62 protein-coding genes and 2 rRNA genes are annotated in these 56,299 nt (G+C 41.1%); 27 read left to right on the forward strand and 37 right to left on the reverse strand.

Going from position 1 to position 56,299, the window contains the following annotated elements:
* Together H6G69_RS15635 and rrf are read left to right on the forward strand one after the other, a co-directional pair.
* Window positions 1-94, forward strand: a 23S ribosomal RNA gene (locus tag H6G69_RS15635); the annotation flags it as partial.
* A 136-nt stretch (window positions 95-230) separates the two neighbouring features.
* Window positions 231-348: ribosomal RNA gene (gene rrf / locus H6G69_RS15640) — 5S ribosomal RNA — on the forward strand.
* Window positions 349-551: 203 nt separating this feature from the next.
* On the opposite strand, the gene H6G69_RS15645 is transcribed toward rrf, so the two are convergent.
* Both H6G69_RS15645 and H6G69_RS15650 read right to left on the reverse strand, forming a co-directional pair.
* Window positions 552-1,280: a dienelactone hydrolase family protein gene (locus H6G69_RS15645; RefSeq protein WP_190688640.1), complete on the reverse strand. Its 729-nt coding sequence runs from the start codon at window positions 1,278-1,280 to the stop codon at window positions 552-554.
* A 93-nt stretch (window positions 1,281-1,373) separates the two neighbouring features.
* Entirely contained in the window at window positions 1,374-2,273 is a 900-nt protein-coding gene (locus H6G69_RS15650) for an AraC family transcriptional regulator (protein WP_199336037.1), read from the reverse strand.
* A 471-nt stretch (window positions 2,274-2,744) separates the two neighbouring features.
* Here H6G69_RS15650 and H6G69_RS15655 point away from each other — a divergent pair, with 471 nt between their 5' ends.
* Entirely contained in the window at window positions 2,745-4,211 is a 1,467-nt protein-coding gene (locus tag H6G69_RS15655) for a GGDEF domain-containing protein (protein WP_190688644.1), read from the forward strand.
* A gap of 34 nt (window positions 4,212-4,245) precedes the next feature.
* Here the strand turns inward: H6G69_RS15655 and H6G69_RS15660 are convergent, their stop codons facing one another.
* The 3 genes from H6G69_RS15660 to sbcC form a co-directional block, all read right to left on the reverse strand.
* A complete protein-coding gene (locus tag H6G69_RS15660; protein WP_190688647.1) occupies window positions 4,246-4,386 on the reverse strand; it encodes a HAMP domain-containing histidine kinase in 141 nt (46 codons plus the stop codon).
* A gap of 388 nt (window positions 4,387-4,774) precedes the next feature.
* Window positions 4,775-4,942, reverse strand: a complete 168-nt coding sequence (locus H6G69_RS15665; RefSeq protein ID WP_190688650.1) for a CopG family transcriptional regulator — start codon at window positions 4,940-4,942, stop codon at window positions 4,775-4,777.
* Window positions 4,943-5,299: 357 nt separating this feature from the next.
* Window positions 5,300-8,326: an exonuclease subunit SbcC gene (gene sbcC, locus H6G69_RS15670; protein WP_190688653.1), complete on the reverse strand. Its 3,027-nt coding sequence runs from the start codon at window positions 8,324-8,326 to the stop codon at window positions 5,300-5,302.
* A 525-nt stretch (window positions 8,327-8,851) separates the two neighbouring features.
* Between sbcC and H6G69_RS15675 the strand changes: the two genes are divergently transcribed.
* From H6G69_RS15675 to H6G69_RS15690, 4 genes are all read left to right on the forward strand, one after another.
* Window positions 8,852-9,550: a conjugal transfer protein TrbI gene (locus tag H6G69_RS15675; RefSeq protein ID WP_190689035.1), complete on the forward strand. Its 699-nt coding sequence runs from the start codon at window positions 8,852-8,854 to the stop codon at window positions 9,548-9,550.
* A gap of 423 nt (window positions 9,551-9,973) precedes the next feature.
* Window positions 9,974-10,621 (forward strand): PEP-CTERM sorting domain-containing protein, encoded by a 648-nt coding sequence (locus tag H6G69_RS15680; RefSeq protein ID WP_313951096.1) that lies wholly within the window; start codon window positions 9,974-9,976, stop codon window positions 10,619-10,621.
* Between the two features lie 246 nt (window positions 10,622-10,867).
* The gene (locus H6G69_RS15685) at window positions 10,868-12,109 is read left to right on the forward strand and encodes an S-layer homology domain-containing protein (protein ID WP_190688660.1); all 1,242 of its coding nucleotides are present in this window, start codon (window positions 10,868-10,870) and stop codon (window positions 12,107-12,109) included.
* A 160-nt stretch (window positions 12,110-12,269) separates the two neighbouring features.
* A complete protein-coding gene (locus tag H6G69_RS15690; protein ID WP_190688663.1) occupies window positions 12,270-13,736 on the forward strand; it encodes a cobyrinate a,c-diamide synthase in 1,467 nt (488 codons plus the stop codon).
* A gap of 22 nt (window positions 13,737-13,758) precedes the next feature.
* Here the strand turns inward: H6G69_RS15690 and H6G69_RS15695 are convergent, their stop codons facing one another.
* The 5 genes from H6G69_RS15695 to H6G69_RS15715 form a co-directional block, all read right to left on the reverse strand.
* Window positions 13,759-15,117 (reverse strand): DICT sensory domain-containing protein, encoded by a 1,359-nt coding sequence (locus H6G69_RS15695; protein ID WP_190688666.1) that lies wholly within the window; start codon window positions 15,115-15,117, stop codon window positions 13,759-13,761.
* A 168-nt stretch (window positions 15,118-15,285) separates the two neighbouring features.
* Window positions 15,286-16,494: an RNA-guided endonuclease TnpB family protein gene (locus H6G69_RS15700; RefSeq protein ID WP_190688669.1), complete on the reverse strand. Its 1,209-nt coding sequence runs from the start codon at window positions 16,492-16,494 to the stop codon at window positions 15,286-15,288.
* A 196-nt stretch (window positions 16,495-16,690) separates the two neighbouring features.
* The gene (locus H6G69_RS15705) at window positions 16,691-16,831 is read right to left on the reverse strand and encodes a hypothetical protein (RefSeq protein ID WP_190688672.1); all 141 of its coding nucleotides are present in this window, start codon (window positions 16,829-16,831) and stop codon (window positions 16,691-16,693) included.
* A gap of 52 nt (window positions 16,832-16,883) precedes the next feature.
* Window positions 16,884-18,386, reverse strand: a complete 1,503-nt coding sequence (locus H6G69_RS15710) for a UDP-N-acetylmuramoyl-L-alanyl-D-glutamate--2,6-diaminopimelate ligase (protein ID WP_190688675.1) — start codon at window positions 18,384-18,386, stop codon at window positions 16,884-16,886.
* A 32-nt stretch (window positions 18,387-18,418) separates the two neighbouring features.
* A complete protein-coding gene (locus H6G69_RS15715) occupies window positions 18,419-18,724 on the reverse strand; it encodes a glutaredoxin family protein (protein WP_190688677.1) in 306 nt (101 codons plus the stop codon).
* A gap of 143 nt (window positions 18,725-18,867) precedes the next feature.
* Here H6G69_RS15715 and H6G69_RS15720 point away from each other — a divergent pair, with 143 nt between their 5' ends.
* Together H6G69_RS15720 and H6G69_RS15725 are read left to right on the forward strand one after the other, a co-directional pair.
* Window positions 18,868-19,140, forward strand: coding sequence for a hypothetical protein (locus tag H6G69_RS15720; protein WP_190688680.1), 273 nt, complete (start codon window positions 18,868-18,870; stop codon window positions 19,138-19,140).
* 13 nt (window positions 19,141-19,153) lie between these two features.
* A complete protein-coding gene (locus tag H6G69_RS15725; protein ID WP_190688682.1) occupies window positions 19,154-19,549 on the forward strand; it encodes a type II toxin-antitoxin system VapC family toxin in 396 nt (131 codons plus the stop codon).
* Window positions 19,550-19,617: 68 nt separating this feature from the next.
* On the opposite strand, the gene H6G69_RS15730 is transcribed toward H6G69_RS15725, so the two are convergent.
* Window positions 19,618-21,345, reverse strand: a complete 1,728-nt coding sequence (locus H6G69_RS15730) for a pentapeptide repeat-containing protein (protein ID WP_190688685.1) — start codon at window positions 21,343-21,345, stop codon at window positions 19,618-19,620.
* A gap of 821 nt (window positions 21,346-22,166) precedes the next feature.
* Here H6G69_RS15730 and sbcD point away from each other — a divergent pair.
* The gene (gene sbcD, locus H6G69_RS15735) at window positions 22,167-23,417 is read left to right on the forward strand and encodes an exonuclease subunit SbcD (RefSeq protein ID WP_190688688.1); all 1,251 of its coding nucleotides are present in this window, start codon (window positions 22,167-22,169) and stop codon (window positions 23,415-23,417) included.
* Between the two features lie 218 nt (window positions 23,418-23,635).
* Here the strand turns inward: sbcD and H6G69_RS15740 are convergent, their stop codons facing one another.
* From H6G69_RS15740 to H6G69_RS15800, 13 genes are all read right to left on the reverse strand, one after another.
* Window positions 23,636-23,824 (reverse strand): hypothetical protein, encoded by a 189-nt coding sequence (locus H6G69_RS15740; RefSeq protein WP_190688691.1) that lies wholly within the window; start codon window positions 23,822-23,824, stop codon window positions 23,636-23,638.
* A 1-nt stretch (window position 23,825) separates the two neighbouring features.
* Window positions 23,826-24,134, reverse strand: coding sequence for a hypothetical protein (locus H6G69_RS15745; protein WP_190688694.1), 309 nt, complete (start codon window positions 24,132-24,134; stop codon window positions 23,826-23,828).
* Window positions 24,134-24,571, reverse strand: coding sequence for a hypothetical protein (locus H6G69_RS15750; protein ID WP_190688697.1), 438 nt, complete (start codon window positions 24,569-24,571; stop codon window positions 24,134-24,136). Before H6G69_RS15750 ends, H6G69_RS15745 begins: the two co-directional genes overlap by 1 nt.
* A complete protein-coding gene (locus H6G69_RS15755; protein ID WP_190688701.1) occupies window positions 24,492-24,866 on the reverse strand; it encodes a hypothetical protein in 375 nt (124 codons plus the stop codon). Before H6G69_RS15755 ends, H6G69_RS15750 begins: the two co-directional genes overlap by 80 nt.
* A 1-nt stretch (window position 24,867) precedes the next feature.
* Window positions 24,868-25,230: a hypothetical protein gene (locus H6G69_RS15760; protein ID WP_190688704.1), complete on the reverse strand. Its 363-nt coding sequence runs from the start codon at window positions 25,228-25,230 to the stop codon at window positions 24,868-24,870.
* Window positions 25,231-25,233: 3 nt separating this feature from the next.
* The gene (locus H6G69_RS15765; protein WP_190688707.1) at window positions 25,234-25,593 is read right to left on the reverse strand and encodes a hypothetical protein; all 360 of its coding nucleotides are present in this window, start codon (window positions 25,591-25,593) and stop codon (window positions 25,234-25,236) included.
* Window positions 25,594-25,720: 127 nt separating this feature from the next.
* Window positions 25,721-26,563: a hypothetical protein gene (locus tag H6G69_RS15770; RefSeq protein WP_190688709.1), complete on the reverse strand. Its 843-nt coding sequence runs from the start codon at window positions 26,561-26,563 to the stop codon at window positions 25,721-25,723.
* Between the two features lie 2 nt (window positions 26,564-26,565).
* Window positions 26,566-28,836, reverse strand: coding sequence for a hypothetical protein (locus tag H6G69_RS15775; RefSeq protein ID WP_190688712.1), 2,271 nt, complete (start codon window positions 28,834-28,836; stop codon window positions 26,566-26,568).
* Window positions 28,837-28,841: 5 nt separating this feature from the next.
* The gene (locus H6G69_RS15780; RefSeq protein WP_190688715.1) at window positions 28,842-29,207 is read right to left on the reverse strand and encodes a hypothetical protein; all 366 of its coding nucleotides are present in this window, start codon (window positions 29,205-29,207) and stop codon (window positions 28,842-28,844) included.
* On the reverse strand, window positions 29,204-29,752 hold the full coding sequence (locus H6G69_RS15785) for a hypothetical protein (protein ID WP_190688718.1): 549 nt from the start codon (window positions 29,750-29,752) through the stop codon (window positions 29,204-29,206). The genes H6G69_RS15780 and H6G69_RS15785 overlap by 4 nt, the downstream gene beginning before the upstream one ends.
* Before the next feature lie 5 nt (window positions 29,753-29,757).
* The gene (locus H6G69_RS15790; protein ID WP_190688721.1) at window positions 29,758-30,666 is read right to left on the reverse strand and encodes a hypothetical protein; all 909 of its coding nucleotides are present in this window, start codon (window positions 30,664-30,666) and stop codon (window positions 29,758-29,760) included.
* On the reverse strand, window positions 30,656-31,006 hold the full coding sequence (locus H6G69_RS15795) for a hypothetical protein (protein WP_190688724.1): 351 nt from the start codon (window positions 31,004-31,006) through the stop codon (window positions 30,656-30,658). Before H6G69_RS15795 ends, H6G69_RS15790 begins: the two co-directional genes overlap by 11 nt.
* A gap of 2 nt (window positions 31,007-31,008) precedes the next feature.
* Complete coding sequence (locus H6G69_RS15800) at window positions 31,009-31,353, reverse strand: hypothetical protein (protein WP_190688727.1); 345 nt, start codon at window positions 31,351-31,353, stop codon at window positions 31,009-31,011.
* A gap of 218 nt (window positions 31,354-31,571) precedes the next feature.
* On the opposite strand from H6G69_RS15800, the gene H6G69_RS15805 reads away from it, so the two are divergent.
* Complete coding sequence (locus H6G69_RS15805; RefSeq protein WP_190688730.1) at window positions 31,572-32,153, forward strand: tyrosine-type recombinase/integrase; 582 nt, start codon at window positions 31,572-31,574, stop codon at window positions 32,151-32,153.
* Window positions 32,150-32,311: a hypothetical protein gene (locus H6G69_RS15810; protein ID WP_190688732.1), complete on the forward strand. Its 162-nt coding sequence runs from the start codon at window positions 32,150-32,152 to the stop codon at window positions 32,309-32,311. Before H6G69_RS15805 ends, H6G69_RS15810 begins: the two co-directional genes overlap by 4 nt.
* A gap of 63 nt (window positions 32,312-32,374) precedes the next feature.
* Here the strand turns inward: H6G69_RS15810 and H6G69_RS15815 are convergent, their stop codons facing one another.
* From H6G69_RS15815 to H6G69_RS15830, 4 genes are all read right to left on the reverse strand, one after another.
* Window positions 32,375-32,548 carry a hypothetical protein gene (locus H6G69_RS15815; protein WP_190688735.1) on the reverse strand — a complete coding sequence of 58 codons (174 nt, stop codon included), beginning with the start codon at window positions 32,546-32,548 and terminating at the stop codon, window positions 32,375-32,377.
* Window positions 32,541-33,125, reverse strand: a complete 585-nt coding sequence (locus H6G69_RS15820) for a DUF4102 domain-containing protein (RefSeq protein ID WP_190688738.1) — start codon at window positions 33,123-33,125, stop codon at window positions 32,541-32,543. The genes H6G69_RS15815 and H6G69_RS15820 overlap by 8 nt, the downstream gene beginning before the upstream one ends.
* Window positions 33,126-33,170: 45 nt before the next feature.
* Window positions 33,171-34,223, reverse strand: coding sequence for a hypothetical protein (locus tag H6G69_RS15825; protein ID WP_190688740.1), 1,053 nt, complete (start codon window positions 34,221-34,223; stop codon window positions 33,171-33,173).
* A 169-nt stretch (window positions 34,224-34,392) separates the two neighbouring features.
* Window positions 34,393-34,782, reverse strand: coding sequence for a hypothetical protein (locus H6G69_RS15830; protein WP_190688742.1), 390 nt, complete (start codon window positions 34,780-34,782; stop codon window positions 34,393-34,395).
* A 373-nt stretch (window positions 34,783-35,155) separates the two neighbouring features.
* Here H6G69_RS15830 and H6G69_RS15835 point away from each other — a divergent pair, with 373 nt between their 5' ends.
* The 11 genes from H6G69_RS15835 (at window position 35,156) to H6G69_RS15885 (ending at window position 42,156) form a co-directional block, all read left to right on the forward strand.
* Complete coding sequence (locus tag H6G69_RS15835; RefSeq protein WP_190688745.1) at window positions 35,156-35,467, forward strand: hypothetical protein; 312 nt, start codon at window positions 35,156-35,158, stop codon at window positions 35,465-35,467.
* The gene (locus tag H6G69_RS15840; protein ID WP_190688748.1) at window positions 35,442-35,918 is read left to right on the forward strand and encodes a helix-turn-helix domain-containing protein; all 477 of its coding nucleotides are present in this window, start codon (window positions 35,442-35,444) and stop codon (window positions 35,916-35,918) included. The genes H6G69_RS15835 and H6G69_RS15840 overlap by 26 nt, the downstream gene beginning before the upstream one ends.
* The gene (locus tag H6G69_RS15845) at window positions 35,905-36,156 is read left to right on the forward strand and encodes a hypothetical protein (protein ID WP_190688750.1); all 252 of its coding nucleotides are present in this window, start codon (window positions 35,905-35,907) and stop codon (window positions 36,154-36,156) included. The genes H6G69_RS15840 and H6G69_RS15845 overlap by 14 nt, the downstream gene beginning before the upstream one ends.
* Before the next feature lie 11 nt (window positions 36,157-36,167).
* Entirely contained in the window at window positions 36,168-36,677 is a 510-nt protein-coding gene (locus H6G69_RS15850; RefSeq protein ID WP_190688754.1) for a hypothetical protein, read from the forward strand.
* Window positions 36,677-36,949: a hypothetical protein gene (locus H6G69_RS15855; protein WP_190688757.1), complete on the forward strand. Its 273-nt coding sequence runs from the start codon at window positions 36,677-36,679 to the stop codon at window positions 36,947-36,949. The genes H6G69_RS15850 and H6G69_RS15855 overlap by 1 nt, the downstream gene beginning before the upstream one ends.
* Complete coding sequence (locus H6G69_RS15860; protein WP_190688760.1) at window positions 36,931-37,461, forward strand: hypothetical protein; 531 nt, start codon at window positions 36,931-36,933, stop codon at window positions 37,459-37,461. Before H6G69_RS15855 ends, H6G69_RS15860 begins: the two co-directional genes overlap by 19 nt.
* 73 nt (window positions 37,462-37,534) lie before the next feature.
* Window positions 37,535-37,984, forward strand: a complete 450-nt coding sequence (locus tag H6G69_RS15865; protein WP_190688762.1) for a hypothetical protein — start codon at window positions 37,535-37,537, stop codon at window positions 37,982-37,984.
* 4 nt (window positions 37,985-37,988) lie between these two features.
* Window positions 37,989-38,483, forward strand: coding sequence for a hypothetical protein (locus H6G69_RS15870; protein ID WP_190688764.1), 495 nt, complete (start codon window positions 37,989-37,991; stop codon window positions 38,481-38,483).
* 296 nt (window positions 38,484-38,779) lie between these two features.
* Window positions 38,780-39,976: a transposase gene (locus H6G69_RS15875; protein WP_190688768.1), complete on the forward strand. Its 1,197-nt coding sequence runs from the start codon at window positions 38,780-38,782 to the stop codon at window positions 39,974-39,976.
* Window positions 39,969-40,217: a hypothetical protein gene (locus H6G69_RS15880; protein WP_190688771.1), complete on the forward strand. Its 249-nt coding sequence runs from the start codon at window positions 39,969-39,971 to the stop codon at window positions 40,215-40,217. The genes H6G69_RS15875 and H6G69_RS15880 overlap by 8 nt, the downstream gene beginning before the upstream one ends.
* Before the next feature lie 448 nt (window positions 40,218-40,665).
* On the forward strand, window positions 40,666-42,156 hold the full coding sequence (locus H6G69_RS15885; protein ID WP_190688774.1) for a catalase: 1,491 nt from the start codon (window positions 40,666-40,668) through the stop codon (window positions 42,154-42,156).
* Between the two features lie 73 nt (window positions 42,157-42,229).
* Here H6G69_RS15885 and H6G69_RS15890 read toward each other — a convergent pair whose 3' ends face one another.
* Both H6G69_RS15890 and H6G69_RS15895 read right to left on the reverse strand, forming a co-directional pair.
* Window positions 42,230-42,583, reverse strand: coding sequence for a hypothetical protein (locus H6G69_RS15890; protein ID WP_190688776.1), 354 nt, complete (start codon window positions 42,581-42,583; stop codon window positions 42,230-42,232).
* Window positions 42,584-42,605: 22 nt separating this feature from the next.
* Window positions 42,606-43,565: a hypothetical protein gene (locus H6G69_RS15895; protein WP_199336040.1), complete on the reverse strand. Its 960-nt coding sequence runs from the start codon at window positions 43,563-43,565 to the stop codon at window positions 42,606-42,608.
* 744 nt (window positions 43,566-44,309) lie between these two features.
* Here H6G69_RS15895 and hisC point away from each other — a divergent pair.
* Window positions 44,310-45,359 (forward strand): histidinol-phosphate transaminase, encoded by a 1,050-nt coding sequence (gene hisC, locus H6G69_RS15900; RefSeq protein WP_190688780.1) that lies wholly within the window; start codon window positions 44,310-44,312, stop codon window positions 45,357-45,359.
* A 35-nt stretch (window positions 45,360-45,394) separates the two neighbouring features.
* Here the strand turns inward: hisC and H6G69_RS15905 are convergent, their stop codons facing one another.
* Complete coding sequence (locus tag H6G69_RS15905) at window positions 45,395-46,033, reverse strand: pentapeptide repeat-containing protein (RefSeq protein WP_190688782.1); 639 nt, start codon at window positions 46,031-46,033, stop codon at window positions 45,395-45,397.
* 592 nt (window positions 46,034-46,625) lie between these two features.
* On the opposite strand from H6G69_RS15905, the gene H6G69_RS15910 reads away from it, so the two are divergent.
* Window positions 46,626-47,174 (forward strand): hypothetical protein, encoded by a 549-nt coding sequence (locus H6G69_RS15910; protein WP_190688786.1) that lies wholly within the window; start codon window positions 46,626-46,628, stop codon window positions 47,172-47,174.
* Between the two features lie 54 nt (window positions 47,175-47,228).
* Here the strand turns inward: H6G69_RS15910 and trpE are convergent, their stop codons facing one another.
* The 5 genes from trpE to H6G69_RS15935 form a co-directional block, all read right to left on the reverse strand.
* Complete coding sequence (trpE, locus tag H6G69_RS15915) at window positions 47,229-48,743, reverse strand: anthranilate synthase component I (RefSeq protein WP_190688789.1); 1,515 nt, start codon at window positions 48,741-48,743, stop codon at window positions 47,229-47,231.
* A 129-nt stretch (window positions 48,744-48,872) separates the two neighbouring features.
* Window positions 48,873-49,292: a photosystem I reaction center subunit II PsaD gene (locus tag H6G69_RS15920; RefSeq protein WP_190688792.1), complete on the reverse strand. Its 420-nt coding sequence runs from the start codon at window positions 49,290-49,292 to the stop codon at window positions 48,873-48,875.
* Between the two features lie 224 nt (window positions 49,293-49,516).
* Window positions 49,517-49,801, reverse strand: a complete 285-nt coding sequence (locus tag H6G69_RS15925; RefSeq protein ID WP_190688795.1) for a hypothetical protein — start codon at window positions 49,799-49,801, stop codon at window positions 49,517-49,519.
* Complete coding sequence (locus H6G69_RS15930; protein WP_190688798.1) at window positions 49,791-50,087, reverse strand: BrnT family toxin; 297 nt, start codon at window positions 50,085-50,087, stop codon at window positions 49,791-49,793. The genes H6G69_RS15925 and H6G69_RS15930 overlap by 11 nt, the downstream gene beginning before the upstream one ends.
* A gap of 151 nt (window positions 50,088-50,238) precedes the next feature.
* Complete coding sequence (locus tag H6G69_RS15935) at window positions 50,239-52,245, reverse strand: DICT sensory domain-containing protein (protein ID WP_190688801.1); 2,007 nt, start codon at window positions 52,243-52,245, stop codon at window positions 50,239-50,241.
* A 908-nt stretch (window positions 52,246-53,153) separates the two neighbouring features.
* Here H6G69_RS15935 and H6G69_RS15940 point away from each other — a divergent pair.
* A complete protein-coding gene (locus tag H6G69_RS15940) occupies window positions 53,154-54,614 on the forward strand; it encodes a DVUA0089 family protein (RefSeq protein ID WP_190688804.1) in 1,461 nt (486 codons plus the stop codon).
* Window positions 54,615-54,668: 54 nt separating this feature from the next.
* Here the strand turns inward: H6G69_RS15940 and H6G69_RS15945 are convergent, their stop codons facing one another.
* A complete protein-coding gene (locus H6G69_RS15945) occupies window positions 54,669-55,904 on the reverse strand; it encodes an LL-diaminopimelate aminotransferase (RefSeq protein ID WP_190688806.1) in 1,236 nt (411 codons plus the stop codon).
* A gap of 235 nt (window positions 55,905-56,139) precedes the next feature.
* Between H6G69_RS15945 and H6G69_RS15950 the strand changes: the two genes are divergently transcribed.
* Complete coding sequence (locus H6G69_RS15950; RefSeq protein ID WP_190688809.1) at window positions 56,140-56,277, forward strand: hypothetical protein; 138 nt, start codon at window positions 56,140-56,142, stop codon at window positions 56,275-56,277.
* Window positions 56,278-56,299: the final 22 nt, after the last annotated feature.

The following is a 56,299-nucleotide window of genomic DNA, read 5'->3' on the forward strand; positions in this document are numbered from 1 at the left end:
AAGGTCACCTGTAGAACACAGGTTCTTAGGCGGTAGGTGGAAGTGCAGTAATGTATGTAGCCGAGCCGTGCTAACAGACCGAGGGCTTGACCTCATACACAGTTAACAGTCAACAGTTAACAGTTAACTGTCAACTGTCAATACATTGGCAATCATCGCGTTTCTTGCAGTCTTCAGGGTTTTGGATCATTTATCTGATATCTGATAACTGATAACTGACCACTGTCTTTCCTGGTGCCTATGGCGCGGTGGAACCACACTGATACCTTCCCGAACTCAGAGGTGAAACGCTGCTGCGGCTACGATAGTTGGAGGGTCGCCTCCTGCCACAATTGCTCGACGCCAGGTTTATTCTTTTTCAAAAGCCTCTTCTTGGTTATTAGAAGAGGCTTTTGTTATTAGGTATGTTTTGTATTACATAACCTCAGTTCTGGTTCAGATTTTGTGGTGGAAACACCAGTTCTGAAAAATCGAACCGCAGAGGAACAGAGATAGCAGAGTTAACGGAGTTTGAGAGGTATTTTAGCCAACCATAGAATCATGCTTTGGTTTTATCCTGAACTTAGGTTATGTAGATGTTTTTCAAAGAATTGCATAAGTTCACGCCACGCATCTTCGGCTGCGGGGTGGTTGTAGTCTGGGCGTTCGTTACAAAAAAAGCCATGCCCTGCATTAGGATAAACTTTTAAGGTATATTCTTTGTTTAGTTCTTGAAAACGAGTTTCGATTTGTCGGATGCGATCGCCTGGAATAAACGGATCTTGACCACCAAAAAATAAATATACTGGTACAGTCATATCCTTGACAGCTTCTATCCACTCATCTAATACCATGCCGTAAAAGGAAGCTGCTGCTGCAATGTAGTTTGATAATTTGCCAGCAGTGAAAAAAGTTAAACCACCACCCAAACAAAACCCAGTCACACCAATTTTATCTGGATAGACATTTGGCAAAGACTTCAAATACATCAATGCGGCTTTGATGTCATTTTCCATTGGCTGGCCGAAATCTAACCGCCACATCATAGCCATTGCTGCTTCTACCTCGTCATAGTCAAATTTGTTATTAGGCAATTCTCGGTAGTATAAATCTGGGATCAGAACTGTATACCCTTCATAGGCAATTCTGACGGCTACATCTCGAAGGTGTGGGGTGATTCCAAACGCCTCCATCAGCAAAAGAATGGCTGGCTGGCTTTGAGGTTGAGTTGGTGTTACTAAAATAGAGGGCATTTCTCCCGATGGTGTAGGAATCAGCACCTCAATTTGTGCAATTCTCATCTTTTCCTTTGCATTCAAATCTACTGATAGCTTAAAAAACAAGTAATAAAGAATTCTAGGAAAAAGTTGCGATATTTTAGTAGATTCTTGCGTTTAACCTTGCAGAATTTGTTTGGGAGTTACCCCAAAACGGCGTTTGCAGCACTTTGTCAGGTGACTTTGGTCAGAAAAACCCGTTTGGACTGCGATCTCTGCAATATTCAGTTCGCTATTTTTTAGCAGATATTTGGCCTTTTCAAGACGACATTGCAGAATATATTGGTGTGGCGTAATTCCCATACATTGCTTAAAAAGTCGGAGAAAATAATAGGGGCTAAGTTGAGCGATCGCACTTAATTCCCCAAGTTGCAAATTATGATGAAGATGTTCATGGATATATTGTTTTACTTGCTGTAAGGTAGCTGGAGATAAACCATGCGAGTAAGTAGAAAATTTTGGCTTACTTACACAGTAGTTTCTTAATAAATGAATTGCTAAGGTTGTTTGCAGACTATCAATGAGCAAATTTCCGCCGAGTTTACTCAATTCTAATTCTGCTTTTAATGCTGAGAAGATTCCTTGAATAAGTGTATCTGAAATATTCATACACTGAGGCAGCAGTTCGATGCGAGCGCCTGCTATCAAATCTTCGCCAAGTTGTTGGAGTAGTGCAGGCTCAATTGCCAAAACCATAAATTCAACTGAAGTGTTCCAGTTACAACGGTGGGAAATCTCTGCTGGAATGATAGCGATCGCACCCTGTTGGCGGGTTTCATGGTATAATTTACCATCTAACCACCTCTGGCCTGTAGAGTCTCTAGGAAAATTTGCAGAAATAGGTGCATAAGCAATTACATGCATTGTATGTTGATGTTCAGCAATTTCAAATTTGGGTTGCTGAAAAACTTCAAGATGCAAATTTTTCCAACCGACGCTCGATAGCACAGAAGGCTCAGGTAGCAGTGAATCTGCGGCATTGGATTGACGGTAATCTAGTTTGACTGCCTTATTCAAAATTTTTGCTGCCCTTACTCTCTACCCAGTAAAGTTGCCACGAGTCTACTCTCTAAATAGCTATACGATCAGTTTAACTAATCATACGTGGCAATTACAGCAGAATTTAGGGGGGAGATTAATTTCTCTAACTAGCGCGCGAGAACTCAATTGTTTACTTCACTTACGTGAAACTAGTTGTCAGATTAATTGCTATACAACTTGAAAGTGATGCAGGTTATCTAGTTAAGTGCTGTATTAGTAAATAAATATCAATTTCTATCAATTTAAATTTACCCTATTATCATGAATAATTTATTTTTTCCCAACAGCAGTAGTTTTTATAAAAACATCATAAACTGATTAATATCTGCCCATAAATTATGTTGGTACTCACACAATTATTGGCATTTATGTAGTACGCATTGCTAAATTTACTTGTTAAACTTTAAGTTAGATACAGATTATGATCAGTCACTTAAATTAGAATTAATGAATCAACAGGTAAAATCAATTCGAGTTGCTTGGTGTAGTTTACTAGATTTGCCTCGTTCTAAAATTACTCACCTCAATTTCGAGTGGATTAAAATTGATATCACCGACCTATCAGAGATAAACGTTGATGTCGTTGTCCTCGATATCAAGACTTGTGAGAACTCAGAAAAAGCCAAGCATATATACAATAATATTCATTTACCTACAGTATTTATAGTAGATACAATTGAGCAAGAATCAGCGGTTCTTTGTTGGTTAGAGGCAGGCGATGAAACTTGTCAATATGATGCAATTGAGCAGCAAATAGTTTTGCGTTTGCAGCGTAGCATTTGGCATAATCAGCAAAAACATTTGTTTAACCTTGATAAACTTACAGGAATTGCTAATTTTCGCAAGTTTAATGATTATGTAATCCAGCTTTTAACCTCTAATGAAGAAGTAGAGCCTATATCTTTGATTTACTTAGATATTGATCGATTTAAGTTTATTAATGATAGTCATGGTCATACTGTAGGAGATTACATACTCCAAGAAATTGGACAAATTCTACAAAAGTATTCACTGGGAGCAGGTATTGTGGCTCGCACTGGTGGTGATAAATTTGCTATTTGCTTACGTGGTAGTATTGAACAAGGTAAAGCATTTGCAGAATTTTTGCGTAATCAAATCCAAACCCATCAATTTCAGCTAGATGCAATATCTTGTATTCATGTAACCGCTTCATTTGGCGTAGTTGCAATGCCAGGACATTCTTCTGTTGAGCAATTATGGCAAGAAATCAATCAATGTGTCTATGCTGCCAAGCAAAAAGGACGTAACCAAGTTGTCACCAGTGAAGAATTTGATGCTATTGCCAACGCTTCCGGACAGGACAAGCTCATCACTGATTTTGAGCATCGAATTCGAGTGACGGCGGAGAGGATGATAAATGAGATGGTACTTAAGGCCAGCCGTCTAGCTAACAAGTACCGCACAGAAGCAGAACACGATGGACTAACAGAAGTTTTTAACCGTCGATATCTTGACAGATTACTATCACGAGAAATCGAAAAGTGTTACAAGCATAAGCAAAAGCTGACAATTCTACTTCTGGATTTGGATCATTTTGGAGAAGTGAATCGAACCTACGGTTTTCCTACTGGCGATCAAGCTTTAAGAACTGCTGCACAGATATTTCAAACTAACGTTAGAGCAGGAGATTGGGTTGCACGCTACGGAGGAGAGGAATTTTGTATTGTCATGTCCAATACTGACTTACAGACAGGATGTCAAATAGCTGAAAGAATTCGCCAAGCTCTAAGTCAGCAAATTGTCACTGCTTATAATGGTCAACAGTTTCGACTAACTACGAGTATTGGGGTTGTCGAACTGATAGATGAAAAAAACCTTGTATCTTTATTACAGCGGGTCAGCGATCAAGTAAGAAAAGCCAAGACAAACGGACGCAATCAAATCTGCTTTTAATAACTCTGTCATATTTCTAGGGAAAATAAAATTTTCAACCTGATATAGGAATCTCGATTATAAATTCTGTACCTTCGCTTAATACAGAATGACAACTTAATTTACCGCCGTGGTTTTCTTCCACAATTTGCCGCGCGATCGCCAGCCTTAATTCAGTTCCTTTACCTACAGTCACACTTTTTGTGCTACATTCATTGTCTGAAAATCACAAGTCATTTCTTCCTAAAATAGGTCTTTGACTTGCTGCGTTGTTGTTGCTGAATGATAAAAAGCGGCTAAAAAAGACCTCTATAATAGACAAATTTCTAACATTAAAGGGGTCAAAAGTCGCTGGTATAAATTTGAATGTTGTTGTTTGTCTAACCTGATTTCTTTACCCATTATTTTCTGCGTATAATTACTGCTGCGTTTTTAAAGACGAGGGTTTTGGGCGAGGTCTAAATGCTCGTCCAAAACCAGTCTCTGTTACCTTTTAAGCAGATTGTAGATTTTAAATTGAAAATTACTAGCCACGTCTAGTTTTATTTCACTATCTGTCACCATTAATTTTCAATTTAGTCTGACTATTTGTGATCTGCATTCAGAATTTCGTCAATAGTCAAAGAACGAATTAGCTCTCGAATTACATCTGTTCCCGGCCGCCCTGTATTTGAACAATATTTTTCTAATTTTTCGGCTTCGCCCGATGTGAGATTAATTGTTAATCTTTTAACAGCCCATTTCTTATTCATAAATGTACTATTATTTTTGAAACTACTCTTTTACTATCAATCAATTAAGTTGCTATTACAATGATAAAAATAAGGAGATTAGCTTTAAGAAGCAGTAAAGAAGCATTTAGCAACCTTGAAAGTAAGATGAAGTACGTAAGTTAGTTGCTAACACTAATAATTTTCAGAAGCTGTGCTGAAGAATTAGGTTATACCAATTTTTTATAGTTATAGATAGACGCCCTCTTGTGTTACTTCCCATAGAGAAAAATCTGAAATCCTTGCTGCATAATGTTTTTATCATAAAGCTTTGTTTCCGGAGAGTGACAGAAGAAGGATAAGAGGCAATAATGCTTTCTCTTGCCTGTTGCCTGTTATCTAAACCAACAACCTGATCTGTGAACCTTCCTGGCTCTTATTCACCTCAATTCGGGCTTGGAAGGCTTCTTTGAGGTGGGGCATATGGGTAACGGTGAGAATACAGGCAAAGTCAGAAGCGATCGCATTGATAGCAGCAATCAGGCGATCGCATCCTTCGGCATCCTGTGTACCAAAGCCTTCATCGACAATGAGCATTTGCAAAGCCGCCCCCGCCCTTTGTGCTAATAATTTCGCCATCGCCAAGCGGATGGCAAAGTTAATTCTAAAGGCTTCGCCGCCAGAATAAGTTTCGTAGGCGCGGGTTCCTTGAGCATCGGCAATTAATATATCTAAGGTATCTATCAGCTTGGCATTTTTTTTACTCGATTTACCGCTGCGTCCAGCTTTTTGCGTAACAAATTGTACGTGCAGCTGGTTGGCACTCAGTCGCGCTAAAAGTTGATTTGTCTCTGCTTCTAGCTGTGGCAACACGTTTTCAATCATCAAAGCTTGGATACCATTTTTACCAAAAGCTTGGGCTAATTCGTGGTAAACACGGTACTCGCGTTTACAAGCTTGCAACTGTTGTTGTTGTTCTTCGTACTGAACTTGCAAAGTTTCTAGCTGGAGAGCCAGTTGTTCTAAGCGCCCTAACTTGGCGATTTGCTCGTCGAGTTGTCGTCTGCGGATAGCTAACTGCTGTTCTAAAGCTTGGATTTGCTCGATGGGGTTGGCTGACTGTGCTAGTTGCTGGACAATCTCATCAATTTGACTGGCGAGTTGTTGGCGTTCGTTTAACCGTGCAATTTTAGAGGCTTCTAACTCTTGCAATCGTGCTTGTAGCTGCGGATATTGTTGTTGGGCTGACAACAACTGTTGATAGCGTAACTGCCATGCTTGGGCTTGGCGGATAGCTTGACGTAAATTATTGTGTTGCTCAGAACTGTAAGCAATTTCGGCAATTTGACGCTCTAGAGCGGCGATTTGCCTAGCACACTCAGAATCAGTTTGCTCTTGCTTGATTTTGGTGTGTAGTTGAGTAATGGCTGTTTCTAATTCTGGTTTGCGCGCTGCTAGTTGGCTTTGGCGTTTGAGCGCATCTTTAATTTGCTGGAGTTTAATTTCTGCCCAGCGCCATCTTTCAACTTCACTCCGCGCTAAGGCATGGTCTTGCTCATTGTAATTTAATTGTTGCAGATATGCTTGTACTTGCTGTAGTTCTTGCTGTTTATCTTGGGCGTAATCACCAGTTTGGAGCGATCGCTCTAAATGTTCTCTTTCTTGTGCTAGTTGTTGTAACTGTTCTTCGGCATCACTGGTTGATTCTAGTTGAGCCGCTAATTGTCCGCGCTGTTCCCGCAAAGAGTCATAGGGAGCTAAGTTTTGCGATACTTCTCGATATTTCTGCCGCAGTACTTGAATTTCTCGATCTGTACAAGCCAATTGTTCGCGGAATACCCACAATTGTTCCTCAGTGTCTTTGTATTCTGCTTTGGTTTTATCAGCAACCCGATTCCAGTGGTGTTCATCCAAAGGACGCTCACACAACGGACAAATCGCGTCTGGGTTGCGAAGCATTTGCAGTTTTTGATCTAATTCGCCTAATAACCTTTCATATTCCCTTTGCTGGGCTTGTAGTCGTTCAATAAAGTGTCGTCTTTCCTGTCCTTTTTCTTGAATTCGTTGTAGGTAAACTTTATCTTTTTCCATTTGCTCAATCTGCATCGCCACCGCCATCACAGCTTGTTGGATTTGGGGTTGGCGTTGAGAAGAGCGTTGCAGTTGGTTTTGGGTAGCTTGTATTTGTTCTAATCTGGCTACTAAACTAGCTTGAATTCTATCTAGGTGACTTTGCAAACTTTGTCGCTGTTGCAATAATGGCGAGACTTGCATTTGCAACTCATCTAACTGGGTAACGCGACGGCGTGCGGCGTTGAGTTGTCCTAAAGCGGCTTCAACTTCTCCTGATTTACTCAAGGTGTGTTGAATTTCTTGTTCTTGCTGTGCTAAAGCTTCGAGTTGCGCTTGGGTTTGTTGTAATTGCCTTTCAATTTCTTGAATTTGCTTAGATAGCTGTTGTTGCTTTTGTTGACGGAGTGCAGTGGCACGGGTATGTTCTTCAAATTTGGCAGCAAAAGCTTCTTCTTGTGCTTGTAGGCTTTGATAATGGGCGTAACCGTTTTTGATTTCCGCTTCTTGATTTAAGAGGGCTGCTAATTCTGCAAGTTGGGTTTTGACTGCTGATTGCTCTTGGTGGAGGCGATCGCAATCTTGCGTTAAATTCTGATATTGTTGCCTAACAAAGCCTAATTGCTGTTCCCAATTTTGCCGTTGGTGCTGGACAACCTGCAAACTTTGCAATTGAATATTGTCAAAAGCTTGCACTTGTTGGAGTTGATTGAGTTCAAGTTCTAATTCTGCTCTTTGAGTGGCTGTGGTTTCGCGTTGTTGTAGTTGGCTTTTAATTGATTCCAAAGAACGCTCTAATTCTTCCGCTCTGGCTTTAAATTGACGCGCAGATTCTTTGGCGCGTTCTTCCAAATCATCATACTGCGTCAGCTTTAATAATTCTGCTAAGATTTCCTTGCGTTCTGTGGGGCGTTTGAGCATGAATTCATCAGCCCGGCCTTGACGCAAATAAGCAGAATTAATAAAAGTATCGTAATCTAGCTTGATATGTTCTAAAATCAAATCCTGCGTTGCCCTAACTCCTTTACCAGTGAGGGGGCGAAACCCAGAAGGTGTTTCGATTTGAAATTCTAGAACGCTAGTTGAGCCACGAACTCTGGTGCGAATGACGCGATACTTTTGCTGGTTAACTTGAAAAGTGAAATCAACGCGAACTTCTTTTGCACCCGAATGGATGACATCATCTTCGGTTGAAGCTCGACTTTCACCCCAAATTGCCCATGTAATAGCTTCGAGCAGAGATGATTTTCCTGCACCATTGGAACCACAAATACAAGCCGTATGCAAACCACGAAAATCTAAAGTGGCATCACGGTAACTTAGGAAGTTTTTGAGGATAAGTTGTACTGGGATCATTGAGGCTATAGCGCCACATCTACGATTTGATTAAATAGCAGTACAGATGCACTCTTGTTAGTTTAACTAGGTGTTTATCAGGATTCTAGTCTTAATGTCGGTAATTTTACGAAAATTAACAATATTATGAGCGAGTTTTTCCTTCTTGGCAAATTATTTTGCGCCTCTGCAAAGAAAAAAGAAACTTTCAGTAGGTTGAATTTGTATGATTTTTAACGCGGAGGCTCGCGGAGGTCAACGCAAAGTGACGCGAAGTATTTGTTTAAGTTTTTACTATGAATTTATCAGGCATATATTTAGAGTTTAGATTTAAATCAAAATGCTGATTGGAACAACACTCACAAATTTGCGTCAAGCTGTATATAAATATTAGTTGATTGAGGCATTTTAGCAATAACAATACTCCTCATAATTCAAGATGTATTACGTGGGGAATATGCCGAAAGAGAGTTCCCAAACGAGTCAGAAACAATCTCAGTAATGCCTCGTCATTACACACGATACAAAAATCAACGTAATCTTGTTATGACACACCTTTATCGCATCAAAACTGGAACTGCTGCATTCATGGCAATGGCACTAACTACAGGTGCGATCGCTCCCATGATTGCGTTAGCTCCGGCACAAGCACAATATAATATAGGGCAGTCACGCTCAACTACTATTCCGGCTAATGTGACGTTACCAGTCACTTACGAAAAAGAAAAAGTTGTGGTTAAGCCTGGGGAAAGTATGTCTCTCAAGCTGCGAATAGCTAATGACATTATTGATAGAAGTAGAAATGTCTTAATTCCGGCTCAGACTGAAGTTATCGGTAGACTAGAACCTGTAGATTTATACGGTAGAGATAGCAACAGCAATAATCAAAATACAAAAGGTGTAAGGTTTGTCGCATCAGAATTAGTTTTTCCTTCTGGACGTAGGCTGCCAATTAATGCACGTTCTAAAACAATCACCGAAACTGAAAGAATTAGCAAAGGTGCTAACACTGGTCAAATTTTAACAGACGCAGCGATCGGTGCAGGTGCAGCTACGGTAATTTCACTGTTAACTGGCAACAAGAGGGTAGAAGTCTTAGAACCTGTGGCTGGTGGTGCTGTAGGTGCAGCAGCAAGTGTATTATTGCGAAAAAATCAAGCTGATGTTTTTGTTCTCAGACCAGAACAAGATTTGGATATCACACTAACCAGCAATTTGGTCATATCGCGCAATAGCACTTATTAACTGAAATTTCCGTCGTGAATTTAATCAAATTGCATGAGCGATCGCCTTTAATAATATAGAGTGCGATCGCTTCACTTTATAGATACAAAACTTTACATTCCCACAAATATTTCATCTAGATATTGCCTGATCTAATAGTGGGATATAGCCATGTTAAGTGCTAAGTCTTTGCTGGTTTTGCAAGCAAAGACTTAGCAGCTTCACTGACTCTTTAAAAGAAAGTTAGTGCATCTACTGTGTATTTTTCTATTGAAAAAATTAAAAATTAAATTATCAAGTGCTGACTACTTTTTAACTTGGTTGATTGATAACACCAGCTTGTGACAGTTGGTTATCAACCGCACATCATGGCAAATTTTTACTATTTTTAAGGACTTCACTAGGATGCTAAAAAAATTATCTCTGACTTTAATAGGAACAACAGTGATTGCAGCCAGCGCAAATCCGGCTAGTGCTGTAACAATGAAAGTAAATCCTGGAATGTTTTCCAGTTATTCAGATACAAAAGTAGTAACTTTTGATGATGGCACAGCCAACGATCCTAATGGTTTTGTAACTTATTCCAATATTACTACTAACATTGTTCAAGGTAGTGTAGGCGGTCAATATGCTTCACCTTATCAAGACGATACAAAATTTTTAACAATTTCTCCAACTGGTAGTAATGTGGCTGGCGATAGTGGTTTTGTCAACATTGATTTTAAAGAAGCTATTGATTACTTCGGTTTTTATGCAGGCTCACTAGACAGTTACAATTTTATTGACATTTACAGTGGTGGTAAGCTGTTAAAGACTTTTAGTGGCTCTGATGTGCCAACTGCCATAGCTGATGGTAGCTGGACTAGTACTCAAGCGAATATGTTTATTAACTTAGTAGGTGATGCAGGGGAAAAATTTGATCGCGTTGTGATGCGCTCAAATGGTATTGCTTTTGAAACAGACAACCACACCTATAGAGTGGCTAAAAGCGTTCCTGAATCTGATGCAATGTTAGGTGTATTAGCAATAGGAGCTTTTGGTACAACTTCACTGCTCAAGCGTCAAAAAAAGCAACTAGATGCCAAAGTCTAAATTAGTTTCTTGAATATTAAAACTGCTATGTGTGAATCGCATAGCAGTTTTTTTATTTTGATATAGGAAATACGAGGGAACATAAAAGCATTAAATAAGTCTACATTTATTTTTCTAAAATTAAATATTATCCCTATATGACTAAAGTCATATTATTGGGAAAAACCAAAATAATTAGAAACATTTTAATACCATAGTTGTCTAACTATTTAACAGAAGAACAAATAAATGTAGAGGCATAAATTAATGTTTACATTAAATAGTTGGCAATCAAAAACTGCTGCACTTATGGCTTTGAGTATTACTGTTGGCACTGTAGCCCCTTTAGTTACAGCTACACCATCTTTTGCTCAAACTACTTTTACGGATGTTTCATCTAACTATTGGGCGGCACAATTTATTCAAGAATTATCACAACGGGGTGTAATTGCTGGGTTTCCTGATGGCAGTTTCCGTCCAGAAGAAGCAGTAACACGCGCTCAATTTGCGGCAATGGTGAATAAAGCTTTTTCAAAAGCACAACAACGTCAAGCAATCAATTTTGTTGACGTACCCAGCAATTACTGGGCATCGGGAGCCATTCAGCAAGCATATACGATTGGTTTTCTTTCAGGGTATCCCGGAAACCGCTTTGAGCCGAACCAAGCCATTCCGCGCCAGCAGGTTTTAGTTGCTCTCGCCAATGGTCTGGAATATAATCCTAGCGGTAATGTTGAAGGCACTCTGCAATATTTCAACGATGCTGCTAGTGTTGCTAGTTATGCCCGTAGTCCGATTGCGGCGGCGACAGAACAGCAAATTGTCGTGAACTATCCAAATGTGAAGTTCCTCAATCCAACTGCAACTGCTACAAGAGCGCAGGTAGCGGCTTTTATCTATCAAGCCTTAGTTAGTTCTAATCAAGCTTCAGCAATTAACTCACCTTACATTGTTGCTGCTCAACCTTCCACACCCACACCTGTATCAGTAACAATTCCCCAAGGTGCGGTGATTCCTGTGAAGTATGACCAAGCGAAGAAAATTCTGGTTACTAAGGATGAAACTGCACCTTTAACTCTAACTGTTGACCAAAACGTAGTTACGCAAAATGGAACTGTGGTGATTCCGGCTGGTAGCCAAGTGGTGGGACAACTTAAACCTGTTAAAGGTGGTTCGCAATTCGTAGCGCAAAAACTGGTATTAACTACAGGTCAAGAGTACGAAATTGCTGCGACTTCTGATGTGATTACCAAGACAGAAACAGTCAAAAAAGGCACGAGTACCACAGCAATTATTAGAAATACTGTATTAGGTGCTGGGGCTGCGGCTGCGGTATCTGCGGTGACAGGCGATCGCGCGATCGCTACGGAAGAAGTTCTGGGTGGTGCTGCTATTGGTGGTTTAATTGGCTTGTTCTTCGGTCGTAATAGTGTTGACTTAATCGCTATTGATCCCAACACTGATTTACAAATGACTGTCAACCAAAATTTGTTGGTGTCACTTAGATAAAAGCTGAAAAATCAAGGGTTTGGCAAAGGGTGTAGGGGTTGGGGGTGTTTATATCCAAACCCTTACTTTCATTCTTTTTATCTGAGTTTCAAAGTAGGTGTTCGGAACTACGTACAATAGCAATAGTGCGATCGCCAGTTCAAGAAAGTAATTAATTTAGATGGCTTTAATCATTGCAGGAGAACGTAGTGGGGTGGGTAAGACAACAGTCACGCTCACCCTTTTAGCATCTTTATGTCGTCGTGGTAGTCAAGTGCAATCTTTTAAGGTTGGCCCGGACTACATTGACCCGATGTTTCATCAGTATGTCACAGGCCTGGCTTGTCGCAACTTAGACCCGGTGCTAACTTCGGAAGCTTACGTGCAGCAATGTTTTGCTCATCACAGCCAAGCCAGTGAATATGCTTTGGTAGAAGGGGTGATGGGGTTGTTTGATGGTGTTTCGTCATTTGTGGAGGGTAAACCACAAATGACAGACTTTGCTAGTACGGCTCATATTGCTCGGTTGTTGGATTTGCCTGTAGTGTTAGTCATTGATTGCAGTCGTTTATCTGGTTCTGTAGCTGCGATCGCTCACGGTTATTGTTCCTTTGACCCCAAAATAAAAATAGCTGGTTTAGTCCTCAATCGCGTCGGCAGCGATCGCCACCTCTGTTTACTCAAAGATGCGCTAAAATCTCTACCATTACCAATTCTTGGTGTTCTGCGTCGTCAAGATAATATTGCCATTCCTGACCGCCATCTCGGTTTAGTTCCCACAGCAGAACTCACAGAATTAGATGCAGTCATAGAACGCTTGGCTGATTTAGGTGATACTTGCTTCAACTGGCAAAGTTTATTACCTTTACTCCAAACTCAGCACCCAGGACTCAGCACTCAGCACCCAGCACTCAGCACTCCAAACTCAGCACGGGCTAAACGCCCCGCTACCGCTAACAGCACTCAGCACGGGCTAAACGCCCCGCTACCGCTAACAGCACTTTATAAAGTCAAAATTGCCGTAGCACGCGATCGCGCTTTTAATTTTTATTACCAAGACAATCTCGATTTATTGCAACAATTAGGCGCAGAGTTAGTTTTCTGGAGTCCTCTAGAAGATACTTTCCCGCAAGGTATCCAGGGAATGTACTTTGGTGGTGGTTTCCCAGAAGTTTTTGCACAACAATTAACAGCAAATATCAATGCTCGTGAATCAGTTAAAACAGCAATTTTGCAAGGTATACCAACAATTGCTGAGTGTGGCGGCTTGATGTATTTGTGTGAACAAATCAGCGATTTTGCAGGTAATTATTATCCAATGGTAGGAATTATCCCAACTGCTGCTGGTATGGGTGGACGTTTAACTTTAGGTTATCGTCGGGCAGTAGCTTTACGAGATAGTTTGTTAGTAGATACAGGTACAACTGTTTACGGACATGAGTTTCATCGTTCCAGTTTAAAAGCCAATTTTGAACAACCTTTATTTGCAACTTACCGCTATGATTGCGATGAAAATATGGGGGATGAAGGATGGAATTTTCCAACCAATCTTCATGCTTCTTATGTCCATTTACATTGGGGTGCTAGTGCAGAAATTCCTCGGCGATTTCTTCAGCAATGTCAAACCAAAGTGCTGATTACCAATTAAAAAATATTTCCGACTGCACACTTCATTTTTTTTGTACTAGCAACTGGACAATAAAAGTTGAACCTTCATCGGGTTTGCTTCTGACTAAGATGGAACCACCACAACGCCAAAGTAGCCGCTTAACGATGGTTAAACCCAACCCCGCACCCCCTAGTTCTTCGGCGGTTCCAGAACGCACCCGATAAAAGCAATCAAAGATTTTCGATATTTCACTTTCGGCAATACCTATACCTGTGTCGCGGAATTCTAATTGGATGTAATCGCCAAAAAGTCGCGCTCTGACCCAAACTTGGCCGCCTTTGGGTGTAAATTTAATACTGTTTTGCAATAAATTAATGACTATTTGTCTGAGTCCACCCGCTACGCACCAAACAGTTGGTAAATCTGGGGGTACGGTATAGGCTAGCATAATGCCTTTTTCTTGGGCGACAGGCTGATAAGTACTAACTATTCCGGGGACAATTTCTGACAAACGGACTAATTCTAAGCTAGTTTGTTCTAATTGATGTTCTAGGTTAATTAAATCTAATAAACCAGTGATGAGTATACTTTGGCGATCGCATTGGGTATTCAACATCTGCAAATAACGTTGTCGCTGTGGGGGTTTGATGGTAGGAGAATTCAATAGCGACAGCGCAGTTTTCATATGTGTCAGAGGTGTACGCAATTCCTGACACACACTACTTAAATACCCGTCTTTGAGTTGTTCTTTATTTTGTAACTTTTGATTTTGTTCTTTTAACTTGGTGATGCGTTTATTGACAACTTGACGATTAATTTCATTTTGGCGTTGGAGTTGTTTTGCCAATAGTCTACTAACTATTGCGGGTTCTGTTGTATTTGGGTAAGTTAACTCAGCTGTGAAATTTGGCTGTGATTCTGGTGCGGTAGCCTGTTGAATTCCCTCTAAAATTTGCTGAATTAGTCTTTTTTCCATTGTGGTTAAAGCCACTAAAGCAGGCATCTTATGTGTCTTTCCTTTTGGGGAATTGCGATTTTGGCTTCTTTTGCGGGTACGGCGAACTACGATTAAATTACAAAATTGCGGCGAGATTACTATAAAAAAGTATTCTCGCCGTAGTTGATGATTTGGGAGAAGTTTGAGTCCATTTTCTTGACTAGAGTGAAGATTGCGGTATGTATTGATTACTCCAGATGTACCCATCGCAGATTGATAGCGTTCTAATTCTGCGTGCCAAATTTTTCCTGGTGGTAGCTTAACCCAAAAAGTTGCGGCAATTTCCTGCTCTATGAGTATATCTATTTGCGCCCTCAGTAATGCTAATAAAGTAGCAGGATTACTAGGAAACGCTTGAGGCGGTGCTTCCAATCCTAAGGCCAGCTGATAGATGGATAGCTGCTTACGCAGAGAATCATTCATGAGTCAAGCACAACAAGAAAAATGAAGGAAAAGGCAGGGACAAATAATTATGTCATTGATTTTGAATTTTATGCATAAGTCTTTTACAAAAAGACTACGTAGAATACATAACTACAATTGACATCCTCTCACAGCTAACCCTTGGGGTGTAGCGGGAGATTCCAAAGATCACTCTTTGGGCTTTCTCTTTCCACGACTCGGCTTATTTGGAGGGATTTCTCCATCCAAACAGAGGTCGATATCTCCAGAGACTTGAGATCCTGTGTGTCCCACAGTACGTAGTCCTAATTCAAGTATGTTCCGTGCAGCGTTCCAATCCCTGTCTTGGGTATGTCCACAGTGAGGGCAAACATGAGTTCTGGTACTCAGCGACTTTTTCACCACTTCACCACAGATAGAGCAATTCTGACTGGTGTGATGGGGTGCAACTGCAACAGTCGCCACCCCAAAAACCTTACCAAAATACTCAACCCATTGCCTAAACTGCGTCCACGCTGCGTCACTAATCGACTTAGCCAAGTGCCTATTCTTGACTATGTTCCGCACCTTCAAATCCTCATAGGCTACCAAGTCGTTAGACTGGACTACGCACCTCGCCAATTTTACGGCGAAGTCTTTACGCTGCCTACTTACTTTGAGGTGCTTTCTACTCAAGCGATTTCTCGCTTTCACTCGGTTTTTAGAACCCTTTTTAGTTTTAGACAATCTGCGTTGCAGACGTTTCAAAGACTTCTCGCTTTTACGCAAGTGTTTAGGATTTTCAATTTGATTCCCCTCGCTATCGGTATAGAAGTGATTAAGTCCCACATCCAAGCCAATAGTTTTAAGAGTTGGTTCTCGCTTTTCGATTCGCTCTTGGTCGATGCAAAATTGGCAATAATAACCATCAGCACGACGCACAATCCGCACTCGCTTGAACTGTTTCAAAGAGTAGAAATGCAGGTCACGAGTTCCCCAAAGTTTGAAAGTTCCTGCTTTGAATCCATCGCTAAAAGTGATGTATCGACGGTCATCAGAGAGCTTCCACCCACTGGTTTTGTACTCAACAGAACCGTGAGTTTGTTCTTTTTTAAAACGTGGATACCCCTTCTTCCCTGGTTTAGATTTCTTGCAGTTATCCAAAAATCTAGCAATTGCAGACCACGCTCTTTCGGCACTAGCTTGTCTAGCCATCGAGTTGAGCTTGGCAGCCCAAGGAAAATTCTCATCGGCAGCAAGTACAGCGCAATAAGCACTCAACTCATACCTGCCGATGTTTCGGTTATCCATCCAGTACCGGAGGCAAGCGTTACGGACAAAACGAGCAGTCCGAATAGCTTCATCCAGCTTTCGATACTGCGCGTCAATCCCCTCAAGTTTTGCCTCAAATACCAGCATTATTACGTCAGTAATCTTGACGTAATGATATCACGAATATTGCTAAAAGTACGGGCGGGTTTACCAATATTCTCGCTTTTGTACGATGATCCAAATAAACCCGCCCCTACTCCCCTTGCCTTGTCAAACCTGCGGTTTGAGTTATTTAAGGGGTGTTTTGTTTTTAGCCCTGTCTACGACATGCTGCGCGAACGATTCATGAGGCAGCGCGTTGCTCTGGTTCCCAGAGTTGTAGCGACTGCCGTCTCGCAGCCAACCGTTCCGGTGTGGCGGGAGCATTCTCTCGGAGTTTAGGTAAGGGAATAGAGGATAGGGAGTAGGGAATAGGGTAGTACAAAGAATGATTGCCATATCATCCTCTAGTTCTTACTTATTCCCTACTTTTCTATCTAATTTTTAATCCCTAATCTGGCTTGTAAAGCTTCACGCGCGTGTTCTCGGTCATCAAAGTGAATTTTTTCGGTTCCCAGAATTTGGTAGTCTTCGTGACCTTTACCTGCTAACAATACTCCGTCACCAGGTTGAGCTTGCAAAATTGCTGTTTGAATAGCTGTTGCCCGATCGCAGATCACTGTAGGCTGGACTGTATCGGGTATACCTACCAAAATATCTTGCAAAATCTTTTCTGGGTCTTCGGTGCGGGGATTATCAGAAGTTACTACTGCTAAATCTGCTAAGTCGGCGGCGATTTTACCCATTTTCGGGCGTTTGGTGCGATCGCGATCGCCACCACAGCCAAACACACAAATCATTTTGCCAGGAATAAATGGGCGTGCAGCTTTGAGCAAGTTTTCTAAACTATCAGGGGTATGGGCATAATCCACAATCACGCTGATATCTTGTTGTGGCGTAATTTGCACCCGTTCCATCCGTCCGGGAACACCAGGAAATTCAGCAATCGCAGCTGCGATTAATTCTAAGTCTAGTCCGAGGTGTAAAACTGCACCGACAGCAGCTAAGACGTTTTCTAAATTGTACTGTCCGACCAGGGGCGAACGAAAAGCAATTTCACCCTTGGGTGTATGCAGAACTCCACTCACGCCATTTGGTTGATAGTTTAAATCACTCAGCCATAAATCAGCATTGTGATTGCTGACGCTGTAACTCCAAACTTTTTCGGGAGACAAGGCGGCAATTAAACGCTTACCGTAAGCATCATCGGCGTTAATTACTGCCCTTCCTTTGAGATAATTTGGACTAAACAACAACGCTTTGGCGGCGAAATAATCCTCCATATCGCTGTGGTAGTCCAAATGGTCTTGGGTGAGGTTGGTAAATACCCCCACCTCAAAGGGACACCCCAAAACCCGACCTTGGGCTAACGCGTGGGAACTCACTTCCATTACGCCAAACTCACAACCTGCATTCACGGCGGCGGCTAACTGTTGTTGCAATTCCACTGCAAATGGTGTGGTGTGGACAGCAGTCTGCACAAAACCGGGCCAACGGGTGTAGAGAGTACCCATCAACGCGGTAGATAAATGGGCTTTGTTGAGGAAAAATTCTACTAGGTGAGTTGTGGTGGTTTTGCCATTTGTACCAGTCACACCTACTAATTTGAGTTTTTGTCCGGGATAGTCGTAAAAAGCCGCTGCTATTTGGGCGCAAGCTTGATTCATGTCACTGGCACTAATAACTACAGCCTCCGGTGTGGGAGGATTTTTTGCGGCAGCTTGGGCAGAAACAATTGCCGCTACTGCGCCGGATGCGATGGCACTTGGCCAAAATTCCCCACCATCCACCCTTGTTCCTGGCATTCCAATAAACAAATCCCCATCGCTACAAGCATGAGAGTTAGTTTTTAAACCTTTAACTTCTGCCTCGGCCAAGCTGGGATGGTTGGGTATTTGGGCCACGCTGTCTACTGCTGCTAGTAATTCCCGCAATTTCATGTTGTGAACCTCGCCACACGATTTTCTTGCGCTTATTCTGCATTATTTTTTTCGGTATTGGATAAATACTTACACAACATTTGCTGAATTTGCAGGACATTTGACCGGGGAGATGGACGAGGTAAAGGCTGTTCAACTATCTGGGAACCTTGCAAGCTGGCTAAAAACAGCACTGGCACTTCATATTGATACGCCCCAAACCAATCTTCACGAGTTGTAATGTCACGGATTTCTAACTGTAGAGATGTAAAATCTGGTGACTTTAAGATTTGCTCTAGTTTTTCTTGTAAGCCCTCGCACAAATGACAACCGGGTTTGCTGTATAAAATCAATCGCATTTGCTCTTTACCGTTACATACACTGCCAAGATGCGATCGCTCGCATCCTTAAAAGCCATGATAGGCTGAAATTTCATATCTAGGAATGCGATTAAATTAGAATAGTAAGAACTACTGACAATCACAAAAGGAGTAAATTTAAAATGCAGATTAGAGGTATTAAGCGCGGTCAAATTATTGAATTATTAGAGCAAATTAATAGTATTCCTGATGGAGCAGAAGTCATTGTAAATGTAGAATTGCCTAGCACTAAGTCTATTGGAAAAAAACAGCAATTAACAGATGAACAGAGGTTAATCAAACTCAACCAATTATTTGGAGTTTGGCAAAACCAACCAGATTTAGGAGAAATTTTTGACGAAATTGATCAACAGCGTCACAGTTATCACGGTAGACTAATAAATGACCTCGAGTAAGTAAGAATATCTGATGTATCTTTTAGATACTAATATTTGTATTGCTCTGCTTAAAAGAAATCCTCAAGTAATAGCTATATTTAATCGATTTTTTAGCCAGTGTTATCTATCTACAATTATAGTCTCAGAACTTTATAAAGGTATTTACTGTTCTAAACAAATTGAAGAAAACTTAGAAGCTTTAGCACAATTGACTGAATTATTACCTGTTGAGCCATTTGATTTAGCTGCTGCTGTAGAATTTGGGATAATTCAAGGTGAATTGAGAAGAATTGGCAAGCCAACAGGAGAAATAGATGTACTAATTGCTGCTGTTGTTCGTTCTCGGGGTGATATTCTTGTGACTAATAACATCAAAGATTTTGAAAATATCGAGAATTTGCAATTAGTTAACTGGTTGGCTGATTAAATATATTTATGATGCTTGATTGGGTGAAGCTTACTATCACCCAAGCTCATCTTTGAAAAAACGCAATGTTAAAGCCCCGCAATCACCTGCTGCACTCGCTCTAAACTGGTATTATCTTGTTGTTGAGCATAAATTTTTATTGCTTGTTCAAAAGCTTGTTTAGCTTCTACTTTCTTTTTCAAAGCTAATAGAGAATTCCCTTTATTTTCATAAGCTGCGGCATAATTAGGGTCACGTTGAATGACACGATCGCAATCTTTAATTGCATCCTCATATTTTTTGCGATTAAATCTAGCTAAACTACGCTGATAATAAGCTTCGATATAATTTTCATCTATTTCAATAGCGCGGTCAAAATCTTTGGTTGCATCTTTATGTTCGTCAATCGCTGCGCGAGCAAGTCCGCGATTCAAATATGCCCAAGCCCAACTATGAGAATTATCAATTGCTTTATCATAATCTTGAATTGCTCCTTGATAATCTTTTAATGCAAAGCGCGCTAAACCTCGATTATGATAAGCATCGGCAAATTTAGTATTAATTCTAATTGCTTGCGAAGCTTCCGTAATTACTGCGGCATAATCTTTTTGGATGCGCTGCACTGTCGCGCGTCCATTATACGCTTCGGCATTATTGGGGTCGATGCGAATTGCTTGGTCAAAGTCAGTTAATGCGCTTTGATAATCATTCTGCTCAATGCGAGTTAGACCCCGGCTGCTGTAAGCTCTGGCATAATTTGGGTCAATTTCAATAGCTTTATTATAATCAGCGATCGCGGCTTGATAATTTTTTAATTGACTAGCCGCCAAACCTCGACTAGTATAAATTTGAGCGTCTTTAGGGTTTAATTCAATAGCTTTGTTGTAATAGGCGATCGCACTTTGATATCTCTTGCTACTACTTAGAGTATCTCCCCATCGGCTATAATCTAAAGCATCTGCGCGAATATTATTAGGTAAACTATCAACATCAAGATTCGCACCTCTTAAATCTGCATTTTGCAAATTCGCGCCATTTAATTTACTTCCAATTAAATCTGCTCCTTGCAAATTAGCATTGTAGAGATTGGCATTTTGCAAGTCAGTACCGTTAAGTTTGGCATTACTTAAGTCAGTATTTTGTAAGTCAGCATAACTAAGATTGGCATTTTTCAGTTCTACACCCCTCAAGATATAACCATTTAAATTAACGCGACTCAGGTTAACACCATTTAGTGAGGCATTACGGAAGTTAAAATTTCGCAAATCTGCATTGCTTAAATCTACACCGTTGAAATTTACCCCTTGAAGATTGACATTATCAAAACGTACACCCCGCAGATTGACAAAATCCAAATCAACACCGCTTAAGTTTGCACCACTTAAATCCGCATTGCTTAAATCCGCACTAGTTAAATTAGCATTTCGCAAATCAGCACCACTCAAGTTTGTTCCACTCAAATCAGCATCACGCAGATTTGCACTTTGTAAGTCAGCACGAAACAAATTTGCTCGAAATAGTCGAGCTTTACTCAAATTAGTATTGCGTAAATTAGCACCGCTTAAATCAACACCACTCAAATCAGCATCACTCAAATTAGACTCATAAAGGTCTGCACGAATTAAATTTTTCCGACTTAAGTTAGCTCCCCTTAAATCACATTTAGGACATTGATTGGTATCTATTAGTTGCTTAATATGCTCTGGTTTTTCTGCATAAACCGGAATTGTGATTAACAACGGAGTCAATAAACTAATCGCCACAAAAAACTTTTTCGCAATTATTGGCCTATTGTTGACAGTAATTTTCCCTTGCATCCGTAACTAATCCTTCAACCTTTTGTCATAGAGATAAATTACTCTACAAGCTTAAATCTAGAATTACAGATAAATTTTCAGCAATTTTTGTGCCTTAGTCCCTTGTTTACACTGAGATTTGGCAATTTTACGACACAATCTTTTTCCGTAGATGCCTGCTGATTTATCTTCAGCAAAATTTTTTATATTACAAAATGTAAAAACCCTGCTCAAAACTGAGCAGGGTTTTGTAAAGTTTCTTTGTTAAATTCTCAGCTTGCCAGTCTAAAACATATTCATAATCGTAATGATACTTGCACTAGTTAACATAATCAAACCGCCCATGACTATGGATACGCCTAGGTTGTTGGGTTTAGAAGTGTTCATTTTTTAAATTCCTAAAAAGTGATTATGCTTTGTTTAAGAATAACAGTCTCAGTATAAATATCTATGGAAGCAATGCAAAACTTAAAATAGCGTAAACCTTCTTAGTAAAAGCTGTTGTGTATACTTACAAATTCTGGTCAAGCTAATTTTTTGACTGCGGAAATTATCATTGACAACTATCTTTGGTTATAGAGACAACTTTTTTCAAGGATGACTATTGCTTTTGATCCCCGACTTCTATCAAAAATAGGGGATTTTGTTACTCTAGGAATGCTGATGAGACGGTAAGATGAATAGCCTGAGTGTAAAATTCCTGAGATGAGTTAACTTTTTTAGAATTAAGTAGCCGTCATGAACTATGTACTCCAAAAAATATCAAAGAGTGACTAGTATTTTTACTCAGCCTTTTTCAACTTATATAAAATTCCTCAAGCAATTCATAACGACTAACTTTTATGATTAAAATCCTCCACCTTTCTGACATCCACATGGGAAGCGGCTTCTCCCACGGGAAAATTAATCCGGCGACAGGGTTGAATACGCGTTTAGAGGATTTTGTAAATACTTTATCGTTGTGTATCGATCGCGCCCTGAATGATCCTGTAGATTTAGTCATATTTGGTGGTGATGCGTTTCCTGATGCGACACCACCGCCTTATGTCCAAGAAGCTTTTGCAGGCCAGTTTCGCCGTCTGGTGGATGCAAATATCCCGACAGTATTGTTGGTAGGAAATCATGACCAACATTCCCAAGGTTTGGGAGGCGCAAGCTTAAATATTTATCGAACTTTGGGTGTACCAGGTTTTGTGGTTGGTGATACGTTAAAAACCCACCATATTCCAACTCGTAACGGTAAAGTTCAAGTAATTACTCTTCCTTGGTTGACTCGTTCTACATTAATGACGCGCCAAGAAACAGAGGGTTTGTCGATATCAGAAGTCAACCAATTGCTAACACAAAGATTGGAAGTTGTGATTGAAGGAGAAATTCGCCGCCTTGACCCAGATGCGCCAACTATATTATTAGCTCACTTGATGGCGGATAATGCTAGTTTGGGCGCAGAACGTTTACTGGCGGTGGGTAAGGGTTTTACTTTACCGTTATCTTTACTGACACGACCTTGTTTTGATTATGTGGCGTTGGGACACGTTCACAAACACCAAAATTTAAATAAATCTAATAACCCGCCAGTAATTTATCCCGGAAGTATTGAACGGGTAGATTTTAGCGAGGAAAAAGAAGATAAAGGCTATGTCACGGTGGAACTAGAACGGGGAAATACAACCTGGGAATTTTGTCCTTTACCAGTTCGCAGTTTCCGCACAATTGAAGTGGATATCTCCAAAGCTGAAGATCCCCAGGCGGCGATTATCAAAGCGATCGCTAAATATGATATTCAAGATGCAGTAGTGCGATTAATTTACAAACTGCGTTCCGAACAGTTAGATGTAATTGATAATTCTGCTTTACATACCGCTTTAAAATCAGCCCACACTTACACTATTCAACCAGAATTACTCAGTCAGTTAGCTCGTCCTCGCGTACCAGAATTAAGTGCGAGTAGCAGCATTGACCCAATGGAAGCATTGAAAACCTATTTAAATAATCGTGAAGACCTCAAAGATATCGCCGCAACTATGCTAGAAGCTGCGGAAAAATTGCTATCTGATGATGTCGAAGTTTGGTTAGAATCCCCAATAAGTTAGACTGGTTCAAAAAGTTATGCACAAATATAACGTTGGTGACACTGTTTCAATCAGTGGTACTAATCCTGAGATAGTACCAAAGCTGAAAATTATAAACTTATTGCCTGAACTTAAATATGAGTGCCGAGTCTTTGGCAAGCTTCCGGCTGGTCTAAAAATCTCAGTATCAGTAACTTTAGCCGAGCATCAGTTAGCCGGCTAGAATGAATCCCCAATGGTTATTTAGGTGGTTGGGGTTGTTGTGGGGTGGCTGGCATTCTGGCTAAAGCAACAGTTAGGGCAGAGGAAAGGGCCGCTATAGTTTGCGCCCAACCGGAACCAATTACCCCAGCACCGCCTAAAGTAGTAGACACGACGGCGACAGATCCAAAAATTGCAGTTAGCCGATCCAAATTTTTTTGAGTCATATTATTTATGTTCGGTTGCATTACGAATAGTCAATTGTGCTTTAATCTCGATAATGTCTCTGTCTAGCAGGTCAAAGCGTCGTTCCATTTCATCGAATCCTAAAGCAATGCCAGTAGAAATATCTTTTTGATTATTTCTAAGGTGTTCAAAATCTCGCTGTGCAGCGTATTCTTTTTTAGCGTTGTCTGCTGCTTGCTGAGTTGATAAGTGTTTATCAAGATTGATTTTATTAATCCACCAAACAACCCAGCCGGAGGAAGCACAAACGGAAGCTAATAAGAAACTAGCAACGTTTGCATCAAATTTCATTAGCTAAAAGCTTCTAATTTGAAATTCCACTGAGCGAACATATCATTGGGTGTCAGTGGTAAATATCGAGATGCCCTAATAATTGCTGGCGTTCTTAGTAAATATCCTTGAGAAGCCAAAACTTGAGGAATTTGAAATTCATAAATGGTTGGTAAATCACGCACCTTAATGTAATAAGGCGGTGAAACATCGCTATTAGGGTAATAGAACCTCAAATAAGCAGCACTTCTAAACTTCCACTTATTCCAATCATCCAAATTTTGGATTGTGGTAGTGATGCGAAAAGTTTGAGAAAGTGCCTCATTGGGGAAGAACTGCCAGCTATTACTAACAGTTAATTCCCCTAGCGATTCCCAATTAGCCACGGCTAACAACGCGACGAGCAAAGCCAACGCTTTGTATTGTGCCAGTGCCGCCACCAGTAATAGCGTAAGCATCGCCTTTGAGCGCGTCCAAAATAGTAGCTAGCTTGGCATTAGTGCAAAGCAGTTTCAGGCGGCTGGGTTTTCCGGCTGAAGTCTTGGTGATAGCCGTAACGCGTCTGAGAATGCCTTTTTTCAAGAGTTCCGCTACTTGATACTCTGGTAAATCCTGTTCATTATCGGCGGCTACAGTAATACCTGTTTCTGTAGCGATTTGTCCGGCATACAAACCAGCCGGAGCGCGAAAAGCGTATTTACTTGTAACATTTCCGGCTGTTGCTAACGCAACATATTTACTTAACTTTGCCATTTCATCCTCTAGAAACTTGTTTTCTACGTTGGTTTAAAGATTTGATTACGCCAGACTTACCATCAGTAATAGAAAAGCTTTTACCGACTGCGTTTTCAAGAACTGCGGGAAAAACTAACCTATTGCAAAGTAGGTTTAAGCTTTCCCTTTTACCTTCTATCAAGACAATTGCATTGACTCGAATTAATGCACCTTCTAGGAGTAAGTTTTTGACTAAAACCTCTGGCTTATCTAGTTCATTTTCTGCTGCTGGATAAATACCTGTAACGGCACTTCCTATACTTTGATAAAGTCCGGCTGTTGAACGAAAATAGAACTTATCAAAAGCAGCATCAGTAATAAAATACTTTTGCAGTTTGGGCATAAATTACCCAAGTTGAATATGTGTGGGGTAGTAAGCAGTTTTGATTTTGAAATTGCGGAATGTTGCGCCAATCAAAGCCGCACGAGCTTGCATAGATTTATCAACAGCAACTATCAATTCTGAGGTTTTGCGCTTGCCATTAGCAGCAATATAAGAGACTTTGATTTTCCGCACTAAACCTTCTGCTACTGCGCGGCCAACCGTTGTACTAGGAACTCCTGCGGGCGGATCACCTACAAGTTTTACCACTCCTAAAGAACTGCCAACATTGTTGTAAACGTCTGGAAGAACCAATAAAACCCGGTTGTCTCCTGTGCCTATTATATGTGGTACATTCTCAACCCCTGAAATTCTTGTAGCCATAAATCCAATTTAGATGTGTTGTAACAACTGATTAATCAATTGCTAACACGGCTCTAATATGGTTCCGTGACTTGGAAACCTAATAGGTTTCCTTATGTCCTGGAAGTGTTAAACAAGTCTCAGTAATTTACGCTAGGAGTGCTGTATTTCTACGAGTAGTATCTATCAGAAAAATTGGGGGTGCAGTGCTTCCGAATGATACATAAGCGTAACGAAATCTTAGGTTAGCAATTGGTCTATAGGCACGTTTTTTATAATGTGTACCCAATATCGTGTCAGTACCAATTGATGCTTGAGTCGTGCTGTCTTTTTCTGGTGTGCCAACATTGATTTTATTGAGGTCGAAAGGTTGGTCTATTGCATTACATAATTTTTCGTAAAGTGTAATTGCTTCAGATTTAGAATTTACTAGCCAATAATTACCTTTAGGGAATCCATGAATTGGGTCGGTATAGCTAACTGAAATTTTGCCACAAGTGTAAGTAATACCTTTTTGACCTTCCATAAATAAGTTCTTAATTTCATGAGCTATATCTAATAAATTAGCTCTAGTAATTGCTGGTAAAGATTCACCAGCTTTGGAGGCATAGCGCATTAATCTACATGACTTTTCATGGTCGATTCTCTTACCATCTACAGGTACAGCTTGAGCATCTTGTGAAAAATACAAAAATAATTGTGGGTGGTCTGAAACTGGGATAGTAGCATCAAAGTTACTACCATAAAAAATTGATAAATTCTTTCTGCTATAGCCAATAACATCAAAAAATAATGATGTTCTTAAGTTCCAAGTAGCAATATTATCGTCATCTTTGAGGCGACAAGCTAACTTCAGACTTGGGCGAGGGCCGGATAAATCACCATTACCCTGAACATCACTAAAAAACTTATCTACTCGCTTATTATATTCAAGCATATAAGTTTGCTGTAAATGTTCCCATGAATCAAAATTTGCAGGTAATTCTGTCATGGTTAATCATCCGCATCAAATAAATCTGAGATGTCAAAACCAACAGTAAAACTTGCTGCTTTAGCTGCTTCTCGCTCGGTTTTAACTTTGGCAGCTTCACCAGGGTCTATGCCGTCTTTGGTGTCTGGTTCTTGCTTGATGGCTTTGATTAAATCTGTTGTTGAATTATTAAACTCACTAACTGAACTGGCAACATCTACGGGGATTTGAGCGACCATTGCAACAGTGTTAGCACCTTCTTGAAGTTGCTGTAATTTTGTTATCCACTTGTTATCAAAGCTGGGTTGTGGGTTCATCCAGCTATATGCTTTTTCACCTACTACGCCCCAAATTCTTAAAGCATTGCCGATTCTTCCTGTATACCCACCAATAACTTCTAAGGCATTAGTAATTACAGCATTTACATTCATTAGGTTGTTAAGAACATTGGTAGTTGCTTGATAAATGCGGTTGGCTTTTTCCCAAGAGGCTTTGAGAGTTACATAGTTATCAGCACCAACAATAGATTTAATAAAGTTCTCAATCGAGCTAGAAATGATTGCTCCAATATCAAATGGTTGCCCGTTGTCGTCCTTTAAGCCAATTAGCTGTAATACATTGTTTAAAGCACCTAGTAGCGTCTGCCCAACATCATTACTCAGCATGACAGCATTATGAATGGTGGCTGCAAATGTGAGTAAATTTATTGCTCTATCAAGTTGTAACCACTGAGTAAAGCGCGTGAGTTTACCGCTTAGTCCGCCAGGAAGCTGATCACCCAGCTTATTGTTAATTACGCCTAACAGTGCTAATTCAGGAATCTGCGCTCCAGCGTTGAGTTTGTCTAATAGGCTTCCCGTATTTTGGTTGTTGTGGTTGTTTACATTGTTTATTGCATCATCCAAGGACTTACCAGCACACCCACCGTTAAGACTTCTGCAAATTGCGGTTCCGGTTGCTCTTTCTATATCTGAGGGTTTGGGAATGTTTGGATTAATTAACCCGGCGGCTCGTGCCGGAATGAGTGGAAGCATCGTCAGGATTGAATCTAATTTGGGCAATGCATCCTTATTCACTTTCTCCTGTTCTCCAATTCGAGTATTTAATTTATCTAAATCAGTTTTGAGTTGAGTATTCTGCTTTTCAATTTCACCTAACTTGCTTGTTGTAGTCGTATAGTTGCTACTAACAGTTACGCTTACTTTCTCATTCTGCTTTTGAATTTCTTGTTGCCACTGTTGGGCTTTGTATTCAAAAGATTGTTCGTAAGTTTTACGGAGAGTTGCGTTAACCCCTTCTATTTCTTGTTTGGTGATTCCGTTACTTTTAATTTGGGTTAAGTCTTGCCTGATGGCTTTCTGCTCAAGTTCTACGGGTTGAGTCTTGCCATTAATTAATTTGATAGTAAATTGTTTTAAGTCTTCAATTTTAGTGTCTATAGTTTTAGGAATATTAGTAACAGTAGTTTGAACCGTCCTAACGCCTGACTGCAATTCAGTAATAATTTTAGATTGGATACTTATTTGATTATTAACTTTTTGAACTTCTCCGTTAGCTTGCTGTAGGGATTTTTGTAAATTAGTAATAGTAGTGCTTACTGATTTCTGAAAATTCTCGTTTATTCCTGATAATGTTTTGCTAATTTGATATTTTATGGTAGCTATATCAGAGGCTTGCTGGGCTATCTTCTCTTCTACAATCTTTCTACCTTGTCTGACCTCATACAGAGCGTCATTTCCCTTTTTAGCTGCTTGTTCCGCTTGTGTTTTTACATTAAAAAAGTTTTTAGAAATATTATCTAAATCTTTATTGTTGCGTTGTAATATTTTGTTCTGAGCATCGATTTTTTTATTCAATGCTCTGATATCTAAAACATTGCGCTGATATCTATCAAAAGCTTTTTGGAATTCTGAATTATTTTTAAGCTCGTTATCAATTCCAATATTCTGTATCTGAATGTCAGTAATAGTTTTAGCTGCAATAACCAGTGTTAACCCAGCTAACACAGCTAAACTTGCTAATCCTCCACCTGCCTTTGCTGCTTTAACTTCTTTATTTCGACCAGGAATTTTAGATAGTAATTTATCCCATAATTTACCGCTTTCTTTAACACTACTTTTTAGGGCTTTAGCTTGCTTTGCCGCTTCTCTTGCACCTTTGCGACTCATAAACTGAGAAGTAACACGCCTAGCCTTTTTAGCTTCTAACAAAAGCTTTCCTGGTTGCCCGTTAACATACTTTGAAAGCTTGTATGCTCTCAAAGATGAAGGTGATATCTGTTGAGATATTGTCATGCTTATTAGTCATTAATAAAAAAATTCAGAATATTAGACAAGACATTTTGAGATTCACCAGCATTTTTATTATGCTCATCAACTGAATCCAAAATATTTTTTATATCGTCAATCAACTCTTTGGTTATTCCACCTAAATCAAGAATGTCATTTTCGGCTTTTGATAATCTCTTGAGTATGCTGATTAGATTAGTATTGTCGCCTGTTCCTAATTTGGCTTGATTAATTTTGTCTTCTAAAACTTTGACTCTACGATTAATGCTACCCAGTTGATTATTAACCTTTTGAAATTCACTTTTAACCCTAACAACTTCAGTGTTTAAAGCTACTAATTGCTCTTTTAATCCTTCACAGCAATCACTCTTACTCATGCCTTCACCTGCTTTAATGTTGCAGTAGCTTGGGCAATTTTTGATTTAACATGATTGCATGGAACGCAACAGTAACCAGGGTAATGATTGCATTCACACTTTATCTCATCACTAGCACAGTCATTTTCGCATCTAATTTTATAAACAGGACATGGCTTATTATTCCGTTGCTCACTAAATAACAACGTATTACCGTTTTTTATTTCAATTTTGCATCCAGTGATATTTGCAAGAGAAATACTAACCGGGAAATCATAAACAAATTGACTAGTAATTTGATTGCTGGCGTTCACCAGTTCTATCAAATAGTCACCTGCTTTTGGTTGTCTCTCATAGGTGGTATTAGCAAACAAATTATAAGAATGAGATTGAAATGTGAATATTGTTTCTCCAGCCTGATTTTTGACATTCCAATACGGATTGTCACTATTAGTAATTGGCGTAAGCGTAACATCTACTGGCGTTTGTTTAGTTTCAAAGTTTTTTTCTTGTTCACCCTGCCATTGCCATATAACAATAGCTTTTGATTTATTTTCACAAGCCATAATTTTTATATTGTTGGTGCGGTTGTTTTATATGGATGTCCTACGGGTAATTTACTTTTTAATCTCCACTTATTGGCTAGGTAGCCTTCTATCTTCTGTCTAATTGTTTCTGACACCGGAGAATAAAGGAAAATTATCTCTGCAATACTTCCATTGAGTAATGCGTTGTTATAGTTAATCGCCCCAATCGTGACTTCATTACAAACACCATTGTCAGTGTTTGTGCTAGTCGCAAAATTATAATTACCACCGTTTACACGTTTTTCTATTTTTCTTCCAGGTGTAAGACTGAAGGCAAATTCAAAAATAGACCATTCGCCAGCCGTTGAGCCAATACTTAATGACGGGTTATTCCCTTGTATCTCGAAACTATCTGCTATTGGATTGCTGATATAGAGATAGTTTCGCAGTGAGCCTGCGGTGTTTGGTGTGCCATCAAATAAACCCCATCTGTTGCTATCTGCGTATTTAGCAACAAAATACATAGTTATATTTGTGCCGTAATTGTAGTAACCGCTTTTGATGTAATCGTCTATTCCATCAAAGGTAAGTGCTTTTTTGGTGATGGTATCCGAATAATTTGTTAGCTTTGGTTTTTTACTTTGATTAGACTGGGTAAAGTTATTTCCATTCCCGCTTATATCGTTCCACTGGGAGACATAATCATTACCGTCTTTTGATAGACTGCTTAAATTATTTGCGTCTAACCATAACTGAATACCTGTGTTTGATGGCAACCATAGATTAGTTGTTTCTTCAGTTTCAATATTGTTATTTCCTCCACTATTATTTGTTGAGTTTAAATTTAAGTTGCTTGCTTTGATTTTTCCTGTAATATTGTTTGCTACATCATAAACAATCAAGTAATCATCTGGGTTTATTGCTGTTATCTCTGGTAATTCGTTAATCTTCATTTGGGCTGAATACCTCTATTACAATCGTGTGCCTTACGAATAATAAATTTGCTCGATTAATTAGGTTATCTCTCCACCTAAACAGATTTAGAGAATAGTAATTCTGATTATTGAATTCAATTGGATTATCAATTTCATTTGTGATTGCATTACCGTTTTCATCTTCAATAAAGCCCTGAAAGTTGCTTAAGGCTTTTATCAAAATCGCAGTTAATAGCGATTCGGCTGTGTTGCTATTGCTGGGAGTTAATAAAGGTAAATCAGACTTTCTAATAGTGAGAGTCTGATTATCTTGTGAAGCATTAACCCCAAATAATTGTTGTAGGGTTAAATTCTCCATATTTAGTAGTCGTCCGGGTCGATGCCAGTTGATGAGTACAGCTTGTCTAGCTCAACTGTGATAGTGTCCCGAATATAGGTAGTAGTGGTTGTTCCAGATGTTCTTGTGGTGAAGCTGGGCGTATTTTCAGCATCAACCATGATTGACTGATCAATGTTGCTGTCTCGGTTATCAGAGGTAAGGTAAACAGCAGCAAGTTTGATAATCGCTGCTAACAATTTTTCACCACTAATACTTGCACCAGTGGTCAACCCTACTGCTACTAAGTCAGCTTTTGAAATTGTCAATGTATTTGCGTCTTGGATTGCATTAGCACCAAAAATTTGTTGTAAGGTTGGTTCCGCCATATTTCGGATTTTTTGAAGTGATTAAATCCGTTGTAAGCGTTTATTAATTAGGCGTAAATCTTCCAGTTTTATGTAAATCCGGTGCAATTTCTGAGGACGTGAAATGCTTGCACTGACTAAGATTAACCGATATTCGACTGTTAGCCAAATACAAAAATGTTCCGTTTTCACCAGTGACAAAGGTAAAAGCGGAACAAGATTTATAGAAGGATATTAGGTTGAAAAATAATCGTAACGGACAATCAGCCGTTTTGAGCGATGCTGATTATTCAAAAATTCGGAAAAATATTAAATCTGCCAAATATAAATTACTTCTCGATTTGGCATGGTACACGGGGGAACGCTGGGGGGCTTTGGTCAAATTAACAATTGCCGATGTTTATAACGCGGATGGTACACCACGAGATTATATAAACTTTCGGGCAATAACCCGCAAAGCCACACCAGACGGTAAGCGAAAAACTCGCCAAGTCCCTATACATACTGTCTTGTCAGAGTCTTTGGCATCTTACAAACCTGATAATAATTCGCTTTGGTTATTCCCCAGCCGCGAAGGTGATGAGCCAATCAGTATTCGTTGGGCTGACAAAATTCTCAGAACAGCTGTAGAACGGGCTGGGTTAGTAGCCAAAGGCATATCGACTCACTCCACCCGCCGGAGCTTTATTACTAAGCTGCACCGTAACGGAACCGACCTTTACACAATCAAACAAATTACTGGCCACCAGGATTTTAAATCGCTGGAACGCTATGTAGAAATTTCAGCCGACAGAATCAAAGGAGCCATCAACGCTTTATGAGTAACGCCAAAACATTATTAAGAATCAGAATTTTTTACTACAAGCTACAAGCTGGCGAGTATGCCCACCCTTATGATTTAGCCAAAGCTCTTGAGAAATTAGCTGATCAGGCTTGGGATGATGTTGAGGAAATCTACCCTAATTCCATGCTTCCGTGACTACAATTGCTTTGACCTCATTGTTGTGCGATCGCAATTCCTGATGCTGCGCGATCGCAATTTTTATGTCTTCTCTGGCAAGTCTTGTTGCATCAACTCAGCCTGTGTAAGTTGAGTAATAACTTTCTCAAGTCCTTCATAAAGTATGATTGCCCGTTCTCTTGATGTAGTATGAACGGTCAACTCTACCGTTTTTTCGTCTTTACTCAACTTCAGAACAAAGTAATTTTCAGCCATTGTCACCCCTCAACATCTGCTTAATTTCCTGCGGTGTTAGTCCATCTGCGATCGCGTTCTCAACAGAGTATTTCTTGTCTCTGGCCTTTGGAGAATGCACACTACCAAGGTAAATGCGCTGTTTCTTCCGTCCTTCCATCCAGCAGTACCGATAATACCAATACTTATTTTCAGCCCGTTCCACCCAATAGCGTTCTACCCAGTGCGTATCGTGTTGGGGCGCAGATTTTTTAGTATCACTAGTTACTTGCGCCCCAACACGCGATTTTACTGGTGTCTGTGTTGTAGCGTGTGAAACTTGCGCCCCAACACGTAATTCCCATTCATCCCATGCTTTGTAATAAGCCTCATGATTTGGATAATCATCTGGGTCTGGTGGTTCATGATCATCGGCGTAGAAAATTGTTAGCTGGCCGTCTTCATCCTTGAAAGGCACTTCCCCAAAATCTGCCGGGTTCCATCTGTCGTCTTCGTGTTGGGGCGCAGATTCTTTGACAATTTCATCCCAATACGGGTCTTGAACCGATTTAATTTTCGGTGTTGGGGTAATCGTAAACAGTTCTAATTGTTCAGTCATAATTAATTTGCTTTAGTAGATGCCTGCCATAATTGGCAGGTTTTTTTATACCTGTAAGGCAGTATTCCCAAATAGTTGTTCGCGTCGTTCCCAAACTTGTTTGAAATATTCAGCTTGCCTACTTATTCCCTCAGTTATTCGGGTACTGTTATTAGTTACAAAATTAATTGCTTTATCAAAAGTTCTAGGCGCACTCATACCATCAGCCTCATAAATTTGTTTGAATCTGTTGATAAATGCTGTTTGGCATTGTTGGTTTAATTCGAGCAATGAATTTAATCGCTGTTCATCAATCCTCCAGTTGTAACGACTTAAAAATAATTCTTTGTAGTAATCATCCTGGGTGAATGACTCACCTCTAATTCGTTTGGCACAACGTTCTAAAACTTCACCTACTTTTTGGGCTACCTTTTCACCTTTCCTACCAGCACGTTTACGAACTCTGTCTAAGAGTTCGTAAATCGGGCGTTCTTCTTTCTTCTCAGAAACTTCTATGAGAAGTTCCTGAGAAGTTTCTGAAGTGTTCCTGAGACTTTCTGGAATGCTTGATTTTTCTATAGTTTCAGAGATAATCGACGGCATTTTTTGACCGTCATTCGGATTTTTTAGACTGTTATTCGGTAACGGTTGAACGTTATTTAGGCTATTACTGACCGTCGTTTGGTCAGAAATATCCGGCATTTTTTGACCGTCTTTTTGGTCATCTTCAGATAACCAAAATTCTTTTATCCGCCTAGCACCATGCAAGTTGATGACTAACCATGCTGCTGTTTTTCTGCTGTCATCTATACAGGTTTCTCGTTTGAATTGAAATAAACCAGCTTTGTATAAAACTTGTCTTGCTAACCTAAATGCCTTGTCACCTAATGAGGTTGTTAGCTTTATCCATCTACTACCATACTGGTCAGAAGCCCAACACTCATTCCAGAGAATTTGAATGTTTTTAGCTTGATTAACTATCCACTGCAAATCTTCAACTGGGATAATGCAGTGTGGTTTATTGTATTTAGTCGATGCTTTGTTTTTTCTGTGAGAGTCAATCGAAATAACTCTTTCTTTAGTGTGAGAATTGTTGATTTCTAAGCTATTTGCTGACATAATACTAATAATTGGAATAGTAATTTAGCCACCCAGCCAAATAATTACAGGTGGCTATTTACGTTTTTTGAGGTGTAGAAATTGCTTGGTATAAGTTGCGATCGCACAAAACAGCACCAACAGGTGCGATCGCATGAAAAAACCGCCTTTACCCCTAGGGCAGACGGTTTTAAGTATGTTCGGTTTTATCAGTAGATACTAAATCGTATATTTCTTGCTTCAGTTCTAGAACTGCTTTTTTAAAAACTTCCTTTTGTTCTCTACTCTGTGTTAGGCGAGTTTGTAAATGCCGTTCATGGTCATCAACATATTGGAGATGAGCGTTCTCGATAAATTCGAGACGCTCTAAGATTTTCCCAGGAGCATTTTCTCCTGGTTGTTTACTGGTTTGCCCAGGGAAATCTTGCCCTGGGCAATGTGGCGCAGCAAGTCCGATCTGGTCATGCCCATCGATTGAGCTATGACCTCCATACTTGACCAGTCCTCTGGACTCATCCTTACGTTGACTGTCTTCGCGTCGTCTGCTAGTTTTTTGGGTCTTGCCATTCTTGTAAGTCACTTAACGATAGCCCCATTTTATCTTTGCAAAACTTTTTTTGTATATACAAAACCATTGACAGGTTTTGTCTTTGCATTATACTAGCATTAGTTTAGCAAAGACAAAACCTTGCACAACGCATTTGCTCCCCAACACCTAGACCTCGTGTTGCATCTACCGGAGCGCATAACCCACGCCTAGACCTTGCGTGGAAACAACCTGACTCAAAAACTTACGCCAAAACTTACACCAAAACTTACAATTCCAAAACCAGACAGAGCTAGCGGCCTGTAGCATTGAGCGATTCAAAGACCCGCTATGGAATTTTGGCATTAAAAATGCTGGCGGGAGTAGTGCCAGCATTTACGTTGTATTGAACTTATGAGGATTGTACATGAATCAGCCCATTAGTTATTGGACAAGTTACACACCAGGCGATAATTCTTACCTGGAAAAGTTGCAAGAGCAGTACGGGTCTAGGTTTGAGCGCATGAATAAGCACGAGAAACTGTACTTAATTTGTGCTGTTGCATCTCATCTGTGTTGCACTGCATCGGCATACGGTGGCGTTAACAATGAGATTTTCACAGTTGCAACTAACGCTTGTTGCCAGCTACCAGTTAGTGACCAAGAAGGATTGCTAGAAGCCTTGATACACCATATTCGCTGGAGTCCGGCTTATGTCCCAACTGTACACAACTCCTGAAGCTGCCGAAATCACGGGCATCAAAGAAAGCACTATTCGCAGTTGGTTACGCCGACACCCTGAAGTGTTTCAAATTGATGTTCATGTTGTGGTGGATGAACACGGCCAAAAATTGTGGACAGAAGCCGGGATTGAAATGTTGCGATCGCGCCGAACTGCACCAAAAAATGCAACGGGCAATGATGCAGAATCCGATGCAGATGATGATGCAGTTGATTTTCTCGAATCGCTGTTAGAGACAGATGCACAAGCACTTGCGCTGGAATATTGGCGACAATTACCCGGTCGAGTGTTGCGGCGAATCAAGCTGATGAGGGAACAGCCGACACCAGAGGAGCGCGTTATCGTTGCAAATTCGGTACGCGCTGCACTCAACGCCGGAACAAATCATCTACTGCTACCCGTTTATCAGCCGATGTTGTTGGGGCGCAATGACGATGAAACAGAGTAAGCAACAGCCGGCGGGTAAAGTTGTACCGTTCACGGGTGAATTTTACCCAGAAGTAGACACCACACCACCCGCAACAGGCAGCGCAGCACCTTACATGATGTTTGTTGCAGCTGCATTAATTGGCGGTTTGAGCCTCGGAGCGATCGCAACTTACCAAAGTGTTGATCAGGTGAAGTTACGCGAAATGCAGGCCCAAAGCCAGCAACTAGAAAAAGTCAAAGACCAAGTTTGTAGATAGGAGTAAACAACATGGGAGTCTTGGCACGAATTACCAAAGTTGGAAAATCGAACAATACCAACCAATCATCACTATCAACCGGGGGCCATGCCATAGATAAAAATCGGGTGCTATCCCCAACAGATCCAACAGTCATCAACCCATTGAACGCGGGAAGCTGGGAAACAGTGAGAACAGCACCCGTCAATCATACACCACGCTACTTCAACAAAGCTGAGGCTGATGCACTCAAACAAGTTGCAACCGAAAAAACTCAGGGGGCGAGACAGACAAAACGAGCTTATAAATCACTCAAGAAAATTGAGGCAGCTGACGCAGCAGTTCACAAACAGCACCGCAACTATATAAGAGGTGTAGCTGATTCGGAATTGACCAAAAAACGGGCTGACGCTGCAACGGCTCGACATCTTCACGCCTTGCGTCCTGAATATGCGCGGTTGGGTAACGGACTTGACCGGGCTGAGAACAATGCCCAAAAACGCATTGATGAACTGATAGCCAAAGTTAAGGCAGTCAAGTAATGGCCAAAGCGATACACCTGGGGGCTTGGTTCCTAACAGGTTGTATCGCTTCTAGCTTTGTGGCTTGGCTAGGGGCGATACACCCGGCTTTGTTCCGTGTGATGTGGGTTGTCTACATTGTTAGTACATCAGCACTAGCACTTGGCTTGCTAACTGACGATGCAGCCCGGCAATTCCTCAAACTTTCCGAACCCGATTACTACGCCTTGCTAATTGCGATCGCGTTTTCTATTCTGCTTGGTGGGGTGATGACATGGCTGATAGGTGGTTAAAGGTGAACTGCTTGCTGGCTGGGACATTTGCTTTTTGGCTATCGGCACTTTCTCCACTCCCCAAAATTGCCAAAGGTATCTGCTACAGTTTCGCCCTTGTTGCATCAGTGCAACTTGTTCAAGAGTCTAGACGGTTAATGGTTCAGGATGTCCGGCGTATTGCGCTGGGCGTTATGAATCAAGAACTTGAGGATGTAGAAATTGCACTGCACACCAGCCAACAAGAACAAGCACTCTATGAAATTTATGGGACTTACCCGCCTGAAGTCAAAGACGAGTTAGTTAAAAGCCTAGACCACTTATACAGAGAGGAAAGCGCAGAACGTGAAGATGAAACTTCAGCTTCAACTTCACAGAAAAAATCATTGTATTTAGCTGTGAAGTCACTGCTTGAAGCCAGGGGTGAAACTTACGTCATAGAAAATGTGTTGCGACTTGGCGGCGGGCAATGGGCAAAGGGCAAGCAACGACTAGCTGAAATTCTAGAGGAGGGTGAAGCTAACGGATGGTAAAAAGCGATCGCTTGGTGTGGTGCGATCGCCCAATGACGAATCAATAACAAAGTAAAAAATATCACATAATTTTATGGGAGCGATTGACCGAGGGAAGGAAATTATAAAAGATGCAATTCGAGTGACTGAACGCGGTTTAGTCGCTCGAATTCCCGTGGCTGATCAGGCGAATTTAGCTGTATTCGAGAAAGCCTCAAGAGCCGCAGATGTTCAGCGAATGCTTACCCAAAAAGGTGTTCGGGTTGAATTTTATATCCCCGATCCAGTTGAGCAATGCAAAAAACAGATGATGGACATTATTAGAACTGCATCGGCTGAAGTTCAAGAGATTGTATTTCCTTATCTGGCTGAAGATTATGCAGATGCAGAAATAGCTTTAGCAAGTCCAGAAATTCAGCAAGCATTACGCAATCGTCGCATTACTGCATCTCTGAGGCTGGAATCTCAACCGCAAATAGTTATTGCCAGCATCGACCAAGTGATCAGCAGTGAATTTAATAGATATTTTCGTGAACGGGAGTAGATTTATGACCGATAATTCATCATTCAATGAAGAAGAATTTAACTGGTATAAAGCTGCTATAAGTCAGCTTAGTAACCTCAACAACATTCCTATCAACATTTCTGAACAAGCTGCTTTTTTTATCATTGCTCAACTTCAATTAGCCTTTAGACATCCAAATAATAATGGTGAAAGTAGAGACGTAGTAAGAGAATCAATTCAGCCAATAGTTGATTACTTTACTGGTGATGTTAGAGAAATTATAGAAAGAGGTTTTCACCCAGAATTTGATGTAGACATCGCACCTGATCCAGCTTGGGATTATTACGAAATCTGGCAAGCATTACATAACATCAAAAACAAAATTGAGTCAGGAATAAAACTGATAGCTGCTGAGGAAATGGCCAATGATTCTACAGATAAAAAACTCAAAGGAATTCTTGAGCCAGCCTTGGAACAACTAGAAGCAGTAATTGAGAACGATTTAACTACATATTTTGTTGAGGAGGGTGATTACTAGCCTGATGAGCCGGGCTGACTCACCCGGCGAAACGTGGCCCGCCGCCACGTCGCGGTATGAGTCCAAATCAACCGCACAGCACACCCAGCAGTAACTTAGGGCTTTTAGTCTGAAACAAGCTTATGGCTTTTTAGTCTTCGTAAGCTCGGTTACTGTCCTTGTGTCGTCTTCCCTCCCTGTGTCGCCAGCAGTTGCAGCTGCTGGCATTGCCTTGAGAGTGAAACAAGCTTTCTGGCTTACGGGTGATTCATAGGCATTGACCACGGGACAACAAACACCACCCAGGAGAAAACAAAATGATTAGAGTTTTAGGACTTGATGTTAGCAAGTCCTCAGTTTCGGCTTGCCTGTTGACGGTTAAGCCTGATGTGCCACGTCAATTTTATTATGATTGTCCGTTCTTTAAGTTCAGTGCCAACAGCGCGGGAATCAAACAGCTTTTGGAACTAAACCCGGACATTGCGATTATGGAGCCAACAGGGACTAACTATAGTAAGCTTTGGGGTACTCACCTTGCACGCGCAGGTGTTGAGGTGCGCTTAGTAGGTCACAGGGAGTTAAAAAACTACCGAGCGCATCATCTAGCCTTACCCGACAAAGACGACGATGCAGACGCGTTAGCCTTAGCTTGCTATTACTTTGACTATTGCAACGACCTTAAGCGATTTGTACAAATTCGTGATCATGAAATTGTCAGGATTCGAGAATTGGTGCTGAGACTTGCACACCTTAACCGCGTCCAAAGTCCCATCATTAATAGATTGCGTCAAGATTTGGCGTGGCAGTTCCCCGAAACTGCACACATTAAGTCAAGGCGGCGGCTTGATGGGGATGAAGTGCCTTTACTTTGGGGTTGGCTTGCACAAGAACGCAAAGCCAAACGCTATGAAAATCTTTATCAAACTACTGCTGGGCTTGGGATTACAAGCACAGTTCGCTTTCATGCCAAACGATTGTGTGACTTGCAACGCGAAGAAATCATCATTGAGAGAGAATTGGCTCAACTACTGACTGATGAAAGGTTTCAGCCTTATGTTGAAGTTTTCCACAGGTTCGGGTTTGGCGATCGCCTAAAAGCAGTTCTTATCTCTCAGATTTACCCGCTTTCAGGGTTCCTCGGTGAAGATGGTAAACCCGAAGTTCGCATCCGCCAGGGGCGAAACTCCAAAAAACCCACCAAACGACACTTATCACTGAGGCGATTTCAGAAGGCTTTAGGTGTGGCTCCCAGCCTAGAGGCATCCGGCGATAAGCGCAAAACCAAAGTTGTTGGCGGGTCTGACCTGTGCCGGCTGTCTCTGTGGCAGTGGGTTTACACCCGACTCGAACCCAAGCGATCGCGCCTCAAAAATGACATTGGTGAATTTTTGGGTGAGAAACTGCTTGCAGAGAAAGAAGCAGGCCGCCCGGTCAGGTTGGTAAGAATGAAAATTGCCGCGATTGGTGCGCGGCTGTTGTTCCGTGAATTAGTTAAAGTGTTGAGTCATGAGTAACCAGTTACCACCCCAACTTAGACCACTGCCCACAGACGTTACTTTTACTAAATATCGTGAGCCTGGTGACAGTGGTTGCTTGTGTTCTCGTTGCTTGCTACCTATTGGCAAGAAAGCACACCCTATTGTGTTTATCGCCTCAAGTGGTCAATTTGTCTTGAGATATCACCCAGTCTGTCTAGGCTTTATGCCTTGCGATGATGATGACTGGGAAGAAGACTATCAAGATTTACCTTACTAGAGTGAAGGTGCTATGTCAGATTAACGGGGAACAGGAAATAAGCACACTGTGGAAAATCCTTTTCTTCTCTGGGACTCATATTTGATTTAAGAAAAAATCAGTACACCCAGATAAATCTTCTTTCCTATTCCCCTAACCCTACTCCCTAACTACACAACTAGACCCAGAAATCAAACCAGATTCCTATATACCTTTAGACATAAGTACATTTATCACCAGCTGCGATTTCTTAAAACTTTCAGAGATTTTTTGCGGAATCTAGTTTTCAACCTGATACTAACCCTGGTTCCTGTTCAGCGATAGATCAAATATTACAGTTTGTTGCGATTTCTGTTTGATGCTGGTTATCTCATAGTCGTTACGACTACGATAAATAAACAAACTCATAACGACTATGAATAAGTCCGCTATCTTCACCTCTAAGTAAATTACTGGAGAATCATTTACTATGGCAGATCCCAAAACATTGACAACCGCTGATGGTATTCCTGTTGCAGATAACCAAAACTCTCTAACAGCAGGTGAGCGTGGCCCTATCCTGATGCAAGATTTCCACTTGATGGAAAAGCTGGCTCACTTCAACCGCGAAAGAATTCCTGAACGTGTTGTCCATGCAAAAGGCGCAGCAGCATTTGGTACGTTCACTGTTACACATGATATTACTCAGTATAGTAAAGCCAAAGTTTTTGCAGAAATCGGTAAGCAAACCCCTGTGCTGCTAAGATTTTCGACAGTAGGTGGCGAAAAAGGTTCAGCCGATGCAGAACGCGATCCGCGAGGTTTTGCAGTTAAGTTTTATACAGAAGAAGGTAATTGGGATTTAGCAGGTAATAATACCCCAGTCTTCTTTATCCGCGATCCTTTGAAATTTCCTGATTTTATTCATACACAAAAGCGCAATCCGCAAACTAATTACAAAGATGCTAATGCAATGTGGGATTTTTGGTCGCTTAGTCCAGAATCTCTGCATCAAGTGACAATATTATTTAGCGATCGCGGTACTCCCAAATCCTACCGCCACATGAACGGTTATGGTAGCCATACATTCAGCTTAATCAACGCCCAAGGACAACGGGTTTGGTGTAAGTTCCATTTCAAAACCATTCAAGGAATTGCAAACTTCACCGCCGAAGAAGCAACTCGTGTCAAGGGAGCAGACCCAGACCATGCAACCCGTGACTTATTTGACTCTATTGAGCGCGGCGACTATCCTAAATGGCGAGTCTGCATTCAGGTGATGACAGAAGAACAAGCCGCACACCATCAGGATAACCCCTTTGACTTAACCAAAGTGTGGAAGCATTCAGAATATCCTTTAATTGATGTGGGTACTCTCGAACTCAACCGCAATCCCCAAAACTACTTTGCGGAAGTTGAGCAGTCTGCTTTTTCTCCTTCTAACGTCGTTCCGGGGATTAGCTTCTCACCTGATAAGGTATTGCAAGCGCGGATTATGTCATATCCCGATGCTCACCGCTATCGCATCGGTGCAAACTATCAACAACTACCCGTGAATCAACCGAAGTGTCCCGTGATGCACTATCAACGTGATGGTGCGATGGCATTAGGTAACAACGGCGGCAATTCCCCCAACTATGAACCGAATAGTTACGAGGATGCAGCAAAGCAAAATTGCACTTATGCCGAGCCAGCTTTGGATTTAGGCAACGTCAAAGTCGATCGCTACGACCATCGTGCAGGTAACGATGATTACACCCAAGCCGGAGAACTTTATCGGCTGATGACACCAGACCAACAAGAACGCCTAATTCAAAATATTGTTGGTAGCTTGAGTCAAGCAAGACAGGATCTGCAAATGCGCCAACTCTGCCATTTCTTCCGTGCAGACATCAATTATGGTCGGCGTGTGGCTGAAGGCTTGGGAATTGCGATAGACCCATCAATGTTGTCGAAATCGGCTCAAGCAGTTGGGGTGTAGCCTGATCTGATTGAAATTTTTGCAGGGTAGAGGACATCTCTACCCGCTATTTGTGCCAGTTACGTAAAGGATATCAGATTACCAAACGAACAATGTTCTCCACAATATCAATCGTCCGACTCAAAATTCCTAAGAAACCTACAGTATCATTGATTGCTTGAATTTCTTGATTTATTGTTTTAATACCATCTTCAAATCCTTGCTCATTTTGCTCCAGTTTGTTGACAAGAACAGCACCAATATTATTCTTGACTTTATTCACAAAAATCGTCCATTTTTGACGATGCTTTATAAATTCTTTTTTTTGCTCTGGATTAGTAAATTCATCTTCAATACCACTTTGATATAATTTCTCCTCTAGGCTACTAATTTTTTTAAGAAAATCTAATTGTTTCTTGATATCGATATTAGAAACTGTCTCTGACATAATTCAGTCCGCCTTTATTTTATTAGTTATTTTTGATTTCTTCAGCTACTTTGAGTAAAGAGTTTATATTAGATAAAAGTTCGTTAGCTCGGGAAATAGTAAACTTATCTTCTAGGAGTAACTGAAAAGCCTCTTTGAAATCTTTGGCTGATTCACTAGCATTATTCAAAGCCTCTATCGAAAGTGTCATTGTCAAAATATCTTGCCGATTTTTTATCCATTCGTCAGGGTTACTAATTGGCTCGCCAGCCGTATAAGGTTTCAACAGCAAACGATATTCTTGATTCATTTGAATAGTTTTTAAATTAGTTTGTAGTTGAATAGTAAGAAGTTCAAGCACAAATTCTTGAATAGCAAGCTCCTTATATATCGTTTCTTTTCTCATATTTAATTCTTTTCTTAACGTACCTTTGATTTTGTTACTTAATATCATCTGAGGAATTTCCGATAAAGCAGAGCCAACTGTCTCAGAAACAAGAGGAATAGCTTGAATACTTATGCTGACATCATTTAATTGAGTGAAAATATCCTCTGTAACTTGTTGCGCTTGTGCTGGAGCATCCGATGTTGCTAAATCTTCTAAAGCAATAAAATAACGTTTGAGTAAATCAGTATGTTGACGCATTCGTCCAATTAACATCAGCCATTGCTGATCTTGTTTAGTAGTTTCATTGTAATTTTGCCGATTCTCCTGTTCAGTTTCTTTTGCCGTATCTTCTAAACGATTACGCAGCAACTTTTCAGAATTTGCATCAACAGCATATTTTCCTGATGCGACCAATAAAGTATCTAATGCAGATGCATATTCTTGTCCAGCATTGGCAAACTTTTTATATTCTTTTAGGGAAGCACCGCAGGCAACTAATGAAGCTCCAATAAAAGATATAATTGAGGCTCTGACAATAAATTTAGATTTGATGTTAATCTCCTTTATCAACAATTTTTGACTTCTAAAAACTTCATAACTATAGGTTTCTTTCATACATGGCTGAAAATTGCTATATCGAGCAAGAAATACTAATCAGATTGATAGCAATTCTCTTGCTTTCCTCAATATTGATTAGCTGATGTCTTGTTTTGACAAATATCAATACCTAGGTGTAGCTTGTGCTTTACCTATGGTTTTCTATTGATTTAATAAAATCGGGTTTATGTTTGCAACGAAGATTGCTTAAACTTTGAAGCGATGTTTTAGTTAATCGCTACTTACACGAACGTTTAGTTTTAATGGTTGATCAAAACCCAACTAATCACCTTAGAGTGTTTATACTCGTTGAGTTTAAACAAATTGCACCCGTACTTAAAAATTGCAGAACAGCTTTTAAATGAATATAGCAGTCTCAGTAAAATTACGATAGTATTTCAGCTTAAATAAATTATTACTTTTTATTAACCAGGTATTTGCAGTCTATTCTGGGGAGAGATGTTGTGTCAGTGATTGGTGTTGGTAACTGCCTATTACGGCGTTGCTGATTAGAGGGATGTTTTTTGTTTCGCGCCTTTGCGCCTTTGCGCGAAACATCGATAGTTAACCTTGCTAAAAATGCTGGGAGCATCCCGCATTTATGCAACGCCCCTATTACTAGTGACAATACCTGGGAGCACGTACATTGATAGCTTGGGCAAATTCTTTGGGAAGAACAGTGGAGCCTCATTCATCTAGCTCTGATACTCATTCACAAGCTAAAATACTCCTTCGCGCGTTTTTTGCTGTCGGTGTGAAGGTATGACCAATTTTTTCCGAGCTAATGTTGATGCAATGGCTAGCTACATTCCAGGTGAGCAGCCAAAACGTGGTACTCAAGTTATTAAACTCAACAGTAATGAGAATGCTTACCCTCCCTCACCAGCAGCTTTAGCCGCACTACAAAACATTGATGGTGAGTGGTTGCGACGTTACCCTGAACCCTTTGGGGGAGAGTTCCGCCAAGCAGCCAGCCAAGTGTTAGGCGTGCCAAGTGATTGGATGATTGTTGGTAATGGTAGTGACGAAATTTTAAATGTGGTCATGCGCGCCTGTACTGAACCAGGACGCAAGGTAGTTTATCCTACACCCACCTATGTTTTGTACCGTACACTTACAGAAATGCAGGCAGCTGATATTGTCGAAATTCCTTACAGTGAAGACTATAAATTACCTGTCGCTGAATTAATTGCTGCTAATGGTGCTGTCACATTCATTGCATCACCTAACAGTCCTTCTGGTCATGTTGTACCCCTTGAAGACTTAGAAAAACTCGCCCGTCAGTTATCTGGGGTTTTAGTTATTGATGAAGCCTATGTAGATTTCGCCGAAGGGGATGCCTTAACTTTGGTCAAAGAATATGAAAATGTGATGATTATCCGCACCTTATCAAAAGGTTACTCCTTAGCAGGTTTGCGCTTGGGTTTTGGTGTAGCTAGTCCCAAGCTGTTACAAGGATTATTTAAGGTCAAGGATAGTTATAACATTGATGCGATCGCCTGTGCAGTGGCCACAGCAGCCATCAAAGACCAAGCTTATAAAAATGCCTGCATAGCCAAAATTACAGCCTCACGCACTCAACTAGCCCATAATTTAAAACAATTAAATTTCCAAGTTTGGGACTCACACACCAACTTTTTACTAGTCCAACCACCCCAAAAAAACGCCGAATTTATCTACCAACAACTCAAAGAACAACAAATCCTCATTCGCTACTTCCCCCACCCTGGACTTTTAGATAAACTCCGCATCACAGTTGGTACAGATGAGCAAAATCAAGTTTTAGTGGATGCGATAAAAGCTTTAATGTGACAATTTCTTAATTTGAAAATCACAATAAAACGGCATTATACCTGAGTTTCTAGCTCCTTTTCTTCTTGTATAGGTATAAATAATTCATGACTATTACTGAGCAAACAGTCATACAAATCAACTTTTGTCAGATTTACTTGTGACAAATCAACATCACTCAAGTCAGCCTTGAACAAAATAGTTTTGCTCAAACTGGCATAACTCAAATCAGCCTGACTCAAATTTGCGCCAGTTAAGTTAGCACTATTCAGATTTGCACCGACTAAATTAGCACCACTGAGGTTAGCGTAGCTTAAGTCTGCACCGCTCAAATCAGCACCACTGAGGTCAGCGTTTTGCAGTTGGGCTAAACGGAGGTCAGCTTTTTGTAGAGAAGCTTTGTGTAAATCTACCTCGCTGAGGTTGGCTCGAATTAAATTAGCCGCTTTTAAGTTAGCCCAAATTAAATTTGCGCCACTAAAGTTAGTTCGCCACAGGTAAGACGCAGCTAAATTAGCCTCAATTAAGTTAGCTCCTCGCAACATAGAATGAGATAAGGTCACATTCACTAAACTGGCACGGCTCAGATTAATGCCAGCTAAACACACTTCGCTTAGGTTCACCGAGTGCAGGCATACAGAAGTAAAGTTTCTCTCTCCTGCCTGATAGCGTCTGAGAAGTTCATCAGCATCCATACAGCCTGCCTTCCAAATAATCGTTTACAGCAAAAACATTCTTAGCAACTACGCACCTTGTTGGACTTTTACATTGAAGACGAGGAAAAAGGTCTGGTCTGCCGTCAGCAATGTAAAACTCTGGAGATGTTTTATATCTCTATATGTAAAGAAATATAACAAAATCGTTACAAACTCACAATCATTTCTCAGCAATTGACTGATAGTTCCTCGTTATATGAGAGATAGGAATAGTCGAATTTTCGTTGAGTCAAGAGGAAGAGGTGCTGAGGCTGCGGACTTGAGGCTAGAGTAGTTTGCTTAATGTCTTGTTTGGTTTCAGGCTCACAATGGCAAAAATTTTGCCTATGGATCAATACCGTTCAGTTAAGAGAATAGTAGGTTGGGTGTAGCGATAGCGTAACCCAACAAAGTATGCGTGAATGTTGGGTTCCGTTCCTCCACCCAACCTACACCAGTCTAAGTTGTTGCCTTAACTGAACTGTATTGGCCTATGGATGGTCATTTTTCAGTCATCTTTGTGGCTAACACTAGAAATAATTCTTGCAAAGCTAAAACTTTGTAGATTAATTAATCTATTCTGGGAGGCAAAATGGCTACAGATAAAAGCCATCACGCCATTGGCATATTTCGCAACCGTGAAATGGTATTACAGGCGCTCGAAGAGTTAAAAAATAGTGGCTTTCCGATAAATCAGATTTCTGTAGTGACTCGAAAGCCTGAAAATAATGAAACAAAGGATAGTAATAATACCAAAGAAATGAAAGTGGCTCAAGCAGAAGGCGCAGCAATGGGGGCGTTAGCCAGTGCTAGAACCGCAGGCTTACTAACTTTGGTGGCAGGTTTTGGTATTTTGCTAATTCCTGGTTTTGGCCCGGCGTTGGCGGTGGAGTCGGCTTTTGCGACGCTGTTAGGAAGTGGTGCTAGTGCTGCGGCTGGTGGTTTAATTGGCGCACTGCGGGGTTGGTTTTTACCTGAAGAAGCGGCTGAACTTTATCACGACGAAGTATTTCAAGGAAATTACTTAGTGGCTATCGAAGGCACAGAAAATGATATTTTGCTGGCTGAAGCAATTCTCAAACGTCGGGGTATTCAAGAGTGGCGTATTGTTGACCCAGCTTTTCAAGATAGAGATAGCTGAGAGGTTACAGGTGATAGTTTTTTGGTCTCGGACTTTGGATATGTAGTTGCTTTTTTAACGCAAGCAGCGAATCGCTATTAACATTCCTCTAGCTTTATTGAGGGTCTCTTCGTATTCTTTTTCTGGTTCAGAATCAGCTACCAAGCCTGCACCAGCTTGCACACTGACAATGTTATCTCGCATTACCATTGTCCGAATAGCGATCGCACTATTTAATTGTCCTTCAAAATCGTAATGCCCATACACCCCAGAATAAACACCGCGTCGGCTTGGTTCCAATTCGTTGATAATTTCCATCGCGCGGATTTTGGGTGCGCCGCTCACTGTCCCGGCGGGGAAGCAAGCTTTGAGTAAATCCCAAGCAGTTTTATTTGGTGCTAATTTACCTACCACATTACTCACAATGTGCATCACATGAGAGTAGCGTTCCACTACCATCAGTTCATCTACTTTGACGCTACCGCTTTGGCAAACTCGCCCTAAATCATTCCGTCCTAAGTCCACTAGCATGACGTGTTCGGCAATTTCTTTGGGGTCTTTGAGTAAATCTTCAGCGTAGGCTTTATCTTCTTGAGTAGTCTTACCCCGTGGACGCGTCCCCGCAATGGGACGGACTGTGGCGATAATTCCCTCATCTGGGTCACGTTCGGCTTTGACCATCACTTCGGGGCTAGAACCAATAATTTGCCAGTCTTGGAAGTGGAAATAAGCCATGTAAGGCGAAGGATTAATCTGACGCAGGGAACGGTACAGAGAAAAAGGATCGCCTGTGTATTCGGTAGAAAGTCTTTGCGAAATGACAACTTGAAAGATATCGCCAGCTTTAATGTAGTCTTTTGCTTTTTGGACGCTGGCGCAAAATTCGGCGCGGGTGAAGTTGCTAGTGTATTCTACCTCTGCTTGTCCAGTCCTTTGACCTGGGGGAGTCCATTCTAGGATAGTTTTTTGCGGTGATAGCGGTAGAGATAACTTGCTGACTAGATTGGTCACACTCGCGCAAGCTTTTTGATAAGCTGCTTGTAAATCTACATTCGGGTCGCGTAAATCAGCATAAGCGATCGCCCAAATTTTGCGCTTTACCTGGTCAAAAATTAATAAATGGTCGATTTGCATCCACAACCCATCAGGGATATTGCGCTCATCCTGGGGATGGACAGGGACACGCGGTTCAATCCAGCGAATCAATTCATACCCCCAAAACCCAAACAAGCCACCAATTCCCGGTGGTAATTGCGGTAATTTGACTGGCTGATAAGGCTCTAAACATTGGGCTAAAGCACTAAAAGGATCGCCTTCATACACCACCTGCGAACCATCACGGTGGGTTTGGGTTGTTTTGTCGTCCCTAGCTTCTAACACCCACAACGGATCGCATCCTACAAAACTGTAGCGTCCGATTTTTTCACCGCCTTCCACCGATTCCAGCAAAAAGCTATAAGGCTGACCTGCACAAACTTTGTACCATGCAGAGACAGGTGTATCTAAATCTGCTACCCATTCTTGATACACCGGGACAAAATTACCTTGCGAAGCTAGCGCAGAGAAATCAGAGAAATCGGGAAAAATCATAGATTACTACAGAGATTTAATTGAAGAGATTAGGGACTGAGGAAGCAGAAGCATAAAATCTCAAGTATTAAGTTTTATTCTTCATACTTCACACTTCCTACTTCCTACTTCCTCGATCCCTTTTAGTCCCTAAGCATCGTAGGTAGCTGTACCACTAAACTTGAGTTGTGATGGGTTGGGGTTTTGGCCAATCCTACGGGCAACGTGACGCACTTTTTCACGGCCTGGGTTAACTTTTTCTGGGAATACACCATCAGCTGGATGAATGAAGGTGGTTTCGCCGCTAGCTAAAATCCGGTAGATTTTGTAGTCTGTGATTTTGAACTTGCGAAGTTGACCGCCTAAAGCGATGCCGTATTCTTTCCGCGCTAAATAAAGCAAGTTTTGACCTTGGTGCATGGTAGCAGCGCCACCTGTAGGTAGTTCAAATACTTGCGCCTTGGGGCTAGTCCAAGTAATAGCGTACTTTTCTTCCTCTTTTGCTTTGTTGAGCAAGCCGCCAGTGCTGCCGGCGAACAGTGGAGTTTGTCCAGAAAGTGTTTCTGCCATAGAGCATTCTCTCAAGGTTTTTAGGGCATCGTAACACCGCCATTACGATCATATTGCGATCGCGTCATAGTCTGTAACAGTTTTTAGTCGAAAGTCAAAACTCCATAATCTATAGACTAAAGATTTGTCAACTTAACTCTTCACTAAAAATCTTGAGTCACAAAACGATTAACACATCTCAAAAACTGAAATACTCTACAAAACGGGATTACTTCACCCATAAGTTAACGCTGAGTAACTTCGCTAAGTGCCTCCTGAAGCACTTCATCACTTACACCGTGACGCTTTAAACTGTCAATCAAAGCTGATATTGTATCGCCCTCTAAGCGTTCTAAATCCGTCCGCAGTCCTTGACCAATATAAGCACGTACCAGAGATTGATACCCAGAAAAACCAAGCAATGGTGCAATACGCTTTAAATCTTCAATCACATCTTCGGGAATGCGAATTGTAATTGCAGTCATAGGACGGTTTTTGTCCAGTCGTTTTTTTAAGGCTTCAATCTTCATAATAGTCTCGCTCCTTACGTGTCGCTTTCCGAGCCGAAATTATCCGAATGATGTCATTTTCACGCTCAATGTAAACAACGTACAAGAGATTCCATCGCCTATCTAAACCAATCACAGCATCTCGCGGCTCATCATTACGACTCGCATCAACAACTACCAGCAACGGATCGAAGAAAGCTTCTGTAGCTTGTTGAAAAGTGACACCATCGTGGTTGATCGGGTTTATCCTAGCTTTTTCGTCATTCCAAACAAAGGTAAGGCCATTGAGTACGAAATACACATCCATACTTTGGTAGTATAGGTAAAACGTATTTACATTGTCAATACACTTTTATCTAAGAGGTATATTGACAAGCATCTCAATTGTCCGAAAAAGTATAATAGACAGAACTCTTCCGCATATTACAAAGTTTAAGATATTGACCTTTGACAATTGACTATTTACTCCTAACCTTTGAGCGCTTTTCTTCTTGGCTACCTTGAACAATGGGAATAGTGAAATGAAATTGGCTGCCTTTGTCTTTACCTTTAGACTCTGCCCAAATTTCTCCACCCCAACCATTGACAATTTGCCGACAAATTGCTAGACCCAAACCCGTACCACCTGCGGTACGTCGTAGTGCGCCTTCTTCTTGATAAAAGCGGTCAAATACCACTTCCAAACGATTTGGTTCAATACCGCGTCCAGTGTCAGCCACAGTCACCTCAACCATCTGAGTACCGTTGTAAGTGGCTTTGATAGAAATTTGACCACTAGAGGGCGTAAATTTACAAGCATTGTCTATGAGCTTGGCTAATACTTCCACTAGCCAATCACCGTCGGCTTTGATTAAGGGCAGATTCTCCGCAATTTGGGTTTTAATTTTCGGTGGCTCGTTCATTGTGGGGCGGGCGCGAGTCCGGCTGAGTGCTAAATCTACACACTCTTGTAAGGTGAGTGATTCAGGATGCCATTCTACGCGTCCACTTTCGAGGTTAGACAGGGTGAGAAAGTCCTGCACTAGTTTTCGCATCCGTTCGGAATCTGCCAGGGCTGTGTTTAACATTACCTGCTGCAATTCCAAAGGCATATCCGGCTCGCTGACGAGGCTTTCTAGGCAAACTTGAATGGTCGATAAGGGGGTACGCAGTTCATGTCCTGTGATGGCTATCAAGTTACTACGGGTACGGTCGAGGGCTTCTAGCTGTTTGTTGAGTTCTTCGAGGTTGGCGTAGGCTTCTGCTTGAATTAAGGCGGCTCCAATTTGCGTGGCGATCGCTTTGACTAAATCAAATTCCCCTGCTTGCCATTGATGAGGTGGTAAGCTGCAATAATGTAACTCAATAATGCCTAGTAATCGTCCTTGAGATAACACTGGTTCTATCAACCAAGAACGAATACTAAATTTTTTGGCAATTATAGTCAGAGCCGCAGAATTATTAATCCGAAAGTCATTGGCTGTATCAGCCACACACACACCTTCACCTTGTTGAACAACCTCTTGAAACAAAGCATTGTTATCTAACTCCCAAGTTTGCCCATATACAGACAAAATTCCGGGAGTGAGAAATTCATGTTCAATTGTGGCTGAGGCTTGCGTTGCTTGAGCGCGGTAAATTAAACAGCGATTGACTTCTAAATGTTGACCGAGTTCTTGGGCAGCGATTTGTAATACTTGATGGGGATCAAGCGATCGCCGAATTGCTGTACTAATAGAGTTGACTAAACGTTCTTTTCGTGCTTTGCCAATAATTGAGCGATAGGCTTTATGCAGTTTATACTGACTAGCTTGCAAATAAGTCACCAACCGCTGCACAAAGGGGTCTGTATCGATATCACAAGCAAATTCTGCTTGGCCAATTTGCGAATAAACTCTTTGCTCCCCAATGCCAAACCTTTTGCGGGCTTCTTTAACTTTGTTTGCTAGGTCTGGTCGATAAATTAAAATCCTGTCTAAAAGTAATTGTGCGGCTTTGAGGCTAACTCCTCGCTCGGATGTCCAAATCCCCTCAAATCTCCGCGCTGTGTCCATATCTAGACCAGAACTAAATTCTGGTATTTGCTGATTTTTGGTAATCGAGCCAAGGCTTTCTCGGCACACCAAGCAAGTAGCATAGTTATCTGCAACTACTACCAAGTGCCACTCTTGAGTTAAAGCATCATCTGGTTCAAATGCTACCTTTTCATAGTATTCCGAGCTATTAGCAAAGTCCGTTTCTGGTGCAGATAAAACGTATATTTGATTACTACGCTGCGCTAAACGTTGATAACGATGAGCCTCTTGGCGATAAAATCGTTCTCGCTGAAAGCTCGCAATTACCAAGGGCTTATCTAAAGTCGCAGCCAAAACCTGATCTTCCATTGCATGGGAGAGAGCAGTTAACGAAGCTTTGAAATATAGCTGGGGCCGGAGGTAAGGAATGGACTGTAGCAGATCACTCAGCACGGAAGTCGAAATGCTCATGAATATTGTTTAAGGAGCCACTTTCACAAAAAAAATCCAAGTCACAGCTGCATTGTACAAACTACAATGGACTCTTAAACCCAGCAGACAGTTGTATTATGTAAAGAATCCTAAACAGCACTCTTCAAAAAGGCAGCAGAAAGGGATTTGCGTTGACTCAATGCTGTTGTATCTGGAGTTTAGACTTAGTAGCTTTGAGATGGCAAATTACTTCTGCCATAATGCCCGAGGAAAGTCACTGTAACTTTCTTTACAAATGTTCTAGCGGAGAGTCAAAAATAGACATAAAACGGCAATCCAAGCGATTTGCATCTAAGGACAGCATAGACGTGCCATAGCCATGCGCCGCAGATGCAGTCAACTTGACCGTTTATCTATGGTGAACATTGGGATCTCTTAAATCATAAGCTACTACGTTCAGGGTGACTGAAACTTATTAACTATTTTAAAACCCTTCATTCTACGTAAGTCCTAATCTAGTCCAAAAAACTGTAGTTTTAATCAGAATTTAACCAAATTTGCCATAACATCTACCTTAAGAAATATTTTAGAATGTTTAAAAAGCTAATAAGATATCATTATGGTGTTAGTTGCTGGGCTAGAGTCAACTAAAAGAAAGCATAGTTGAGATAATTCTCAACTAATCAAATAATCCAACACTGGTAATAATCTAGGGCTTGTTTGCCAACTCTAAAATTAGGTTTTGTTGTGCTTAATTAAACAAAGCCTAGCTAACTTTGGGTTTTTGAGAAAAGGCTTCAAGCTCTATAGCATCGAATATTGCTGTGATGTCTTTCCCTCCTAAATCGGAGTCTAATTTAGAGTTCAAGCCTAGTGGTGATGTTCCTCAACTGGCCTAAATAACAGTGAATTTTCAAATGATTCCGCAAAATTAAAGGAAAAAACACATGGCTATCTATGGTACAGATGAGTCTGATTTTTTGGCTGGAACTATTGGGAGCGATCGCATTTTTGGACGGGCTGGTGATGATACGATCATCGCTCTAGCTGGTGATGACCAAATTTTTGGTGGAAATGGAGATGACCTGATTATTGCCGGAGATGGAGTAGATAACATTGATGGTGGGAATGGTAATGACGAAATCAATGGTGATGCTGGCAATGACGTAATTAGTGGGGGTAATGGTATTGACTTAATCAATGGGGGTGATGGTGATGACATCATTTATGGAGGTAATGGCGGAGACCGCATCTTTGGGGGTGCGGGAGAGGATTTGATCAATGGTGATGCTGGCAATGACAACATTAATGGGGGAGATGGTGCAGACATCATTGCTGGCGGTACTGGACGCGATCGCATTTTTGGTGGTTCTGGAAACGACCATATATCTGGTGGGAGCGGTAACGATCAACTCAGTGGTGATGGTGGGAATGATCTTGTCCAGGGCGGAGACGGCAATGACATAGTATTTGGTGGAACTGGTTTTGGCAATGATACACTCACTGGGGGAAATGGTGCAGATACATTAATTGGTGGGGCTGGCAACGATAAACTCTCAGGTGGTAATGGCATTGATAGGTTAATTGGAGTTGAACCATTCGCCTCTGGATTTGTATCTTTCAACGAAATTGATACCTTAACTGGTGGGGCGAATGCAGATACCTTTGTACTAGGTACAGGGACGGATCTTTACTATGACAATGGTGGTAATAGTGACTATGCCCTGATTACTGACTTCAACATCAATGAGGATATTATCGAACTATCATCATTTACCAAGACAGCTAGTGTTAGTGTAGCTGAAATCGCTGATGCGGGACAGTCTCTTGCTGTCGCACAAGTCATTCCTAACGGTTTAGGGACTTTAGACTCTATCACAGGAACACTTTCTGGCGGCAACGATGTTGACCTGTTCCAAATTACAATTAGTGGTGGTGGAACATTTTCTGCTTCAACAGTCGGTGCTGGCACTAATTTTGATACGCAGTTATTCTTGTTTGATAAAAATGGCATTGGGGTAATTGCCAACGACGACCAAGCTGATAGTTTTCAATCTAGGCTAGAGTCCACCACTCTCGCCCCTGGAACTTACTTTCTAGCTATTTCTGGCTACGACAATGATCCTGTGAGTGCAGGAGGGCTGATTTTCCCTTCAGGCTTTGGCCCTGGAATTGTGGGGCCAACTGGGGTTGGTAGTGGTTCACCACTCAGCAGTTTTACAGGTACTGGGTTTTCAAGTGGAAACTACACTATTGCCCTGACTGGGGTTCAGGCTAATCCCCTAAGTTTGGGTGTAATCTCTATTAATAATGTGCTGGGAACAGGAATATCTTTTAACAACGACTTAATTGCAGTTGTTCAAGGAGTTGCGATTTCAGATTTTAGCAGTGGTTTTGCTTTTGTCTAAAATCTAGTCCAGCTATCAGCCAGAGAATTGCTTCTCTGGCTGAGAATTGCCCATTTACACCTTAAACTTTTCGGTGATGCGCTTCATTGCTTCTTCGACATTTTCACGGCTATTGAATGCAGAAATGCGGAAATAGCCTTCACCCGCAGCCCCAAAGCCAGAACCAGGTGTACCAACGACATTGCAAGTATGCAGTAATTTATCAAAGAAATCCCAGCTAGAAAGGCCGTTGGGAGTTTTTAGCCACACGTAAGGTGCATTCACGCCACCATAAACGGCGATACCTGCTGTGGTGAGTTGTTCGCGGATAATTTTGGCGTTTTCTAAATAGAAACTTATCAAGGCTTTGATTTGTGCTTGTCCTTCTGGGGAGTAAACTGCTTCTGCACCGCGTTGTACGATGTAAGATACGCCGTTGAATTTAGTAGACTGGCGACGGTTCCACAATTTCCACAATTCTACCTCAGAACCATCGCTAGCTTTGGCTTTGAGGGTTGTGGGTACAACTGTTAAAGCGCAACGAGTTCCGGTAAAGCCGGCATTTTTGGAGAAGGAACGAAATTCAATGGCACAATCTCTCGCCCCTTCAATTTCATAAATAGAATGAGGTAAAGTCGGATCTGTTATATATGCTTCGTAGGCAGCATCAAAGAAAATAATTGAGTTATTAGCTTTGGCGTAGTCTACCCAGGCTTTGAGGTGTTCTTTAGTTGCGGTTGCACCTGTGGGGTTGTTGGGGAAACACAGGTAGATTAAATCAACTTTTTGTGTGGGAATTTCTGCGGTGAAGTTGTTTTCTGCGGTAATTGGCAGATAAACTAAACCTTCAAATTCGCCTTTATCATTGGCTGGGCCTGTGTGACCTGCCATCACATTAGTATCTACGTATACGGGATACACAGGGTCGGTAACAGCGATGATGTTGTTGTTACCAAAGATGTCGAGAATGTTGCCTGTGTCACATTTAGACCCATCGGAAATAAAGATTTCGGAAGCGTCTACATCGGCTCCCCTGGCTTGAAAGTCTTGCGCGGCTATTTTCTCCCTTAACCAAGCATAACCTTGTTCTGGGCCGTAGCCTTTAAAACTGGCGCGATCGCCCATGTCTTCTACAGCTTTAATCATTGCTGTGCGACACGCTTGGGGTAATGGTTCGGTGACATCGCCAATTCCCAAGCGAATGACTTTAGCATCAGGGTTAGCTTCTGCAAAAGCATTGACTCGTCGGGCAATTTCGGGAAACAGATAACCAGCTTTTAGCTTCAGGTAGTTTTCGTTAATTGTCGCCATAAGTAGATAGTAAAACAGCCACTAAAACAGCTTACAGCTAATTGCTATTGGCGATCGTAGGGTTATCCGGGCAAACTACTAAGCTGTTAATCGTTTAATTTTCACATTGAGACTGCAGGGGAGCAGGGGGCAGGGAGCAAGGGAGAGGGTTTGCAGCTTTTACTACCATGAATATGGTGCAATTTAAATGACGACTAGCTTAAAAGTATTCTGCCCTGACTTACTCTTTTAGAGAATGAGAGCAAAACTTTTATTTTATCTGAGAGCAATAGACTTGCATTTTGGCATCACCTTTGAAGAACAAGCAATTGTTACTAGCACTATTCGTGGCGGAATTATTGTTATTGATGAGTCCCAAAAGTTTGAAGCTTAAACCTAAAGAAACAGCAATCAAT

Source organism: Nostoc sp. FACHB-110, assembly GCF_014697425.1.
Classification (GTDB): Bacteria; Cyanobacteriota; Cyanobacteriia; order Cyanobacteriales; family Nostocaceae; genus Nostoc_B.

Coding starts and splice junctions, on each gene's coding strand:
- H6G69_RS15645 (WP_190688640.1), bottom strand. CDS start 1,280: ATGAGAATTGCACAAATTGAGGTGCTGATTCCTACACCATCGGGAGAA.
- H6G69_RS15655 (WP_190688644.1), top strand. CDS start 2,745: ATGAATCAACAGGTAAAATCAATTCGAGTTGCTTGGTGTAGTTTACTA.
- H6G69_RS15665 (WP_190688650.1), bottom strand. CDS start 4,942: ATGAATAAGAAATGGGCTGTTAAAAGATTAACAATTAATCTCACATCG.
- sbcC (WP_190688653.1), bottom strand. CDS start 8,326: ATGATCCCAGTACAACTTATCCTCAAAAACTTCCTAAGTTACCGTGAT.
- H6G69_RS15675 (WP_190689035.1), top strand. CDS start 8,852: ATGACACACCTTTATCGCATCAAAACTGGAACTGCTGCATTCATGGCA.
- H6G69_RS15685 (WP_190688660.1), top strand. CDS start 10,868: ATGTTTACATTAAATAGTTGGCAATCAAAAACTGCTGCACTTATGGCT.
- H6G69_RS15690 (WP_190688663.1), top strand. CDS start 12,270: ATGGCTTTAATCATTGCAGGAGAACGTAGTGGGGTGGGTAAGACAACA.
- H6G69_RS15695 (WP_190688666.1), bottom strand. CDS start 15,117: ATGAATGATTCTCTGCGTAAGCAGCTATCCATCTATCAGCTGGCCTTA.
- H6G69_RS15700 (WP_190688669.1), bottom strand. CDS start 16,494: ATGCTGGTATTTGAGGCAAAACTTGAGGGGATTGACGCGCAGTATCGA.
- H6G69_RS15710 (WP_190688675.1), bottom strand. CDS start 18,386: ATGAAATTGCGGGAATTACTAGCAGCAGTAGACAGCGTGGCCCAAATA.
- H6G69_RS15715 (WP_190688677.1), bottom strand. CDS start 18,724: ATGCGATTGATTTTATACAGCAAACCCGGTTGTCATTTGTGCGAGGGC.
- H6G69_RS15720 (WP_190688680.1), top strand. CDS start 18,868: ATGCAGATTAGAGGTATTAAGCGCGGTCAAATTATTGAATTATTAGAG.
- H6G69_RS15725 (WP_190688682.1), top strand. CDS start 19,154: ATGTATCTTTTAGATACTAATATTTGTATTGCTCTGCTTAAAAGAAAT.
- H6G69_RS15730 (WP_190688685.1), bottom strand. CDS start 21,345: ATGCAAGGGAAAATTACTGTCAACAATAGGCCAATAATTGCGAAAAAG.
- sbcD (WP_190688688.1), top strand. CDS start 22,167: ATGATTAAAATCCTCCACCTTTCTGACATCCACATGGGAAGCGGCTTC.
- H6G69_RS15740 (WP_190688691.1), bottom strand. CDS start 23,824: ATGACTCAAAAAAATTTGGATCGGCTAACTGCAATTTTTGGATCTGTC.
- H6G69_RS15745 (WP_190688694.1), bottom strand. CDS start 24,134: ATGAAATTTGATGCAAACGTTGCTAGTTTCTTATTAGCTTCCGTTTGT.
- H6G69_RS15750 (WP_190688697.1), bottom strand. CDS start 24,571: ATGCTTACGCTATTACTGGTGGCGGCACTGGCACAATACAAAGCGTTG.
- H6G69_RS15755 (WP_190688701.1), bottom strand. CDS start 24,866: ATGGCAAAGTTAAGTAAATATGTTGCGTTAGCAACAGCCGGAAATGTT.
- H6G69_RS15760 (WP_190688704.1), bottom strand. CDS start 25,230: ATGCCCAAACTGCAAAAGTATTTTATTACTGATGCTGCTTTTGATAAG.
- H6G69_RS15765 (WP_190688707.1), bottom strand. CDS start 25,593: ATGGCTACAAGAATTTCAGGGGTTGAGAATGTACCACATATAATAGGC.
- H6G69_RS15770 (WP_190688709.1), bottom strand. CDS start 26,563: ATGACAGAATTACCTGCAAATTTTGATTCATGGGAACATTTACAGCAA.
- H6G69_RS15775 (WP_190688712.1), bottom strand. CDS start 28,836: ATGACAATATCTCAACAGATATCACCTTCATCTTTGAGAGCATACAAG.
- H6G69_RS15780 (WP_190688715.1), bottom strand. CDS start 29,207: ATGAGTAAGAGTGATTGCTGTGAAGGATTAAAAGAGCAATTAGTAGCT.
- H6G69_RS15785 (WP_190688718.1), bottom strand. CDS start 29,752: ATGGCTTGTGAAAATAAATCAAAAGCTATTGTTATATGGCAATGGCAG.
- H6G69_RS15790 (WP_190688721.1), bottom strand. CDS start 30,666: ATGAAGATTAACGAATTACCAGAGATAACAGCAATAAACCCAGATGAT.
- H6G69_RS15795 (WP_190688724.1), bottom strand. CDS start 31,006: ATGGAGAATTTAACCCTACAACAATTATTTGGGGTTAATGCTTCACAA.
- H6G69_RS15800 (WP_190688727.1), bottom strand. CDS start 31,353: ATGGCGGAACCAACCTTACAACAAATTTTTGGTGCTAATGCAATCCAA.
- H6G69_RS15810 (WP_190688732.1), top strand. CDS start 32,150: ATGAGTAACGCCAAAACATTATTAAGAATCAGAATTTTTTACTACAAG.
- H6G69_RS15815 (WP_190688735.1), bottom strand. CDS start 32,548: ATGGCTGAAAATTACTTTGTTCTGAAGTTGAGTAAAGACGAAAAAACG.
- H6G69_RS15820 (WP_190688738.1), bottom strand. CDS start 33,125: ATGACTGAACAATTAGAACTGTTTACGATTACCCCAACACCGAAAATT.
- H6G69_RS15825 (WP_190688740.1), bottom strand. CDS start 34,223: ATGTCAGCAAATAGCTTAGAAATCAACAATTCTCACACTAAAGAAAGA.
- H6G69_RS15835 (WP_190688745.1), top strand. CDS start 35,156: ATGAATCAGCCCATTAGTTATTGGACAAGTTACACACCAGGCGATAAT.
- H6G69_RS15840 (WP_190688748.1), top strand. CDS start 35,442: ATGTCCCAACTGTACACAACTCCTGAAGCTGCCGAAATCACGGGCATC.
- H6G69_RS15845 (WP_190688750.1), top strand. CDS start 35,905: ATGAAACAGAGTAAGCAACAGCCGGCGGGTAAAGTTGTACCGTTCACG.
- H6G69_RS15850 (WP_190688754.1), top strand. CDS start 36,168: ATGGGAGTCTTGGCACGAATTACCAAAGTTGGAAAATCGAACAATACC.
- H6G69_RS15855 (WP_190688757.1), top strand. CDS start 36,677: ATGGCCAAAGCGATACACCTGGGGGCTTGGTTCCTAACAGGTTGTATC.
- H6G69_RS15860 (WP_190688760.1), top strand. CDS start 36,931: ATGGCTGATAGGTGGTTAAAGGTGAACTGCTTGCTGGCTGGGACATTT.
- H6G69_RS15865 (WP_190688762.1), top strand. CDS start 37,535: ATGGGAGCGATTGACCGAGGGAAGGAAATTATAAAAGATGCAATTCGA.
- H6G69_RS15870 (WP_190688764.1), top strand. CDS start 37,989: ATGACCGATAATTCATCATTCAATGAAGAAGAATTTAACTGGTATAAA.
- H6G69_RS15875 (WP_190688768.1), top strand. CDS start 38,780: ATGATTAGAGTTTTAGGACTTGATGTTAGCAAGTCCTCAGTTTCGGCT.
- H6G69_RS15880 (WP_190688771.1), top strand. CDS start 39,969: ATGAGTAACCAGTTACCACCCCAACTTAGACCACTGCCCACAGACGTT.
- H6G69_RS15885 (WP_190688774.1), top strand. CDS start 40,666: ATGGCAGATCCCAAAACATTGACAACCGCTGATGGTATTCCTGTTGCA.
- H6G69_RS15890 (WP_190688776.1), bottom strand. CDS start 42,583: ATGTCAGAGACAGTTTCTAATATCGATATCAAGAAACAATTAGATTTT.
- H6G69_RS15895 (WP_199336040.1), bottom strand. CDS start 43,565: ATGAAAGAAACCTATAGTTATGAAGTTTTTAGAAGTCAAAAATTGTTG.
- hisC (WP_190688780.1), top strand. CDS start 44,310: ATGACCAATTTTTTCCGAGCTAATGTTGATGCAATGGCTAGCTACATT.
- H6G69_RS15905 (WP_190688782.1), bottom strand. CDS start 46,033: ATGGATGCTGATGAACTTCTCAGACGCTATCAGGCAGGAGAGAGAAAC.
- H6G69_RS15910 (WP_190688786.1), top strand. CDS start 46,626: ATGGCTACAGATAAAAGCCATCACGCCATTGGCATATTTCGCAACCGT.
- trpE (WP_190688789.1), bottom strand. CDS start 48,743: ATGATTTTTCCCGATTTCTCTGATTTCTCTGCGCTAGCTTCGCAAGGT.
- H6G69_RS15920 (WP_190688792.1), bottom strand. CDS start 49,292: ATGGCAGAAACACTTTCTGGACAAACTCCACTGTTCGCCGGCAGCACT.
- H6G69_RS15925 (WP_190688795.1), bottom strand. CDS start 49,801: ATGAAGATTGAAGCCTTAAAAAAACGACTGGACAAAAACCGTCCTATG.
- H6G69_RS15930 (WP_190688798.1), bottom strand. CDS start 50,087: ATGGATGTGTATTTCGTACTCAATGGCCTTACCTTTGTTTGGAATGAC.
- H6G69_RS15935 (WP_190688801.1), bottom strand. CDS start 52,245: ATGAGCATTTCGACTTCCGTGCTGAGTGATCTGCTACAGTCCATTCCT.
- H6G69_RS15940 (WP_190688804.1), top strand. CDS start 53,154: ATGGCTATCTATGGTACAGATGAGTCTGATTTTTTGGCTGGAACTATT.
- H6G69_RS15945 (WP_190688806.1), bottom strand. CDS start 55,904: ATGGCGACAATTAACGAAAACTACCTGAAGCTAAAAGCTGGTTATCTG.
- H6G69_RS15950 (WP_190688809.1), top strand. CDS start 56,140: ATGAGAGCAAAACTTTTATTTTATCTGAGAGCAATAGACTTGCATTTT.